We start from the raw sequence: 43,285 nt of genomic DNA on the forward strand, positions 1-43,285 counted from the left end.
CCGAGTTTAAGCTTTCCTTTGGTAAGGCGTATCTTGCTCCGGTTTATGACTTTGCTAGCAAAGAGATTGTTGCCCATTCCATCTCGATGTTCCCTAATCTTGCCCAGCAGCAAGAGATGCTTCAGGTACTCATGGATGCCAAACCTGAAGGGGCTGAGCCGATTTTGCACTCGGATATGGGTTGGCAGTATCAGCACGAGATTTACATCAGTACGCTCGCTGAGAATGGTTTCATTCAGAGTATGTCACGCAAGGGTAACTGTATCGACAATGGTGCCACTGAGCAGGTTTTCGGACACCTGAAGGATGAGTTTTTTCGTGGTCAAGACTGGCAGACTTTCGAGAGTTTCAAGGCCGACCTTGATGCCTATATCACGCATTGGAATACGGTAAGGCGTCAGGTAAAGCTTAGGGGCCTGACTCCGGTTGAGTACCGGGATCAGGCCCTGCAGGAGGCCGCGTAGCGGCTACTATTTAAAGCGTCCAAGTTTCGGGGCGCAGTTCACCTCGTGCAGGCGGGGCTTCTTCTTTTGCCCAGCGCAAGCGCAAAGGGGTGAGGCTCTCCCCTATGCTGGATATAAGCCAGCACCGGAGCAGGAAGGGCACACCGCCATGAACCTCAACAAACTCTTAACCGCGCTGCGGCAACGCAAAAACACCCCGGCACACAACCAGCAGGCCGGGCGGCACGAACGCTACACGCACGCCCTCGAACAATTCCGCGACGGACACCAGCCCGCCGTACGCCTCCGCGGGGTGTACACGCTTGCAAACCTCGCAGACGAATGGCTCACCGACGATTCCCTCCCCGAGCAGGTGCGCCGCGAAGAAGCCCAAGCCATCGTCGACGCGCTGACCGGGTGCATCCGCACGCCCTACCCCCTCGCGCAGAAGCGGCAAATCCTAGAAGCAGACGAGGCCCCCGAAGGGTACGAAGGCAACTTTACCCGCGATCAGGAAGCACTACGCGAAGAGCAGCTGGTGCGCCGCACAGTCTTCATGGAGTTCAGCCGCCGCCTCGCCGCCGTCGCCGAGAGCACCAAGGCAGACAGCGAGGAAAGCAAGCACGCGGTGCCGCCAATATCACCCATGTGGGCTGACCTGCGTTTCAACTTTAGCGGCGCACCCATCTTCTACCCGCTACAGCAGCTGCACTTTCAGAACGCCGACTTCGCCTCCGCAACCTTCTATGGTCCGGCGGATTTCTCCGGCGCAACCTTTCGCGGTGACACCAGCTTCTCCGCGGCACAGTTCACGGCTGACGCATCCTTCCAGGGCGCGAATTTCAACGACTGGGTGGGCTTCAGCACCGCACACTTCGCGGGCGCGGCAGGGTTCAGCGGGGCTCATTTTGCGGACGCGGCAAGCTTCGCGACCGTAACCTTCACCGGCGAGTCTGACTTCTCAGACGCGATCTTTTCGGCTGCGGCTGACTTCGCGGTATCCGCCTTCAAATCCGATGCTGACTTCTCACGTTTGAACGCCGCAGGCATAGCCAGCTTCGCGGCGGTCACCTTTGACGGAAAGGCAGTGTTCACCGCCTCCACGTTCCACGATGAAGCACACTTCGCCGCGTCGGTCTTCAACCGTCCGGCAGTGTTCTCTAAGTCGTTGTTCGGCGGGGTCGCGCGCTTTGCCGGTATAGTGACCAAGCAGTCCGCAATGTTCAGCAACGTACGCTTTACGGGCGCGGCGGACTTTAGCGGGGCGTCCTTCACACAGTACGAGGATTTTGGTGGGGCGCGGTTCGACGGCGACGCCACGTTCAGCCGGGCGTCTTTTATTGCGCTTCCAAGGACGCGCTATGAGATGGACTTCCCGCAGCACGCGAACTTCGGTAACGCGGCCTTCGCGCAGGATGCCGACTTTAGTCAGGCGACGTTCACGGCGCATGTCGGCTTCTACAAGGCGACGTTCGCGCGGGCGGTGAGCTTCAACGGGGCGAACTTTGAGGGCGCTTACTTCGCGGATGCGACGTTCGGTCAGCGGGCAGATTTCAGGCAGACTAGCTTCATGTATGTTAAGCCGTCCTTTGAGGCTTTGGATAGGCGGCTGCAGAGGGCACGGTTCTCGGCACAGGCGGATCCGCAGGGTTACCTGTTCGAGGCACGCCCGGAGAGCCCGCACGGTTTCAGCTGCGGCGAGGCACAGCTTCTTAATAGAACGTTCATTCTCCCTCTCGGTGCTGTGCTGTACGACCCGGATTCCTGGGACGAAGAGAAGCAGGAGTACACGCGCCTGAGTGAGCCCGCGCAGTAAAACCTAGCCCCCCCCCCCGTCGGGGAAGCTCCCGCACACAGACCCCGCTCGCGCATCCAGCGCTGGCGGGGTCTTTGCTTGTGACCGGGCGTGACTCATGGCTAGTAGCTTTACCCTATGCTGGAAGGTGAACGTTCCTATCAGAGAGGACAGGAGAACATAGTGCCCCGCAATAACGCATCATCCGCTCCAGAGAACCCAGTAATCCCGAAAGCTCAGGAGAATCCTTGGTATATCCAGCACTTTACTAAGCTCCTTATTGGTTTTGGTCTGGGTGGCGGCGCGATTGCGATTCTTCTGCCTTGGATGCTGTGGTTTTTCTGCGGTATGAGCTCTGGCAGTTCAGATCAGCTGCGTCTGCATCTGTTGTACGTCACTGGCGGTATTATTGCGGTTCTGACTCTTCTGCAGACTAACTGGAAGAACCAGGGTGACCGTCTCAAAATTGATGCCGATATCAAGAAGAATGAGCAGGACGCAGAGAAGAACGAACGCGACCATATCCGCCAGGTTCATGCAGAGCGTCGTAGCCGCTATACCAAGGCTGTCGAGCAGCTAGCTGACGAAAAAGCCACTGTCCGTCTGGGCGGTATCTATACCCTTGTGGGTTTGGTCGATGAGTGGCTCGCTGATGACACCTTCAATCCTGAAGAGCGGCAGAAAGAGGGCCAGGTTATTATCAATAATCTTTGCTCCTACATTCGTTCACCCTTCACCCTGGCGTTAAAAGCAGAGATGTTTGAGGGCGATTCAGAGCCTGATAACTATGAAGGAAATTTCTCCAAAGATCAGGCGGCATTTCGCGAAGAACAGGATGTACGCCGCACTATCTTCGTTGAAATAGGCAAGCGCAGTAGCATCGTAGATGAAATTACGCTGGACAAAACTTCCATTACGTCTGGCGTGTGGAGCAACTTTGAATTCGATTTCAGTCGAGCACCGATTTTTTATCCCCTCAACAGCCTCACGATTGAAAAAGCCAATTTCTCATTTTCTAATTTCTATGATTATGCAAACTTCAGCAAGACTACTTTTATTCAGAATGCAGATTTTAGCAATGTTGTCTTTGTCCAGGGAGCAGACTTCAGCCGGACAGTTCTCATTCAAGATGCAGACTTCAGCAAAGTAGCTTTCTCGCAAGATGCAGACTTCAGCTGCGCGACATTTGTCCAAAATGCATACTTTGGCAAAGCGTTTTATACCCAAGACGCAAACTTTGTTGGTGCTTCCTTCATTCAAAACGCAAACTTCAGAGAGGCAACCTTTACTCAAAACGCAAACTTTAGCAATGTAATTTTCAACCAAGATGTGAGCTTCGTGCAAGTAACCTTCAAGCAAAATGCAGACTTCAGCTGCTCCGCCTTCGACCAAGGAACAACCTTCATTGGAGTAACCTTCAGTCAAAATGCAGAGTTCAGCTGGGCAACCTTTACCCAAGGTGCTCAGTTCAGCTGGGTAGTCTTCGTCCAGGAAGCAGATTTCAGCAATACGACATTCCACGAGGACGCAATTTTCAATGAAATAGATTTTGCTAAAGAGGCATACTTCAACAAGGCATTCTTCGCACAAAAAGCAAAATTTGACGAAATAAGCTTCACAAAAAACGCATATTTTAACGGCGCAATCTTCACTAAATACGCTGGGTTCCGTGATACTACATTTGAAGCAGACGCAGAATTCATTGGAACATCGTTTACAGGCACTGCAGTTTTCTGCGATGTGTCTTTCCTGAAGAGCCCGCCAATCTTCCTAGTTGAAGATGCCGAGTCGGGTAATGTATACCGGGCTCGGTTCGCTGCGTTGTCTGCCGGTTCGGAGGCTGCAGGTCAGGCGGCGCATAACTTCGCGGTGTACGAGGATACCCTGCCTATTCTTCTGGGTACAGCCGAGCTGAACGGCGTAGACCACCATATCCCGGTCGGTACGGTGCTCTTCGATCCAAACTCATGGGACGAACGGCTGGGAGAATACATGAGTCTGAGTGCGCCTGCTCAGTAATATCCAGAGGCCCCGCCGCGTTGAATATGCGGTGGAGCTTCCGACTGTGACCGACAGAAGACCATGTCAGAGGTTTTAAACGCTATACTGATAAAACGACAATTCTTTTCAGAGACGACAAGGAGCTAGGAATTATGACAAAGCCGTCTAGAGGTTCCAACGAGCCTAGGGAAAGCCAGGCCTGGTTTTACCCAGTTTTCTTCTTTTTTGCTGTGATTGGTGTGCTCATTGCATTTCTTCTTCCCCAATCAATCCCCGGACTCTCCGATGATGGTAATACCGTTGTCAGCGTTCGTCAGAGTATACTCGCAGTATTGGCTGGTGCCTTGACCGCGCTTACGCTATGGGAAACCCATCGCAAAAATACTCAAGAGAAAGACAAGAACGACCGCGATCACATTCGCCAGGTTCATGCTGAACGCCGTAGTCGCTACACCAAAGCTATCGAGCAATTGGGGGATCAAAAGGCCCCGATTCGTCTAGGCGGCGTGTACACGCTAGTAGGTCTAGTCGATGAGTGGCTCACAGATAAGAGTATTAAAGAGGTTGACGACCGCAGCAAGGAAGGTCAGGTTATTGTCAATAGTCTTTGTTCCTACCTTCGAGCACTACCCCCTACGACAAAACTCTCAGACCTAGAGAAGGGAGAATACCCATCCGATGAGGCAGAAGTACGTATTGCCATCGTCAAAGAAATTAGTGCGCGGATTAATTATAACTCCAACTCTCAATGGTCAGGTCTTAAATACGACCTATCGAATATATTTTTCTTCTACCCCATAAATTTCTCACAGTGCATCTTTAAACACCCCGCCCTATTTAACGATTCATATTTTGCAGAGGGGGCAAGTTTTGAAGAGGCAGTTTTCAACGCTACAACTAATTTCTCGGGGGCAATTTTCAGAAAAAAAGCAGACTTCCGTAAAAGTTACTTCACGTGCACACTTAGCGAGGCAATAATTAATACTTTAAACAAGAAAGATTACAGTTTTATTGCTAACGATTTTTCCAAGACCACCTTTATGGAAGGGGCTAACGCAAACTTCTCACGAGGAGAAGTTCATGGAGACATAACATTCCATGAATCCGAGTTCAAAGAGGGTATAACTTTATCCCAAAGAACTTTTTCTGGTTCTACTTCTTTCACCGGCGCAAAGTTTGAAAAGTCTACTAATTTTTATGCTACCTTCGTGAATAGCGCACCTGAATTTGTTATGAAAGACAATAACGGAAAGGAATATAAAGCAAAATTCTCGATTGGTGCATTTGTTAACGATTACGAAATGGAAACAAATCCCGACGGTAAATCATTTGCCCTAGAGGACCTTACTTTGTCCAATAGTTGGAAATTTACCATTCCTGAGGGTTGCGAGCTTTTCGACCCCAATCCTTTGCCCGCGCCCAAACCGGAAGAAAACAAAACCGAATAGCATTCACCTCTAAAAGGCCCCGCCGGTCCCCTCGTCGGCGGGGCCTTTGCGCACCCGGGTCCGGTAACAACAGCCCACCGGCGAGCGCATCCGCCCGTCACGTCGCCGCCCAAAGTGCCGCCCGCAAAGCCGCCCCGAACACCCACCGTGCCCAACCTCCCCCTACCCCACCGATACACTAGAACCATGTACCGAATCATGACTGTCTGCACCGGCAACATCTGCCGCTCCCCCGTCGGCGAATACCTCATCCGCCAGCACGCCCAAGAAGCCGGCGTGCCCGTCACCGTCACCTCCAGCGGCATCAGCAACGAAGAAGAAGGCAACCGCATCGACCCGCGCGCCGCCGCGCAGCTCACCACCCGCGGTATCGACCCGTCCGCGCACCGCGCCAGCGTCTTCACCGTCGAGGACTTCGACCGCAACGACCTCATCCTCGCCATGGACGCACCCCACTACCTGCGCCTCAAAGCCCTCGCCCGCAACGACGACGACAAAGCCAAAATCCGCATGATGCGCAGCTTCGACCCGAAGGTCACCACCACCCACCTGGACCAGCTCGGCATCTACGACCCCTGGTACGGTAGCGAACGCGACTTCGTGTACACCACCGGCCTCATTGACGCCGCCGCACGCGGCCTCATCAACCACCTCAAGCAGGAAGGCGACGCACAGTGAGTCAGCGTATTCCCCTGAACCAAAACCGCCGCGTCACCGGCACCACCGAAATCCTGGAACTCTGCAAAGACATGCTGCGCCTGGAGCACGGCATCGGCAACGACTTTGACATGGACACCGCCGAATTCACCGAATTCCGTGCGCAGTTCCTTGCCGACTTCGCGCAGATCCCGCTGATTATCGGCATTGACGGCCGTAGCGGCACCGGCAAGACCAGCCTCGCCGCGCAGCTTGAGCAGGAGCTCACCGCCGCCGGCCACAGCGTGCACGTGCTGCACCTGGACGACTTCTACCCCGGCTGGGACGGTCTCTTCGACGGCGTGGAGGCGTGGGACGCGCTGTCCGTGCAGCTGACCGAAGGTATTGCCGGAACCTACACCCCGTGGGATTGGGAGGCGGGCGCCCCCGGTGAGGTGCGCACCGTCGACCCGGCGGCTACGCAGGTCATCATCTGTGAGGGTGTCGGCGCGATTGCGGGCGCCTGCGAGGTGCGTATTCTCACCACCGCCCCGGACGAGGTGCGTTACGAACGCGCCATGGCTCGTGACGGTAACACGTTCCGCCCGCACTGGGAACGCTGGGCGGCGCAGGAGGAGGCGCTACTCGCCGAAATCCCGGAGGACTACGCGACCGTGGACTTCATCTACGACAGCGCGGCACAGTAGCAGCCGCCTACAAGACAGTAGGGCCCAATGCTTGGTGTATCTCGAAGCATTGGGCCCTACGGCTGTTCAGAGGCTATTTTATTGAGGCGCTGTTTTATTGAGGCATGGGAGCCGGGCTAGCGGATTCCATGCGGTCTTTATCCCAGTAGGTTGAGGTATTGCTCGGCGCGTGCGTGGAGGCAGTGCCGTCTTTTTCGTTACCCGGGTTGTTGTTAGAAAGCACAGCGAGGATTACGAGCAAGACGCAAGCTATGAGCAGCAGGATGCATAGCAAATATTTGTAATAGTGGTTGCGCATCTGAGGTGCTCCCTCCGGTTGTATCGCGTGGTATGACCAACGTAAGTTATGCCGTTGGGCCTAGCAATGCTTCTCAAGAATATTTCTCAAATATTTCTGCACGCACTGTGGCTGAGCGGCAGGCTAAAACAAACCGCGAAAGGGGCGGTGTTATCTCTCCAACGGAGTGTGACTAACACGCCCCTTTGCCCCAGCATGCGTTGGGTGCAGCCACGTTTTCCGGAAGCGCCCTCAGGGTATCGCACAGACGCTCTCCGCAGCGGAGCAAGGAGAGGCGGAGCGTCTGTGCGACGGGTGCCCCTGCGTAGGCGCGGAGGAAATATGTGGCGCACCCTCCCCCCGCCCCTGTAGGAGCGTGGATAACGCCGTCCCTTTGCTGCACCTTGCTGTACCTGCGCAGGCAGGCGGCATCGCCCGTAGTGACATCAGGGTGCCCGAGCTCTGCGAGGGCGGGTCCCCTGTAGGAACGAGGGCGAACGCCGCCTTCCAAGCCAACAAGCAAGCCGACCAGCAAACCAACCCAGCACAAAGGAGCTAAGCGGAGCGTCCCTCCCACGTCGAAAAAATGTCAAACATTTAACTTACGAACCCACGCCCAATTCTGCTACCGTGAACAAGTTGTGCTTCCAGCCTGCGCAAGCTCACCCCCGGGTCCGGTACCGCCGCATCCACGTCTTGTAGAGCCGCAGGCGCCGTTGCACGCGCATCACACAGAAAGAAAAACTAAGACTAATGTCTTCGAAGTCGGTTAAGACCTCCTTCGGGCTATCGCCCCTTTTCATTGTTGTTCTGGCGCTGCTGACCGCTATCGCGCCGCTCGCTACGGACATGTACCTGGCGGCGTTGCCCGCAGTCGCTGAGAATCTGAACACCACCAGCACGAACGCATCGCTGACTCTGAGTGCGTTCATGGTGGGTATGGCGCTCGGCCAGCTGGTCGTGGGTCCGCTGTCGGATAAGACGGGCCGCCGCAAGCCGCTACTGATCGGTGCGATCATCTGTTTCATTGCGACGGTGGCGTGTGGTTTCGCGCCGAATATTGAGCTGCTGATTTTTGCGCGTTTCATGATGGGCTTCACCGGTTCGATTGGTGCGGTGCTGGCGCGTTCTATCGTGGCTGATACGACTGAGGGTCTGGCGACCGCTAAGCTCATGGGCGTCATGATGATGATTAACGGCTTCGCGCCGGTGCTTGCGCCGCTGTTTGGTGGCTGGGTGCTGTCGTGGGGCAGCTGGCGCGATATTTTCCACGTGCTCGGCGTGGTCACCGCGATCATGATGCTCGGCGTGGTCTTCGTGATTAAGGAGACCCTGCCGGTTGAGGAACGCTACCAGGGCAGCGCCCTGAGCGTGTACTCGGAGCTGCCGAAGGTCTTCAAGATTCGCCGCTACCTGGGTTTCATGCTGACGATGTGCTTCGCGTTTGGTGCGCTGTTCTCGTACATTTCCGGTTCGACGTTTGTGTTGCAGAAGATTCTGGGCTTGTCCGAGACTGAGTTCACGATCGTGTTCGGTGTGAACTCGTTCGGTATTGTGCTGTTCAGTGCGATTGCGACGAAGCTGGTGGGTCGTGTGGCGCAGCGCCGCATCGTGAACACCGGTGTGGTGAGCCTGCTCGTGGTGTCCGTGCTGCTGACGGTCAGCTTCCTGGTGGGTATTTCGCTGGTGCCGACGCTGATTCTGCTGTTCCTGCTGACCAGTTCGTGCGGTCTGATTTTTGGTAATGCTTCGGCGTTGGCGTTGAACGAGGCGCGCCACATGGCGGGTAGTGCGTCGGCGGTGATGGGTACGGTTCAGGCGATGCTGGGTGCGTTGGCGGCGCCGCTGGTGTCGTTTGCGGGTGAGCATGAGTACCTGCCGATGGGCTTCTCCATTCTGGGTTTTGCGGTCCTGACGGCGCTGGTGCTGTGGACTACGCCGCGTAAGGATTCGGACTACTCGGCTGACGGTTTGAGCCACGGTGCTGGTGAAGGTCAGGGTGCTCCGGCGGCGGGCCACTAGCCTGTTGTTTTTTGTGTAGCTAAAGCCCCGGATGGGCAACCTGCTGAGGGTTGCGCGTCCGGGGCTTTGCTGTGCCCGTACATAAAGCGTAGGGGCTGCCGCGTTTTCCGGATGCGCCCTCAGGGTGTCAGCCCGGACGCTCTCCGCAGCGGAGCAAGGAGAGGGCGGAGCGTCCGGGTGACGGGTGCCCCTGCGTAGGCGCGGAGGAAATATGCGGCAGTCCCTTTTTGTACGCGTTTAGCTCTGCTGCGCCAGGTAGTTCAACAGCGTGGCGGTCAGCTCCGGGTCATGCGCCAGCGCCGTGCCGTTCAGGTGAGTCACCGGCGCAATCAGACGCACCGACGACGCCAGCCACACGCCATCCGACTCGAACAAATCCTGCGGGTAGAGCGGGCCGAAGCCCAGCTCCCAACCGGCCTGGCGTGCCGCCTCGAACACCGCGCCCTGCGTGGTACCGGGCAGGATGCCGTGGCTCGGTTCGGGCGTGTACAGTACCTTCTTGCCGTCCTCAATCTTGGCGACCAGCACCGAGGAGGTGGCACCCTCCAGCACACGACGCTCATCGGTAATGAAGATAGCGTCATCCGCGCCGCGCTCCTGCACGTACCGCAGAACCGCCATATTCACCGCGTAGGAGAGGGTCTTCGCACCCGCCAGCAGCCACGGGTAGGCGCTGTTGTCCATCGGCTCGTGGCCGCGCGGCAGCAGCATCGCCTTCACGCCCTCGGTGCGGCGCTTCACGATGGATGCGGGCACCGGCGACGCCATAATCAGCGTGTACGGGCCCGGCTGCATGGAAGTCACCGCCTGGGTGGGGCCGCGCGAAATAATAATCTTCACGATGTGCTCTTCGCCCAGCGCAGTCTCGGCACCGGCGGTCGCCTCACGCATGAGGCGCTCCACCGCCGAACGCAGAATCTCAGGTTCCGGGTCAGGCAAATCCAGCATGCGCGCCGACGACTCGAGGCGGGACAGGTGCATGCCGAGCTTACGCACGCGACGATTGACGGACAGCATGGTCTCGAAGACGCCGTCGCCGCGGGTGAAGCCCTGATCATCAACGCTGATGAGGGGCACGGACGGGTCAACGAAGATGCCCTGCGGGTTCTGCTCGTTCAGAAGAATAACGGTACTAGACATAGTCTTATTGTACGTTCGCTGCCGAACAGTAGGCAGGAGGCGCCTGTACCTTCCTGAAGCGACATCAGGGTGCCCGAAGCGAAGCGAGGGCGGGTGCCCCTGTAGGAGCGAAGGAAGAGTGCGAGCGCCTCCCTACTCATGTCCCAAGTGGAGCTAGGCGCGGAGGAAATATGCGGCACCTCGCCTCCCTGTAGGAGTGAAGGAAGAGCGCGAGCACCTACGTATCCCAGCGCGGGAAGACGGTATCGCCCGTAGTGACATCAGGGTGTCCGAAGCGAAGCGAGGACGGGTTCCCTGTAGGAACGAGGACGAATACCGTCTCCCCAGCAGAACCAGAAACGGAACGGTCTAGGCCCAGAGGAACTGGATCGTACCCGCCGCAATAGATGCACCGTACGCAACAGCGATAATGACGGCGGCAGCAATGCTCACGTGCACATCACGCGGCGAATAGGACGGCACACGAGCCCAGGTGCGTTCGCCTGCGCCGAAGCCGCGCGCCTCCATGGTGATGGCGAGGCGGGAGCCGCGGCGGATAGCCTGCACCAGCAGGGCGAAGCTCTGACCGCCAAAGGTTTGTGCACGCCCAATGAGGGATTGGCCTGCACCGAGTCCGCGGGCGCGTCGTGCCTGGCCGAGGGCGTTCCACTCGGCGAAGAGGATGCCGACCAGGCGCAGTGCGGCGACGGTGGCGAGCACGAATCGGGAGGGCAGTTTGAAGGTCTGTGCGAGGGAGTCGCCGAGGTCGGTGGGGTCGGTGGTGAGTACGAATGCGAGGGTGGGTAGGACCATGGCGAGGGAGCGGATCATCATGGCTGCGCCGACGGCGGCGGAGTCGGTGGTGATGCTGTTGAAGCCGAGGTCGAGGATGGTGGCGCCGGTTTTGGCGCTGAGCATGGCGACGGACCAGCCGGTGGTGATGACGGCGATGAGGATGGGCCAGAAGCGGGTGAGGACGTTGACGGGTCGGAAGCCGACGAGGATGAATCCGAGCAGTTCGAGGGCGAAGAGGATTCCGGAGGTCAGCGGGTCGCGTACGATGAGTGCGGCGATGATGAGGGTGAAGGAGACGATGAGTTTTACGCCGGCGTTGAGGTTGCTGAAGTAGCTGGTTCGGTCGATGGTGCCGAAGAAGTCGGTGTTCATGCGTTCTCCTTTCCGGGGGTTGCGAGTGCTTCGAGAGTGATGGATTTGCCGCCGAGTGCGGCGGTGTAGTCTTCGTCGTGGGTGATGGAGATGACGGCGGTGCCGCCTGCGAGGAGTTCGCGGATGAGGTCGACGAGTTCTGCCCAGGTTCGTGCGTCTTGGCCAAAGGTGGGTTCGTCGAGGATGAGGATTCGCGGTGCGGTGGCGAGTGCGGATGCTACGGAGAGCCTGCGTTTTTCGCCGCCGGAGAGGGTGAAGGGGTTGGCGTCGAGCAGGTGGGTGAGGCGTAGGCGGGCCGCCAGGTCGTCGGTGCGTGCGGCGAGCTCGTCTTCGTTGAGGGGTTCGCGGGTGAGTGCGGCGAGGCGGCGGGGGCCGAGTTCGAGTTCTTCGCGCACGGTTCCGCGGATGAATTGGTATTCGGGTTCTTGGAAGACGTAGCCGATGCGGCTGAGCATTTGGGCGGGGGTCCAGGTGGGCACGTCCCAGTGGGCGCGCTCGCCGCCGTGGTTACGCAGCGCGTCGGTGGCGGTGAGGGTGCCGTTGGGCGCGGTGAGGAGCCCTGCGAGGGTGAGGGCTAGGGTTGATTTGCCGGCGCCATTGGGGCCGAGCACGCTGAGGTGTTCACCGGCGTGCAGGGTGAGGTTGATGCCGCTGCGCAGTACGGGCAGGTCAACCGGTGCAGGTGCGGGGGTGTCGCCGAGGCGTTTGATGGTGCGGCGGCGTGCGCGTCGTTGTTTGGGGGTGGGTTGTGCGCGGGTGATGCTGAGGTTTTCGGCGCGCAGTAGCGCCTCGCCGTGTTCGCTATCGCTGTCGCTCTGCGGTGCACGCGGCACGTAGTTGGGTACCCACACGCCCGCGTCGATGAGTTCTTGGCGGGCTTCGGTGAGTACGGTGTCGGGTGCGCCGTCGTGGGTGATGGCGCCGCCTTCGCCGAGCACGATAATGCGGTCCATGTGCGGTGCCCAGATGCTCACGCGGTGTTCTACGACGAGCAGGGTCGCGCCGGTGGCTTGCGCGGCGGTGAGGATGCTGTCGCGCACCTCCTGCACGCCGGAGGGGTCGAGGTTTGCGGTGGGTTCGTCGAGGATCATGGCGCCGGGGTGCATCGAGAGGATGCCCGCCAGGCCGAGGCGCTGCTTCTGACCGCCGGATAGTGCGCTGCTGGGGTGGTCAAGGGGCAGGTGGTTGAGCCCTACCGCGGTGAGGGCTTCGGTGACGCGACCCCAGATTTCTTCGCGGGGTACGCGCAGGTTTTCGGGGCCGAACGCTACGTCGTTGCCGACGGTTGCCATGACGATGGAGGATTCGGGGTCCTGCTGCATCATGCCTGCGGTGCCGCGTGCTTCGGCGGGTGCTTGCCCGTTGATGGTGATGGTGCCGCCGGCGGATTCGCCGTCGTCATCGTGGAGCACACCGGCGATGGCGTGCAGGAGCGTCGATTTGCCGGCGCCGGAGGTGCCCAGCAGCAGGACTTTTTCACCGGGGTTGATGGTGAGGTTGAGTCCACTGATGACGGGTTCTGGGCGTCCGGGGTGGTGCCAGCTGAAGTTGTTGAGCTCGATGCGCGCCCCGCGCGGTGTTGCTTCCATGATGGTTCCTTAGCCTTGTGGCTGCTGTAGTGTGCCGAGTGGTGACTAGTTGCTGGTGGTTAGCGGCGGGTCTTGCCAGAAGCCAGCGAGGAGAGCACACCGGTCTTGGCGAGGTTCTGCACGAGAATCCATGCGAGGAAGCCTGCGATCACTGCGCCGGAGATGACGGCGCACGCTACGTAGATGATTGCCTTGACCGGTTCCATGTCGGGGTAGTAGATGAAGATTTCGTTAACGCCCATGAACAGGCCGCTGAGCGCACCGGCGAAGACTGCTACGAATGCGTCCCAGCGACGGTAGCGGAAGATCGCAAAGGCGATTTCAGCGCCGACGCCCTGGAAAAAGCCTGCGATCAGGATTTCGCCGCTCCACGCGCCGCCGGTGAAGAGCATGGAGATGAATGCTGCGACGATTTCGCCGAAGAGTGCCGCACCGGGCTTGCGGATGAGCAGGCCGCCGAGGGTGCCGCCGAGCAGCCATGCGCCGGCGACGATGGGGCGGAATTCGGGTGCTGCTACGAGTGCGGTTTTGGCGGCGGGGCCGACTGCGATGTCCCAGATCCAGAAGATGACGGCGCAGGCTACTGCGATAACTGCGGCGATAACGATTTCGTTGACTCGCCAGCGCAGGTTCGGCTTCTTCGCTTCTGCCTGGGTAGATGCCTGGGAGGCGGGGGTTGCGTTCTGTGACATTGGTGGTCCTTCCGTCGTTGGAAGGGGAATGTCCTCGCCCTCTGATTGGACGAGGGCATTGAGAAGAAATTCGACTCCCTACGCCGGTACTAACCGGATCAGGTTCGAGGGTCTGCTTAGCACTCTCAGCGCCTCGGTGGCGCTCCCCTGTCGTGTGGGGTTCCTTGTCCGTACCGTTGTGGTGCGGGTGGGAACCCAGGTTCGATTGTAGGCTTGTCTGGCTGTTCGTGCCAATTTGCCGCTTTTTGTTTCGTTCTTCTGCCCACATTACAGAATTGCACGGTGTACAATTTTGGGACGGAGAGGCTCCAAGGCGGCACGAACGCCTTAAACCCTATACGCTAGGGAGTGGCGCTCTTTTCTCACCCAACCCCGAAGGGGTTCACGGGCAGGACGCCGCATCGTATACAGCTAAGGAGATACATATGAACCCCGTCGCTAAGCTTGCTCTTGCGGGTATCAACATGGGCGCTGCTGCCCTGGTTGGTAAGGGCCTGGGCGCAGCCTGGACCAAGGCTACCGGTAACCAGCCTCCCGCCATTTCCCACGAGTCTGAAGATACCCTGCGTCAGGTCATCCTCTGGACCGTTCTGACCTCCGTCGTGGGTGCTGTGGTGAGCTTCGGTATTGCTCGCCTGCAGCGTCGTTTCTTCAACTAAGACTTTGCGCCTTCCGCGCGAAAGTTCATGAACTAGGCGGTACGTATCTTCGCTCGGTACGTACCGCCTGGTGTTCCCTCTTCAGCACGCCCTCCCCACTTCAGCCGGTTTCACGCCGCCGCTACGCTGAAGCGCCACCTCGGCATCCGAAAGCACAACTATGACTATTTCTTCTCCCCGCCGTAAGACGAAGGCTCAGCGTAGGGTCGTTGACCACGCGAACAGCCGCCGTTCGGTCGCGTCCTGGGTCATGTGGGATGTTGGTTCGTCGAGCTTCGACTCGATTATGACGACCTTCATCTTCACCGTGTACCTGACCAGCAGCTACTTCGGCACGCCCGAAGAGACTTCGTCGGCACTGTCGCTGGGTCTGACCGTTGCCGGTTTCCTCATTGCGATTCTGGCACCGGTCACCGGTCAGCGTAACGATAAGTCCGGCAGAGGCATCTTCTGGCTCGGTGTGAACACCATGCTACTAGTCGGTTCGATGGCGGCGTGCTTCTTCGTGGGCCCCACCCCGCAGTACCTGTGGCTGGGTGTCACCCTGATTTCTGCGGCAAGCGTGTTCAGCGAGTTCGCGTACGTGAACTATAACGCCGTACTGCCGCGCATCTCCCACCCGGAGAATATCGGTAAGATTTCGGGCGCAGGATGGGCCGCCGGCTACATTGGCGGCATCCTGGCGCTGGCTGTGGTGCTGTGGGGTTTTGTGCTTACCCCCGAAGTACTCGGCCTGACCACCGATAACGCCCTGAATATCCGTGCGGTCGCACTGTTTGCCGCCGCCTGGTGTTTGATCTTCTGCCTGCCGCTGCTGGTGCGTATGCGCACCCGCGAGCGCTTCCTGCCGGAGGTGCTGCCCACCCGCGAGCTGCGTTTCCTGGAGCTCGGTATGGAGCGTCTCTCCCCGGCTCGTCAGGGCGGTCTGCTCGCCTCCTACAAGGCGCTGTGGCGCACCATTAAGCGGCTGAAGATGACGTCCCCGCAGACCCTGTGGTTCCTGATTGCTTCGGCGGTGTTCCGTGATGGTCTGTCCGGTATTTTTACGTTCGGCGGTATTCTTGCGGCGGGCACGTTCGGTTTCAGCACTTCCGAGGTGATCCTGTTCGGTATTGCCGGTAGCGCTGTCGCGGCGGCTGGCGCGATCCTGGGCGGCTACCTGGATGACTACCTGGGCCCGAAGGCGATTATTGTTATCTCGCTGGTCGGCATTATCTTGGCGGCTACCCCGCTGATGTTCTTCCCCGAACCGGGCGTGTTCTGGGTATGCGCCCTGCTGTTGTGCCTGTTCGTGGGCCCGGCACAGTCGGCGTCCCGCACCTTCCTGGCGCGTCTGGCGGATCCCGGTACTGAGGGTGAGCTGTTCGGCCTGTACTCGACCACGGGTCGTGCCACCAGCTTCCTGGCACCGATGCTGTTCGGTCTGTGCGTGAGCATCATGGGCGCGCAGATTTGGGGTGTGCTCGGTATTCTGATCGTTGTGGTGGCGGGTCTGCTCCTGCTGCTGCCGGTGAAGGCGCCCGGTCCGTTGCGTATGCGTGCGGCGCGCCGCGAGCAAAAGCGTGAACAGAAGCGCCGCAACAAGGCAGCCCAGTAAGGCGTCGTGGGGCTAAGCGTCCTTGCAAACCCCGCAAATACAAGCCCGCAAACGCAACCTTGCAAACACACAGGGAGGGGCGGGTAGAAGATTATCTTCTACCCGCCCCTCCCTTGTGCTTAAGCAGTGCCTACCAAGCTGCTCCTATCAAGCAGAGCTCAGTAAGCCGCGCCAGAGAGCCGTGTCAGTAAGCCACGTCAGAGAGACCCGGTGGCTAGTCCTCCACCACGTCATCCTCATCGTCAGAGACAGCATCCTCAGAAGAGGCCAGCGCAATCTGCTGCTCCTCCTCATCCAGAACCTCATCGCTGGTCATCTGAGCCCAGGTCGCGTCATCAATCAGCGGATCGTCAATCACACGAACCCACAGCATCGAACCAGCCGCCAGAGCGCTCAAGTTCTCGTCATACGCCTCCGCAGGCAGACCCTCAAAGATCTCAGCCAAACGCGCAAACAGGTCATCATACGAAATGTCGCCCTCAGCCTGTAGCCAGCACTCCGCCGCAAAATCAGACAGCTCATTCAGCTCAGTGTCACACAGCAGCAAGAACGGGCCGTCCTCGCCCACACGCACACCCGAAGTACCCGGCATACGAGACACCGCAATCGTACCGTTCAAGAACACACCCGGCAGGTAATCCTCGACTGTGTACTTCTCCAGCTTCTCAACCTCATCAGCGTTCGGCAGCTCGCCACCATTCAGCAGATCCTGAACCAGCGGCAAAGTGTCCTCAACCTCCGAGTACACCAGGCGCCACACGCCACCGCAACGCTCCACCAGCTTAGCCAGCGACACAACACCCTCAGGGTGACGCGCCAGACCCGAGCTCTGCTCACTCAAGAACACCAGAGCCTCATGCAGCGGAACACGCTCAAAATACGGCTCCGAAGCCGACTCATCACGAGAAATGAACACAATACGCGACAGCTCATAGCTGAGATCATCACGGTCAACCACGTTCAGGCCCAAATCCACCGGGTTCTGCTGATCCTTCGGCGCATTCGGGTCAACAATCACCGACAACGGCTTCGGATACGGCGACACAACACCCTCATCCGAAATAATCGCAGTCTCATCAGTCAGGTACGCAAACTTCGAACCCAAGAAACGCGACGCAGTGGTCTTACCACTACCAGAAACACCCACCAGCGCCACAGCGCGCTTCGACTCAGGGTCACCAATAACAGCCGCATGCAGCATCACACCGCGACCAACCAGCTGCTCAATCATTGCCAACGTAATACGGCTCGTCAGATCCTGCATACCCGAATCATCATCAGCCACACGCAGCGTCGAAACCTTGTCAAACGAACCCATCAACGGATTCGCCAAATCCATCACCGACTCATCAGTCGGCGCATGAACCAGCATCACCTGATCAAAACGAGACAACGAAGCATACGCCTCATCAGGAGTATCAAAAAACTCCGGAGCAAGAGGCTCCCACGCCTTCTTAAAACGCTCCACAAAAGAGTCCGACATATCAATCAGATACAAAGAAACTTCCGCGCCAGCAACACGCAGAACAACAGGCTTCAGATTCATCAAAAATCCTTAGAGAGTGAGAGATAAAAACCCGCACGCGAGTGAACGCACGAGCACAACAGGCGAAAAACCGCCCAACGCGGGCGCACAAACACACAGCCTGCACGCCCGCACCCCAAAGCGGGAAAGACTAAGACTCCACAGAACCATCCGCAGGAATCATCGTCTGATGAAAATTCAAATAACTACGCGAAGCAGTCGGGCCACGCTGACCCTGGTAACGGTTACCATACGCGCCAGAACCATACGGATGCTCAGTCGGGCTACTCAAACGGAAGAAACACAGCTGACCAACCTTAGAACCCGGCCACAACATAATCGGCAAAGTCGCCATATTCGACAACTCAAGCGTCACATGCCCCGAAAAACCAGGATCAATAAAACCAGCCGTAGAGTGAGTCAGAAGACCCAAACGACCCAACGACGACTTACCCTCCAAACGGGCAGCCACATCATCAGGCAGAGTCACCTTCTCATACGTAGAACCCAACACAAACTCACCCGGATGCAGAATAAACGGCTCATCAGGAGCCACCTCAACCAGGCGCGTCAAATCCTCCTGCGGCTGAGCAGGGTCAATATGCGGGTACTTATGGTTATCGAACAGACGGAAGAAACGATCAATCCTCACGTCCACACTTGCAGGCTGAATCATCGACTCATCGAACGGTTCAAGAACGATGCGCCCATCAGCAATCTCTTGACGAATATCGCGATCTGAAATAAGCACGTTTAAAGGATACCTGGCAAACACCACCCACGTGCAGGCATCCACCAGCCCCAGCACACAGGCCTACATCACATTTCAACCCCGCCGCCCCGCGCACAAACAACCGCGACACATTTCACCCCCGACAAGCAAGCGCGATACACTGAAAAAGATGCGGCTGTAGCTCAATGGTAGAGCGCACGCTTCCCAAGCCTGATACGCGGGTTCGATTCCCGTCAGCCGCTCTTCCAGAACCTCTCACTAAATGGTGAGGGGTTTTTATTTTGGGTTGGAGGTGGCGGTTGGGCCAAGAGTTTAGGATGCCGCTTGGGTTGGACGGGTCGAGGCGGTATGTTCCTTGCTCCTGCAGGGAACCCGTCCTCGCTTCGCTTCGGACACCCTGATGTCGCGACGGAACATACCGGCCTCTCCCCTGCTAACTCCCTCCCCTTCTCCGGGCAGGTGGAGTAGTGGGTGCGACCGTGCGTTGGGGAACGAACCGCGGGGCCTCGGTTTGGGAAGAGTGTGCGGGAACGGGGAGGGGGAATACTGGGGTGAGGTACCGCAGACAGCTCGCCGGGAGACGAAGGTTGGTAGCCGGGTATGGTGGTGGTTCCGTAGGGACGTCAGTGCGCCTTCCGAGAGCTAATCGAGACAGGGCTTGTTGTAGCCCCATGCGAGCGCGCAGCACAGCTATACCTTCCTGAAGCGACATCAGGGTGCCCGAGCTCTGCGAGGGCGGGTGCCCCTGTAGGAGCGAAGGAAGTGTGTAGCGAGCCAAGCGCACACACCTCAAAACGCTTGAAGGATGTTCAACTCACCACACAGTTGTGCTAACCTAACCACAGAAATTCAATGAGAGAATTTCTCAAAAACAGCTACTCGACGACGAATCGTAGACCCGCATGACCCGCGAAACGCATCCCTACATCACCCCCGAACGCACCCTCGACCTGAGCCTCTACCTCGTCACAGGCGACAACCCCCTCGAAACCGTCCGGGCCGCCAAACACGCCACCTGCATCCAGGTCAGGTCCAAACCCATCAGCGCGCGCGAGCTCTACCAGCTCACCGAAGCTATCGCCGGCATCATCCAGCCGCACCAGACCCTCCTCATCGACGACCGTGTTGATGTCGCCCTCGCGTTGCGTGCCCGCGGCGTGCGCGTTGATGGCGTGCACATCGGTCAAGACGACCTGCCCGTAGCCGACGCTCGCGCCCTCCTCGGCGCCGACGCGATCATCGGTCTGACCACCGGCACCCGGCAGCTCGTCGAAGAGTCCAACAAGATCGCGCATCTGATCGATTACGTTGGTACCGGGCCGTTCCGCCCCAGCCCCACCAAGCAGTCCAACCGCCCGCCCCTCGGCATTGATGGGCTCCGCGAACTTGCCGAACTGTCCGCCGTACCCACCGTAGCTATCGGCGACATCACCCCCGAAGACTGCCCCGCCATCCGCACCACCGGAGTTGCCGGAATCGCCATGGTCCGCGCCTTCGTTGACAACCCCGCGCTGCAGGCATAGCCATGACCATCACCATCATTGGCGGCGGAATCATTGGCCTCACCACCGCGTTTGAGCTCACCGAACGCGGCGAGAACGTGCACCTCATCGACGCCGAAACCAGCGACTACGGCACCGCCGCCGACGGCACCGTGATCTACCCCCCCGCCAGCCACTACGCCGGCGGCATGCTCGCGCCCATCGCAGAAGTGCAATTCCAGCAGGACGCGCTCTTCCCGCTCATGACCGCCAGCGCCGACGCCTACCCCTCCCTCATGGAGAGGCTCAGCCGCGCCACCGACCTGCCCACCGGCTACGACACCACCGGCACGCTCATCATCGCAGCCGACCGTGCCGACGCCGAGCACCTGCAACGCACCCGCGCCTACTACCGGGACATGAACCGCCCCGCAGACCCCGTCACCCCCACGCAGGCACGTACCCTCGAACCGCTCCTGGCACCGCGTATTGCCGGCGCCGTGAGCATCCCCAGTGACCATCAGCTGCACCCGCGGCTCATGAGGCGCGCCCTCAAAGACGCCCTCACCCGCCGCGGCGTCACCTTCAGCACCGAACGGGTCACCGACCCGGATGCGGGCGACATTATCTGCACTGGACTAGGGGCAACACTGCACGGGGACTACCCGCTACGCCCCGTCTACGGGGACATTCTGCGTCTGCGCGCCCCGCGGCCCATTCTCAAGCATGTGGTGCGCGGCTACGTGAACTCCCGCCCCGTCTACCTCATCCCCCGCCCCGACGGGGAGCTGTGCATTGGCGCGACCAGCCGCGAAGACCACCGCACACTACCCGCCATTGACGGCGTGCACCAGCTGCTACGTGACGCAATCCGCCTGGTGCCCGCGGTTGAAGAGTGCGAGCTTCTGGAGGCGAACGTCGGCGCCCGCCCCGGCACCCCGGACGACCTGCCCATCTTCGGGTACCGCACTCGTGCCGACGGCACCCGCCAGCTCGTGTCCACGGGCTATTTCCGCCACGGTATTCTGCTTGCCGCACTCGCCGGCAAGGTTGGCGCGGAGGTCGCCTGCGGGGCTGAGATTCCGCCCATCATGCAGGCGTGCGACCCGGCACGATTCACCCACTAAACACAGTCCCCGCCGGATGCACCCGGCGCCTTCACGAAAGGATTTCGCATGATCATCACCTACAACGGCGAGCCGCTAACCACGAATGCCCGCACCGTATTTGACCTTGTCATGGACCAGTTCGGTACCGAAAATGGTGTGGCTGTGGCGCTCAACCGCAGTATCGTGCCGCGTTCCACGTGGCTGGATGTGCCGCTGAACGAGGGCGATAGGGTGGACGCCCTCACCGCCGTTCAGGGCGGCTAATCCTCCGGCCTGAACCGGAGAGATACCCACCGGCTCATACCCACCGGCAAAAAGAACAGACATTCTCGGTTTTCGTTCGCTAAACCGGGCGCACCGTAGTACCCAACACCAACCAGCAAACCCCGTTATCTAGACGTTCCCACAGAGGAGAACTCATGAGCCTCACACCACTCACCATCGGCGACCGCACTTTCAACTCCCGCCTTATCATGGGCTCCGGAGGCGCAACCAGCATGGACCTGCTCGAACAGGCGCTCATCGCCTCCGGCACCGAAATGACGACCGTTGCCATGCGCCGTCACGCCGCAGGCACCCCCATTTTTCCGCTTCTGCAGAAGCTCAATATTGCGCCGCTGCCCAATACCGCAGGGTGCCGCACCGCAGCTGATGCGGTGATGACCGCGATGCTCGCCCGCGAGGCGCTGGGCACCTCCTGGGTGAAGGTTGAGATTATTCACGATGAAGACACCCTGCTGCCGGATACCGTGGAGCTGCTGACCGCTTGCGAGCAGCTGGTCGCTGAGGATTTCACGGTGCTCGCATATACCTCTGACGATCCAGTGGCTGCCGCCCGTCTGGAGGATGCGGGCGTTGCCGCGGTCATGCCGTTGGGTGCGCCGATTGGTACCGGTCTGGGCATTTTGAATCCGCACAATATTGAGCTGATTGCTTCTCGCGCGCAGGTTCCGGTGGTTCTGGACGCCGGCGTGGGTACCGCTTCGGATGCCGCCCTGGCGATGGAGCTGGGTTGTGATGCGGTGTTGTTGGCGTCGGCGGTGAATCGTGCTGAGGATCCGGTGGCGATGGCTCAGGCGATGAAGTTTGCGGTGCAGGCTGGCGCGTTGGCGCGTGAGGCGGGCCGTATTCCGGTGCGTGAGCACGCGAAGGCGTCGTCGCCGTCGGAGGGTTTCGTCTCGTGGATGTAAATCTCTCCCCTACCCCGGTGAATCCGGAGCATGCGCGTCTGGATCGCGAGCGCACGGACCGTCAGCGTCGCCTCCCCGGTTTTGATCAGGACGCAGTCGCGGCGGCTCGTGTGCTCGTGATTGGTGCTGGCGGTTTGGGTTGTCCGGTGGTTCAGGCGTTGGCGGCGGCTGGCGTAGGGTATCTGCATATTGTGGATTCTGATTCGGTGGAGTTGTCGAATATTCAGCGTCAGCCGCTTTTTGGGGTGCCTGATGTGGGTGAGCCGAAGGCGGAGGTTGCGGCGCGCCGTGCGCTGGAGCTGTGCCCGTCGTTGACGGTTGAGACGACAATCCGGCATGTGGATGCGTCCTGGATTTTGGATCTTTTCGCCGCGGCGGCGCCGGATTGTGTGGTGGATTGTACGGATACGTTTGCGTCGAAGTATCTGATTGCGGATGCCGCGCAGGTTGCGGGTCTGCCGCTGGTGTGGGGTACGGTTCTGCGTTTTGGCGGGTCGGTGAGTCTTTTTGAGCCGGATGGCGCGCATTTGCGTGATATTTTTCCGACGACTCCGCAGACGGCGGAGTCGTGCGCGCTTGCCGGTGTCTTGGGGGCAACAACAGCGGTGGTTGGTTCGCTGATGGCGACGGAGGTGCTCAAGCATGTGAGTGGCTTGCCGACGGCGGCGGGTAGCTTGCTGACCTATGATGCCTTGTCGGGTACGTGTACGTCGTTTGGGGCGGTGCCTGATCCGGCGCGTGTGGTACCGGTGGATTTGTCGGCGCATGAGGTTCCACAGGTGCTGTTGGATGTGCGTGAGGTACCTGAGCGTGAGGAGTCGGTGAAGCATGAGGGCTCGCGGCATTTCCCGCTGTCGCAGCTGACTGACGCTGACGGCTCGCTGCTGCCGGCAGACCGCGTACCCGCGGAGCTGCTGACTCTGTTTGAGTCGGTGCGTGATCAGCGGGTGGGCGTTTTCTGTGCCTCGGGCGCGAGGGCGCAGCGCTTCGTGCAGGCGTACGCGGAGCTGGCGGGCGAGTACGGGGTGCGCCTCACGGCTATCTAAGCATGTACGAGGCGTCGCTATCCCTTCCGGAAGCGACATCAGGGTGCCCGAGCTCTGCGAGGGCGGGTCCCCTGCAGGAGCGGAGGAAGGGCATAGCGCGCCAAGCCCTAAGGAAAGCGGTATCGCCCGTAGTGACATCAGGGTGTCCGAAGCGAAGCGAGGACGGGTGCCCCTGTAGGAACGAGGGCGTATACCGCTTTCCGCTTAACTGGTAGGCGCTTAACTCGTAGAGACGGTTTCCCCATGTGCAGGGCGTAAAATCGTGTATAACACGGCGGCACGTCGCGCGGTTTATTCTGCCCGAAAACTGCCCTGCCGCCTCCTGTTTTCGCACACTCACTCTAGGAGTTTTATGCTCACCGTCCCTACTGTGCCGCTTGTTTTGTGTACGGCTCTCATCGCCCTAACCCTGCTCGTCAGCGGTATTGCTAAGGCGAAGGATCCGCAGAGTACCGTGACTGGTATTCAGAATCTTGGTTTGGAGAAGATCGCGCCGACCCGTGCGGTGTCGCTTGTCCTGCCGTGGTTCGAGATTGCCCTAGCCGCCGTTCTGCTGCTGTCGCCGGTGCGTTTGCCTGTTGTGATTGCTTCGGGTTTGGCGCTGATTCTGATGCTGTTCTATACGGTGGTGATTGCGCGCGCGCTGGCTACGGGTCGTACTGCGGGTTGTAATTGTTTTGGCTCTGAGTCGAATGCGCCGGTGAGCCGTTATACGCTGATCCGTAATGTTGCGCTGCTGTTGGCGGCTGCTGGCGCGCATGCGAGTGCGTTGAAGGGTGGCACGGGTGTTGTGTCGACTCTGCTGGGTCTGGACGTTAGCGGCTGGGCTTGGGTGATTGGTGCGGCGCTGATTGCGTTGACGATGGAGGCTGTTCGCCGCGGTGATGCGCTGGCGCAGCCGGAGCCGCAGGCTGAGGTGATTTTGCCGGAGCCGGTGTATGACGAGAACGGCGAGGAGCAGTATGTTCGTATGCCGATTCCTCATGCGGCGCTGTACCTGGAGAATGGCCGTCACACGAATATGCGTGCGTTGGCTAAGAATCAGGCGCGTATGCTGGTGTTCGTGTCGGCAACGTGTGCTGGTTGCGTGAAGTTTTTGAAGACGATGTCTTCGTGGCAGGAGCGTCTGCCGCAGGTGGCGTTGCATCCGGTGTATTCGAGCCTGGAGTCGTTGCAGACCTCGCGTAATGCGGGTACGTTACCTGAAGGGTTGACTCCGCTGATTGACCGTGAGGCGGGTGCGCGCGCGAATTTCGGTAATGGTGTGCCGTTGGCTGTGGTTTTGGGCGCTGATGGTCTGATTGCTGGCGGCCCGGTGGCTGGTAAGGAGGAGGTTGAGGCGCTGCTAACCGATATTGAGGAGCAGTTCGCTGAGGCTGCTCGTCTGGCTGAGGAGGAGCGTCAGGAGCAGATGCGTAAGGCGCTCGCTGAGGGCACGTCGAATACTGAGGGCGACCACCTCTAAACGCGCCCTTGCCGCGGCTGCCCTCCCGTAGCCCCGTCCGGCTCTTACTGCCCTTACCGGCAGGCGCCGGGTGGGGCTATGCTAGTACGTAGCGCACACACCGCTTATACGCCGCGGTCACCTTGCCTGGTGGCTGGCGTGTCCTCAACCCTGTCTAAGGAGTTTTTATGGCAATGATGAGTTTCAACGCTCCGGGCGAGCGTGAGAAGTCCCTGTGGCTGATCCGCAAGGAGAGCAACCCGAATCATTCGCAGTGGTATATTGACCGTTTCAAGGCGATGGAGGCTGAGGGTAATGATATGGCGGGTGAGTCTCGTCTGGTGAATGCGTTGGCTTCTCGTGGCGCGAAGATTCTTGATGCGGGTTCGGGTCCTGGTCGTGTGGGTAAGCAGCTGCACGCGTTGGGCCACCGTGTGACGGGTGTGGATATTGATCCTGAGCTGATTGAGGAGGCGCGCCGCGTCTGCCCGGATGCTACTTGGATTACTGCCGATTTGGTGGATTTGCCGGAGGTGCTGGGCATTGAGGGTGAGGCTACGGCGGAGAATGGTTTTGAGTTGCTGGTGTGTGCGGGTAATGTGATGGGTTTCTTGGCTCGTTCGACTCGTAAGCCGGTGGTTGAGAATTTCCGTCGTGTGTTGGCGCCGGGCGGCCGCGCCGTCGTGGGTTACGGTTCGGGTCCGGGCCGTGATTATGCGTTTGAGCAGTTTTTGGCGGATGCCCGCGAGGCTGGTTTGAACGTGGATAACACGTATTCGTCGTGGCAGATGCACCCGTTTGTTGAGGGTTCTTCAGAGTTTTTGGTGGCGGTGCTGTCCCGCCCGGCGGAATAGATTCACCTGTACAACGAGCGCGCTAAGCGCATTTAGCTAGGCATACAAATGGCCCGGCGCCTCCCCTGTGTGGGGTGGGTGCCGGGCCTTTTGTGTGTCCGGAAGAAGCGCATCCAGAAGAGGCACTAAAGAAGAATGGTTGTTCTAGTGGATCATGTAGATGTTGCGGGCGACTTCTTCGGGCAGGAAGGACGCTGCGAAGAGGATTGCCACGATGATGACGGCAAGCGCGGTCATGAGGCTGGAGCGCCAGCCGGGGTGTAGCTCGTTGAAGGTGATGAGTCCCTTGTGTTCTTTGTCCATGTTGACCACATTGATCTGCTTGTAGATGGTGGTTTGGGCGGAGAGCTTGGAGGAGACTTCTCGCATGGTTTTGCCGTCCCAGACGCGGCCGTCGATGCGCATGAGCTGTTTGCCGTCTTTGTCGACGGCCCACATGGCGGGGAAGCTGCGGTAGCGTAGGCGGCCGGCGACGGTTTTGAGTTTCTGGCCGTAGGCTTTTTTGGGGTAGAGCTTTTCGGCGTAGATGGTGTGGTCGATGTTTTCGAGGGGTACGGCGAACCAGCCGAAGGTGCGTGCGCGGAGCACGTGGGTTTTGGTGATGACGATGATGGTGGGTTTGAGGACTGAGTAGAGGTTTACGCCTGCGATAGTGCCGATGAGCAGTACGAGGATGGTGTACGGCAGGGCGGGTCGCTTGTAGAGGATGAAGGCGAGCGCGGCGAGGAGCACGATGGTGCCGGGGAGTGCCGCTTCGATGCGCCTGCCGTAGGAGCGCATGCGGGGGTGGAATAGTTCGTTGACTTCGCCGTATTTGGCGGGGACTTCGTGAGCGCGTTCTGCCATATACACAACTTTAGTGTGTGCGGTGCGTGAAACCTAGCGGACTACCTGCGTTACTCTGGTTCTATGCGTAATTTTTCTCCCGTGGAGCGGGTTCTGGCAATGTGGATGGTCGGTGTTGTGGTGGCGGTTTCTGTGGCTGCTGCGGCGCTGGTTATGACGAATAAGCTGGTGTATGGTCCGACGGGTCAGGTGCGGGAGTATTTTCATGCGTTGCGTACGGGTAATGGTTCGTATGCGCGTGGCTTGTTGGGTGCGCAGATTCCTGAGGGTGACGCATCTTTGCTTGATGGGGATGCTTTGAGGCGTTCGGTGTCTTCGTTGGGTGAGGTGTCGTATGAGGTGGTGGAGACCAGCGAGGATGGTGAGCATGCGACGGTGCGTGCGTCCTATACGTTGGAGGGTTCGCAGCAGCATACGGATTTTCGTTTGCATCGTTCGGGTACGCATTGGGGCTTTTTTGATAAGTGGGCTATTGATGAGGCGTCTTTGCCGTCGGTGAAGGTGAATATTCAGGGTGTGGAGGCTGCGACGATTAATAACCGTAAGGTTGCGGTGGATGATGGTGCGGCGTCGTTCCCGGTGTTTTATCCGGGTGTGTATGCGGTGTCGTATGATTCGACGGTGTATACGGCGCAGAAGGTGAATGAGGTGGTGACTGCGCAGGATGCGAATCATGCGGTGCGTATGGAGTTGAAGCCGAGTGATAATGCGTTGTCGTCGGTAAAGGAGCAGGTGCAGGATCATTTGAAGAAGTGTACGCAGCAGAGCACTCTTTATCCTGGTGGGTGCCCTTTTGAGTATGCGTTTACGGGTCGTGTGGATTCTGAGGTGAAGTGGTCTGTGGTGAAGGTTGCGGATCCGCAGGTGAGTGTGAGTTCGGCGGGTGTGTGGTCGTTGAAGCCGATGTCGGGTACGGCGAAGGTGTCGTTTACTCAGTTGGATTTGTTTACGGGTGCGCGTTCGCAGGTGCAGAAGGAGATTCCGTTTACGTTGAAGGCGTCGGTGGAGGCGGATGCGAAGGCGGTCCGAGTCTCCTTCTAAAGCCGCTGAGCTGCGCGAGAGCCAGTATGCTCTGAAGCGACATCAGGGTGCCCGAGCGAAGCGAGGGCGGGTTCCCTGTAGGAGCGAAGAGCATACTGGCTCGTAGCTTATATGGGTTAAGAAAGGGCCGGTGTTATCCGTAGCGGCATCAGGGTGTCCGAGCGAAGCGAGGACGGGTGCCCCTGTAGGAGCGAGGATAATACTGACCCTTGATTCTTTTATAGATCCCTAGTTGATACCGCGCAGGTCCAGGACGAGTTCGCTTTCGTCTGCCTCGTCACCGGTCACGACGACGGGAATACCCCAGTCCTGCTGGTAGAGGTGGCATGCTGCGTGCTCGGGGATGTCACCGCCGGGGGTGCCGTCGCAGGCGGCGGCGCGTGCGGTGATGTGCAGGACTGCCTCGGTGATTTCGGGGTTGAGCACGAGGGTGCGGGTCAGTCCGGTGGAGGTGCCGGCGCCTTCCAGGATGAAGTTCTCGGGGGTGGATGAGATCTTCAGCTGGGTGGGGTCGCCCCAGCGGGTGTCGAGCTTCTGACCGGTGGGCACGGTGAATCGCGAGGTGAATTCGAGGGTGCCGCCGGTGAGCTTGGTGGAGGGGCGTGCGGTGGTGATGGCGCCTTCGTCGACGTGCTGTGCCTTGGCGGGGATGGAGGCGCGTACGAGCTGGTGGGCGTTGGTTTCGACGATGATGAGGCGCGGTTCTTCGCCGAGTGCTTCTTCGACGAGCAGATCGGAGGGTTCGTCGAGGCCGCGTTCGAGGGTGCCGAGGGTGCCGGTAACGGGGTCCCAGCGGCGGATGGCGCCATTGTAGGTGTCGGCGACTGCGATGGATCCGTCGGGCAGTTCGGTCAGGCCGAGGGGGTGCTGCATGCGGGCGGTGTCGGAGTCACCGTCGACGAAGCCGAAGTCGAACAGGCCCTTGCCGACGGCGGAGGTGACCTGTACGCCGTCTTCGGTGAAGGTGATGTGGCGCAGGCCGCTGGTTTCGGAGCATGCGACCCAGAGGCTGCCGTCGCGTGCTTCGATGATGCCGGAGGGCTGGGCGAACCAGGCTTCAGCGGCGGGGCCGTCGGCGAGGCCTTCGACGCCGGAGCCAGCGAAGATGCTGACGGCACCGGTGACGGGTTCGTAGCCGAAGAGCTGGTGGGTACCTGCCATGGCGATGATGAACTGGCCGGCTTCGCGGGAGTAGACGGCATCCCAGGGCGAGGAGAGCGCAATTTCGGTGGCGGGTACGCCTGCGGGGATGTGGTTGGGGTCGCCGGTGATGGCGTTGTCGCCGTCGATGACGCGCTGCACGCCGTTGCCTGCGAGGGTGCGGACTTCGCCGGTGCGCAGGTTGAGGGAGCGCAGGCGGTGGTTGACGGTGTCGGCGACGAGCACGTCGTAGCCGAGCTGTTCGCGCAGGTTTTCGGGTACGAGGGCGAGGCCGGCGGGTTCGTTGAAGCGTGCTTCGGTGCCGGTGCCGTCGACGTGGCCCTTGACGGGGTGGTTGACGGGGTCGTCGCCGCCACCGTAGGTGTTGATGACGGTGTTGAGGTCGGCGGCTACCTGCAGGATGCGGTGGCGCGCGCTGTCGGCGACGAGGTAGGTGCGCTCGCGGTTGCCGAAGAGGTTTGCGGGGCCGAATTCGGCGGGCAGTTCGATGGCCTTGCCGGGGAAGGCGTAGGTGCCGGCTGCCTTGGGGCGGGGCACGTAGGGGCCGTCGCCGCGGTGCAGGGTGCCCTTCGCCTCGTGCTCGGCGACGAGCTCGCGTACGAGGGAGGTGAGGCCCTGTACGTGGCCTTCACCGGAGAGGTGGGCGACGATGTAGCCTTCGGGGTCGACGACGACGAGGGTGGGCCATGCGCGGGCGGTGTATGCCTGCCAGGTGGTCAGTTCGGGGTCGTCGAGTACGGGGTGGGTGATGTGGTAGCGGTCGACGGCTGCGGCGAGCGCTACGGGGTCTGCTTCGTGTTCGAATTTGGGGCTGTGTACGCCGACGGTGACGAGCACGTCGGAGAATTCTTCTTCGAGAGGGCGTAGTTCGTCGAGGACGTGCAGGCAGTTGATGCAGCAGAGGGTCCAGAAGTCGAGAATAACGATTTTGCCGCGGAGGTCCTGCAGGGTGAGGTTTTTGTCGCCGGTGTTGAGCCAGGCTCGGCCTTCGAGTTCGCTGGCGCGCACGCGTACGCTGCGGGTGGTGTTCTCGCTCATGGGTTCTCTCTCCTGTTGGGTGCGCCGTGTGTGGGCGCGTCGGTTTGCTGTCCCCATTATGCCAGCGTGGTGGGGGTGGTTCGCTGGGAGTTGAGCTTTGTGACTTGGGGCCTTAACGACCTGTCATATTAAGTCATATTCCGGGTGGTTCGTGGGTATATAAAGCGCCCCGCACGCATCACGTATAGATGCGCGCGGAGCGTTGGTGTCCCTATTGTGGCGGGCTGTTCGGCCCGGTGGTAGGAACTAGTTTTTACTTGGCGCCTGCAACCTCGGAGAGGTCACCAATCTTGGTGGGCTTGACCGGGGTCTTAGCGGTGCCGCTGAAGCCGTCGATACGGCCGGGGGCCTTCGGGGTCTCGATGGTGGAGACGTCGGTCGCCTTTTCGAAGGTCTTGGTGTTCAGCACGGATGCGGTGCCGTCTGCATTGACGACGGTGTAGAGGTTGTCCTTGGGGTTGGTCTTAATCCAGGAGCCGTCCTCTTTCACGACGATGGTTGTACCGTTGGAGTCCATGCTGGTCCACACACCGTTATTCTGGATGCTGATGATAGCACCGTCCTTGGATTCGAAGGCAGCGAGTTTATCGCTGTAGTAGACGGTGCCGTCGCTGGTCTGTGCCTTCTTCACACCGGACTGCTCCTTGAGCTGATCCAGGGCTTTCTTGCTGGCGGTGTAGCCTGCGGAGGCTCCCTGCTGGGCGGCTTCCTGACCCTTCTGGAGCGCTTCAGCGGCTTCGCTGGGCAGGCCGCTGGGGGCGCTGATGGTGCCCTGGGTGGTCTTGGTTTCTGCCTTGGTGGTTTCAGCTGCTGCGGAGGTGGTGCTTGCGCTGGTTGCTGCTGCGGAGGTGCTTGCGGGTGCCGAGGCAGTTGCAGACGCGGTTGCAGAAGCGGACGCGCTTGCCGACGCGGAGGAGTTGGAGTTGGTGCCGGAGTTGCCGCCGCAGGCTGCGAGGCCGAGGGCACCGGCAATGGTCAGGGACAGAACAGCAATAGACTTCTTCACTGTAGTTTCTCTTTTCTGTATGCGCCGCTCTGCGACGGCGCAGTGCGTGGTGTGGTTGACCTGTACACGGGCTACCCGGTGTACGCCATCATGCTAGCACCGTGACCTGAAAGCTCCCTGAGATGTTGCGGCGCTTCCCCTCCCCCGCTACTTTCACGGCTCTTCTCAGCGTAGCTTGAAGACGCAAAACGCCCCGCACGCATCGCTATCGGATGCGCACGGGGCGTTCAAGCTTTGAAAGGCGCTACGAACGGCTACCCCTGTACGGGTCTGCCTACTCGTGGGTCTTGGCGCTGGTCGGCTTCACGCCTTCCTTCGGGGCGGTGCTGTAGCCGTCCACGGGGGCCGGGGGCTTGGGCAGTTCCAGCGACTTGTAGTCCTGGGAGTATTCACCGGTGACAACGTTCGTGATGGTAGCTTCACCGTTCTCATCAACAGCGATGGTGTCGCCGTTGGTCTTGATGACGCTCCAGTCGCCGGATTCGCTGACGCTGCTGAGCGATCCGTCGGGGCTAACGCGGATCCAGCCGCCGTCATCCTTGATCAGGATGTAGTCACCGTTCTTAGCTTCGACGATGGAGGCGCCTTCCTTCGTGTCGGTGTACACGGCGCCGTCAGCGTTGGTGCTCTTCTTAGTGCTGGGGTCCTTCTTGGCCTGTTCAGCGCCCTTCTTGAAGACGTTGTATCGTTGCTTACCGATTCCGACTGCGGCGTTATCACTGGAGCTACTATCGGTGCCCTTAGTATCTGAAGAGCTCTTCTCAGATGCGCTTGCCGAGCCGGATGCCGATGCGCTTGCCTTGGACTCGGAGGATGCGCTCGCAGAAGCGGTAGCCGACGCGCTCGCAGATGCAGACGCGCTCGCGGATGCACTCTGGCTTTCGGCGGGCGCCTTGATGTTGGTGGGGCTACACGCGGCAAGGCCGAGGGTTGCGGCGAGGCTTAGGGACAGAACAGCGATAGATTTCTTCACTGTGTTCTCTTTTCTGGTAGGTTTCGAACTGCGCTGGGCGTCCGGGGTGTCCGTACGGGTGGGAGTTGTTGAGGTGGTTTTTCCGTTTTCAGCCTAGCACCTCATCCTGGCGGTACTCTGCAAGCGCGCAGAAACGCCCCGCACGCATCACGTTCGGATGCACACGGGGCGTCTTCTAGGTCAGGGGCTGTTACGCTCTGGTAGCGTCACAAGCCGTTGTCAGCTCTTTGCAGCTTACTTGGGCTGTGCGGGCTTGACGGGGTTGACCTTAGCCTGTGCGGGCTTTGCGGGAACCTTCGGAGCCTTCAGGTCTGCCTTCTCGCCGCCAACGATGGAGATTACTTCACCGGATGCGTCCACGGATGCCTGCAGGCCGCTGTTGGACTGGATGGTCCAGGAGCCGTCAGCCTTAACTGCGACCTGGCCGTTTGCGTCCTGGCGGCCCCAGGAGCCGTCAGCCTGTACAGCTACCTGACCTTCGTCACCCTGAATGGACCAGCCGCCGTCCTCGGAAGCAACAACGTCGCCCTCAACGGCGGAGGAGGAGTTACCCTCGGAGTCCTTGGACTCAGCCTTGGTGCCCTTCTCGTCGGACTCTACCTTGGAGGAGTTACCCTCGGAGTCCTTAGCGTTGACGGAAGCCTTGCCATCTGCGCCGACCTTCACGTCTGCGGAGTTGCCTTCGCCGTCGTTAGCCTTGACGGTGACGTTGCCGTCCTTGTCAACCTTCACGCCTGCAGTAGCGGAAGCAGATGCAGCCGAGGTGGTTGCAGCTGCAGAGGATGCCTTAGCCGATGCGCTTGCGGAAGCAGTCGCAGAAGCAGATGCGGATGCAGTCGCGGTGGTGGTGGAAGAGGACTGGGAGCCACATGCGCTCAGGCCCAGTGCGCCTGCGAAAGCGATGGACAGAACCGCGGTGGTCTTCTTCATTGCGGGGGCGAATGCCATTGTTTCTCCTTGTGGTTGTTAGTATGGTGCGGCTAGTTGGCGACGTATTCGCGTCGTGCGCAGGATCCTTGTGGGGTCCCATAACGATTATCGGTTTAACCAACCGCGTTAATTCTATCGAGTTTGGGTCTGTTTATCCGGGCACGTGGGTGTTTATCCGCATTCTAGCGGGTGGCATAGCCCACGTTTTCACCCGGTTCGTCAGTCAGCTTCTTAGCGGCGGGGAGTGACGGGCTTGACCGGGTCAGCGCCAGCACCGGCGGGCTTGAGGGGGACGCTGGGTACCTTAACCGCGCCTTTGCCGCCGGCCTGTTCCCAGGTGCCGTTAGCTTCTACCTCGATTACGCCGTTCTCGCCGGTCTGTTCCCAGGAGCCGTCAGCATCAACCTCAACGACGCCTCCATCGCCAACGCGCTCCCAGGAGCCGTCAGCTCGTACCTCGATGATGTCGCCGTTGGGGGCGTGGTAGGACCAGCCGCCGTCGGTCTTGATTTCGATGAGGGTGTAGCCGTTGGCTGCGCTGACGGTTCCGCTGTCGACGGTCACGGTGCCGTTACCGGTACCGTTCGCGCCACTCTTGGCGGAGGTCTCGCCAGCCTTCTCGTCGACCTTTGCGGAGGATCCCGAGTTGCTGGAGCCGGAGTTGTTCGATGCCGAGCCGCCGTTGACGGTTGCATTGCCGCTAGCGTCGGCGGTCACGCCGGTTCCGTTCGCGCCGTTGACGGTCACATTACCGTTGGCGTCTGCGGTGACCCCGGTACCATCAGCACCGCTGACGGTCACACCGTTTTCGGTGACGGTGACGGTGCCCTGGGAGCTGCTTGCGGTGGCGCTCGGGGAGGCTGCGTCGCTTGCCTTGACGGTGACCTTGCCGTTGCCCGCATTGACTGCTGCGTCGGCGGTGGAGGATGCCTTAGCGGTTGCGGTGGCGGTGGGTGCCGGGTTGGAGGTGTTCTGTGCACCGCAGGCGCTCAGGCCGAGTGCTGCGATTGCTGCCAGGGACAGTGCTGCCGCGCCGGTGCGGAAGCGACGGTTGGTGGCCTGTTCGGAAGTGTGCTGAGCGGGGCGTGCCATGAGGTGGTTCTCCTTGTGCATCCCGGAGGGTCAATCGTCCGGGGTTTGTATGGTTGATTTTCCGGTTGGGTGGGGCCGTTGTGTATGGTGTGTGGCTTTTCCTTCGCCGGTGATTCCAGCTTAGGGTGTGAGTCTAAGATTGAGCTTTAGTTTGCTGTGTTTAAGCTGTGTCCAAACGGGGATGTATAAGTATTTTTCCCAGCGGGGTTTGATAATCGCGGGTTTTCGCTCAGATTATGCATAGCTTTATGCTCGAATGAATAAATTTTCTTTATTTTTTCTGTAGCCCATCATAGCTTCCCCTGTGAAACCGAGCTACTTTCTGTGTCTTATGCTCGAGTTAAGGGTTAGGGTCTTGAAGACCCACCTTGTGCGTGCTCCCCGCCGCGCGTGCCCTCCCAATCCGCTAGCTGTACCGCTTCGCCAGCCGCACCACCTCGCCTGTACCACCACCTCCCAGCAACCTGTGCCCCCCCCAGCGCCAAGAGAGAGCATCTGGGCATACTAAAAGACCCCCACCATATTGGTGGGGGTCTTTAGCAGATTCAAAGTCTCAAGAATTACTTCTTCTTAGCGACTGCTGCCTTCAGCTTGGAGCCTGCGGTCAGCTTCACGCCGTGACCGGCGGGAATCTGGATGGTTTCGCCGGTCTGCGGGTTACGGCCGGTACGAGCTGCACGGTCGGTGCGCTCGATTGCCATCCAACCGGGGATGGTGATCTTCTCGCCCTTGGAGACGGAAGACTCGAAAACCTGGAACACTGCGTCGAGGACTGCGTTTACAGTTGCCTGGCTCTTGCCAGACTTCTCTGCAACCTCTGCAACGAGTTCGGTACGGTTCTTAGCCATTAGGGTGCCCCTTCCAGAGACTTAAGGTTTGAGTCTAAAGCGAGTGACCGTCGGTGACGACGGAAAACCGTTTAGGAACTAAAATACCAGATTTACCAGCTGGACTTGGTGATACCGGGCAGCTCGCCGCGGTGTGCCATCTCGCGGAAGCGCACGCGGGAGATACCGAACTTCTGGAAGGTACCGCGGGGGCGGCCGTCGATCTGGTCGCGGTTACGCACGCGAACGGGGGAAGCGTTGCGGGGCAGCTTCTGCAGTGCCACGCGTGCTGCTTCGCGCTCCTCGGGGGTAGCGTTCTCGTCGATCAGGGTCTTCTTCAGCGCGATACGCTTCTCGTTGTAGCGAGCGACGATGACCTTGCGCTGCTCGTTGCGAGCGATCTTGGACTTCTTAGCCATTCTTAGCGCTCCTCTCGGAAGTCAACGTGCTTGCGAACGACGGGGTCGTACTTCTTCAGCACCATACGGTCGGGGTTGTTGCGGCGGTTCTTACGGGTCACGTAGGTGTAACCGGTGCCAGCAGTGGACTTGAGCTTGATGATAGGACGGAGGTCCTTAGCCTTGGATGCCATTTACTAGATCTTCTCCCCGCGTGCGATGATTTCTGCAACAACGGCATCGATGCCACGAGCATCGATAACCTTGATGCCCTTAGCGGACACGTTCAGGGTTACCTTACGACGCAGCGAAGGAACCCAGTAGGTCTTCTTCTGAACGTTCGGGTCGAATCGACGCTTGTTGCGGCGATGCGAGTGCGAAATGCTGTGTCCAAAGCCGGGAACAGCTCCGGTCACCTGGCAGACTGCTGCCATGTTTCACTCCTTTATTGATTGACTTTTATGACGGTACGCAGTCGATGTTACTCGTGAGCGTCCCGCCACCAATGTAGAAGCACCGGGTTATTCGCCGGGCTAGAGTGTTTGAGATCGTCACGTGGGTGAGAGGCCACGCATCGATCCCCGCCGCGGGAAAAACGGTGAAGCTTATTAGTGTCGAGAGGCGTTTCCACCACTACGAACAGCGTTAAATTCTAGGTAAATACGGGGGTTCGTGCAAGCTTGCACGCCGGATTCTGCCTTAAAAATCCGCGGAATCTCGGTGTTCTGAGTCGATTGCGCCTCGTTTAAGCGAAGCGCTCGATTCGCGGATGCACGCCTGCCGTCGGGCGACAAACATACCTATCCATTCTATCAAAAATGGGTATTTTTGCAAGTCCAGATGTTTTTAAAGGAATCTTTAACGCCCCTAGTCAGGCGTTAATCCGCAATTTTAAGAACGGGCATTCTCTATGTGACCGGGGATAAATTACACTGGTGAAATTCATGTTGTGAGATTAACAGCTTAAGCCGGATTTAAGCCGCAAACAGCCCCGCGTCACCGCTTCTGATGGTGTGCGCAGGGCTGTTAAACAGGCTTAAACACGCGTTTAAAGAGCTTTTAACTCTCGTTTTAACGCTTCCGCCCCGGTTTTAAAGGGCAGTTTAAGGGCTCGTAGCGGTGCAGATACGGCCGCTTTGCCCCGCCCCGTTACGGCGTAGATACGACACAAGTATGGGGCAGATACGGCGCAGAGCACTCCCCTACCGATACGGTTCTGGCTAGGGTTCTACGCCGTATCTTGAGCCCCCGCAAGCCTAGTTCTTCAGCCTAATTATTCAGGCTTGCTGCGGGCACCCACTCCGGGTACTTGGGGCTCACGCCGTCACCGGAGCTCGTACCCTTCAGGCGGCGACCAATCCACGGCAGGGCAAACTCACGAACCCAGCGTGCCTCCTGCTCGATCTTCTCGCGAGCGGTCAGTTGCACCTCCGGGGGCAGTACCGATTCGGTCACCACGCCGGGCAGTCCGAGCTGCGCCAGCACTCGGGAAGCAAAGCGCTCGTGGCCCAGGTCGTTCATGTGCAGGCGGTCGTCAGCCCACAGGCGCCAGTCGAGGAAGTCAGTCCAGCGCCAGTAGTCGATAATATGTGCGCCGTGGTCTTCGGCGATGCCGCGCAGCAGTTCGTTGTAGGTTGCGGTGCGGCCGCGGGTGCGGGCGAAGGGGCCCTGACCCTGCACATCCAGGCCCGTAATGGTCAGGATCGTGATGTCCTGGGCGCGCATGGCGGCGAAGGCTTCGTCCACGCGGGTCATGAGCTGGTCGATATCAACGTTGGGGCGCATGATGTCGTTGCCGCCGCCATAGAAGGTGACAATGTTGGGGCAGAGGTCCAGGGCTCGGGGCAGCTGTTCATCCAGAATGGGGCCGAGCAGGCGTCCGCGGATAGCAAGGTTTGCGTACTGCGCCTGCGGGTCTACTGCGCCGATGCCTTCGGCAACGCGGTCTGCCCAGCCGCGCAGTCCGTTGGGGCGGCGGCGGTCAACGTCGCCCACGCCTTCGGTGAAAGAGTCACCGATTGCCACGTAGCGTACTGATTCACCGTTGAGCTTGCCGTTAGAGTCTAGGAGCGGGATCGTCATTATGTTCTTCTTTCCGGGCATCTGTAGAGTTTAGCCCTTCTATGGAAGAAGCCGGTACACCCGCGCGGTGTACCGGCTTCGTCGCTTAGCTTTCGGTGCGTCTTGTTTTCCAGTATCCCACTGTTACGGGCGTTTCTTCAGATATGCGCCGGGGTTTCTTAGGACGCGACAGCTGAACCGGCAACAGTGGACGCGTTACGCGGGTGAGGTACCACCACCACGCTACCGTCGTTAAACGGGTCTGCAACCTCAGCTTTCAGCCCGAAAATGGTGTGCAGGTTCTCGCGGGTGAGTACGTCGTGCGCTTCGCCCTGGGCAACGATGGAGCCGTCCTTCATGGCAACAAGGTAGTCGGCGACTCGGGCGGCGAGGTTCAGTTCGTGCAGCACCATGATCATGGTGGTGCCGCGCTGTTCGTTGAGTTCCGAGAGCAGGTCGAGTAGCTCTACCTGGTGTGCCAGGTCGAGGTAGGTGGTCGGCTCGTCCAGCAGCAGGATGTCGGTTTCTTGGGCGAGCGCCATAGCAATCCAGACGCGCTGACGCTGACCGCCGGAGAGTTCGGTGACCTGGCGTTCTGCAAGGGACATGGTATCGGTGGCTTCGAGAGCCCAAGCAACCGCCTCGTCGTCTTCGGCGCTATTGCGTTTGAAGAGGCCCTGGTAGGGGTAGCGTCCTCGGGAGACGAGGTCGGCTACGGTGATGCCTTCGGGGGCGATGGGGTGCTGGGGCATGAGCCCGACCATCTGGGCGAAGCCCTTCATGGAGTATTCGTGGGTGGATTTGCCGTCGAGGGTGAAGTCGCCGTTGAGCGGCTTGAGCAGTCGGGAGACACCGCGCAGAAGAGTAGATTTGCCACAACCGTTGGGACCGATGATGGCGGTGATTTTACCCTTGGGGAATTCGAGGGAGAGGTCTTTGACGATGGTGGTTTCGCCGTAGCCGAGGCTGACGTTCTCTACTTTGAGGGTGCGTTCGGTGATTTCTTTCATGGCGTCCTTTCTTTTCCTAAGGCTTCTCCCGGGAGCCTCATAACTTAGCCTATCCTAATTTCAGGTAAGAAAATAGCGGATCCCCCTCTCTGTTCATACTTCTGTAGAACAGTTCGGGGGATCCGCTGTATTGGCGAACTTTAGAAGTTCACTTTTCCGTTGACGAGCCAGCCGCCTTCTGCAGCACGCTGGAACACTTCCTGCGCCATGGTGCGTCCGTAGGTCTTAGAAACGTGGTTATCGTCGAAGTAGACGTAGATGTTTCCGACCACGGGGCTGCACATGCCGTCCGGGCAGTACACGTCCTTCAGGTCCACCATGACGGCGCCCTGGTCGCGGTACTTGTCGAAGATTTCCTTCGCAGGGTTTTCTGCGGCGTACTTGTCGCTCGCGGGTCGTGCGCAGGAGCTCTTGTCGGCGCCGGCCTTCTGAGCGCATTCGTAGATGTTGTACTCGAAGCGCGGGTTATCGCGCAGGCCGATGACCTGGATTCCTGCCTCGGTGAGACGGCGGACCGTCTCATCCAGGCTCGGGTCAACGCGTTCATCGTTCGAGCGTGCCTGAGCAATAGTCGCGATGAGTACCACGGTCTGCGGCTTGCGCTTGAGGATTTCCTCGGTCATCTTGGTGTTGAATTCCGAGCATTCGTTGCTGGCGTTGACGGCGCGGACCGGGTACTGGCAGCCACCGAGCAGGTAGGCCTGCAGGTTGGTTTTGGTCTGCTCCGCGATGGGCTTGAAGGAGCTCAGCGCCTGTTCGGCGTGGGAGTTGCCGATGACCATGGTCAGCGGTACGTCGTCGCCGCCGTTCTTCTGCAGGCTGCAGTACTTGGCGAGTGCCGGGTCGGAGGGTGCGAAGGCGCCGGTGCAGGTGTCGCTCAGGCCTTCGTACTGGGCTTTGACGTCACCACCGGAGGGGATGGGGTTGTCAATGAGTCCCTGCTGGGCACCGCCGATTGCGCGGGCGCCGGGGTAGTTTTCGCTGACGGTCTGTACCTTCAGTTCGGCGTTCTGCTCGGACTGGGCGTTGCGGTAGCCGATCCAGGTCTGTGCGGCGGTCAGGGGTACGCCGGCGACCAGGAAGATGGCGAGGATGAAGGCGAGCTGGTCTGCCCAGGTCTTGACGGAGAAGACGGTCTTGAAGCGCATCTTCATCATGAGCCAGGGTACGAAGGGATCCTTGCGGTAGCGCAGCGGCTTTTCCACGAAGCGGATGAGCAGCCATGCCAGGCCGATGGAGGCAAGGATGATGATGGTGCCTTCGATGACGTTCACGCGGGAGGTACCGACGGCGCTGCTGTAGAGGATGAGGATGGGCCAGTGCACCAGGTACAGGGCGTAGGAGATGTTGCCGAGGCTCTGCAGAGGTGCGGAGACCAGCAGTCGGTCGATGCCCCAGCGGCTGTTGGTGCGGCCTGCCATGATGACGAGCGCGCCGGAGAGCACGGGCCAGAGCGCCAGGTAGCCGGGGAATGCTCGTTCAACAGGCAGGATTGCGCCGCAGGTGACCAGGCCGATGATGCCGACCCAGCCCATGACGACTCGCGCCTTTTCGGGCGCCTTCCACTTGAGGGTGAGCATCGCCAGCAGGGTGCCGATGGCGAACTCCCACAGGCGGGTGCGGGTGTCGAAGTAGGCGAATCCCTGGTTGGTGTCGGTTTCGACGATGGAGAAGGTTAGGGATGCGACGAACACCGTGTTGAAGATGAATACCGCGGTGGTGAAGAGGTTTCCGCGGAATCGGTGCACGACGTAGGCTACTGCGGCGAAGAGCAGGGGCCAGATGATGAAGATTTGTCCCTGGATGGAGAGCGACCAGAAGTGCTGGAAGGGCGACTTCACGGAGGCGTTTTGGGCGTAGTAGTCCACGGAGCTAAACGCGAGGTTCCAGTTCTGGAAGTAGAACAGGGAGCTGGTCGCGTCCGTTACGGTTTGGGACCAGCGGCTGGGCGCGAGCACGAAGAAGGATGCAATCGTGGTACCCGCAATGACCACCGTGGCTACGGGTAGCAGTCGCTGGAAGACGTGCAGCCAGTAGTTGAAAAGTTTGAGGGGTTTGCCTTCGTTGATCTTGCGCATAAAGGAGAGCGAGAGCAGGAAGGCGGAGATGAAGAGGAAGACGTCCACGCCGCCGGAGACTTTGCCGAACCAGACGTGGTAGAGCACCACGAGGAGCACGGCGAAGGCGCGCAGGCCCTGGATTTCGGGGCGGAATCCTCGCGATTCGATGAATTCTTCGAGGGGGTAGTCGTTGTTTTCGCGTGCTTTGACGGTGCGCAGCGCCGCGGTACGGGCGCCCTGCGAGGCGGTGGCCTGCGGGGTTCCGGAGGTTTCAGACATACTTGGTTCCTCAGGGCGGGTAGACGATGTGTTGGTGCGGGTCCCTTAGACACTCGAGGACACTCGCTACAATAAAATCCTGATCCGCACCTCTACTATGAGGCTGGTGCGAACCAGGATTTTTCTGAGCCCCCTACCGGATTCGAACCGGTGACCCTCTGTTTACAAGACAGATGCTCTGGCCAACTGAGCTAAGGAGGCAACTTGTCCAGTGTACCCTATTCTCGTGGTTGAATCTGCTTAGTTGTTCTTTGGCGGTTTGCTTGAGAATGCTTCTGGATTATGCCGGTTTGATGCGTTCGTTTCCTTCGTTTTACCCCTTATGAGCACCACCTCTGTATGCTGCTCACCCACCCCTCGTACTCATCACCGTGTATGGAAAAACCCGGTAGCCTCACGCGGAGGTTACCGGGTTTTCGTATCGAAGAGGTTACTTCTTCTTAGCTTCGATCTTTTCCTTCAGGAAGGTGCTGAAGTCGTTGCTGGTGTACTGGTCGCCATCAACGAAGACGGTGGGGGTACCCTTAATACCGTTCTTTGCGGATTCAGCGTTGACCACGTCCACGAAGGGGCGCCACTTGCCATCGTTCATATCGGAGCCGATGGAAGCGTGGTACTTCGAAGCAATGTCGGCGATCTGCTGGTTGTTCATGTCGCCGCGGCCCTGGTGAGTAAAGATCTCACGCTGGTAGTTCAGGAAGTCGCTGGTGCTGACCTGGTTTGCCACGGAGTATGCTGCTGCCGCGTTACGTGCGGAGTAAGCGGTGGGCGAGGAGCGGTCCAGGAAGGTCAGGTTGCGGATTTCCAGGGTGATGGTGCCGTCCTCGACGAGCTTCTGGATTTCTTCACCGTACTTCTTCTCGAACTCTGCACAGTGCACGCAGTTGTAGTCCTGGAAGATGGTCACGCGAACGGGCTGACCGTTCTTGGATGCCTCTTCAGCGGTCTGCACGCCCGGGGGCAGGGTGTTGACTGCTGCTGCGGTTCCGTTGACCATGGGGGTCACGGAGGAGGTCGAGGTTGCGAGCTGCTTGAAGTCGCGGTTCTCCTGGGTGGAGGAGTTCTGGACGATGCCGTCCTTGGTCAGCACAATACCACCGTATTCGTTGGCGCTGGAGGGCACCGGGCCGCTTTCTGCTACCTTGGTGTTCTTGTTGCCGTTGACTACGACGAAGCCGATGATACCTACGATGATGAGGACCACGGCGAGTACGCCGAACTGGAGCCAGCGGCGGCTTGCCTGGCTGGGGCTCTTCTTGGCCTGCTGGGCCGCAATCTGGCGGGCTTTTTCGCGGGCGTCGGTCGACATGCCTGCTCCTTTGGTTGGGAATATGGGTGGCGGTTCGTCCACTTCTTCTAGCCTACTCCAGTTGGAGTGAGCGTCCATCCGAGCAAGGCTTCAGATGATCTGACTCTTCCGGCTCGGGGTTGTTCTTATCCCCTATAGGGTGTTCTAGAGCTCTAGCTTCTGCCGTATATAGCAGCTGAAAGCTATGTCGATCAGTTCCTATCACGTGGATAGGTTCCGTCTCATCTCTAGTGTGGACGTACCGCGCTACCCGTCTAGCCTACCGAATGGGTGCCTTATCGGCTAGTTAATACTCTGACTGAGATATCGTGGTGTCTGTTCTCACGCTCTCAGCTTATTTTCCTCGTAAACTTTCGTAGCATTGGGAGGCGCCTCTCCCCTGCCACAAGCTACGCCGAGGCACCCACCCGGTTCAGCTCACCAGCGGTTAGGGAATGTTATAGACCTCTACCCCATCGATATAGGGGCGGGTGTTGTAATTGTCGTTCCACTTCACGCTCAGACCGTGCTTCTCCAGTACGGGAATAACCGTCTCTCGCAGCAACTGTACGGAGAGCTTCTTGTGAAGGGCACTGATCTCTTCCTTCTGCGCATCGCTCAGCGCGTTCCATTCATTTTCGTCCCTGGGGTAGGCGAGGAAGGAACCAAAGCCAACATAGGTTCCGCCGCTCTCAGCAAGGCTTTCGGTGTCCTGCTGGTGGAAGTAGATGTATCCCTTCCATTCACGGCTATCGTCAATCTCATCCCAGATTTCTGCGGATGCGCAGGTACCGCAGCAGGTGAAGTTCTGTCGTGCAATGACGCCTTCTTCTTCCAGGGCTGCGAAGGCGCGGTTGAGGTTGGAGTTCTTCTGCATTTCGGGGGTGATGCCCAGCTCAGCAGCAAAGGCACGACGACGCTTGATGAGCTCCTCCACGTAGTCCTCTACGCGCTTTTCCCAGAGCTTGCTGTCTTCGTTCTCCCCATCGTATTCCAGACCAAGTACGTCCATCACATAATCGGTGATCGTTTCTACGTACTGCTCAGTATCAGATTCACCCATGAACAGCAGGGGCCAGATGGGCCAGAGCAGCTCAGCTTCGTCTTCTTCGTCCAGTCCCCATTCTTTGGGGAAGGGCGGGTCGAGGCGTTCTTCGCTCCAGCGTTCGTAGATGCTCTTCTCATCAGCCATGATGATGCTCCTTTACTTGCTCTCTACTCGTTGAAGTAGAGATGTGGACTGCTCTTGTTGTTAAGGTACCAAGAGTTTCTCTACCTCGCCCTCTATTTCGTCATTCAGACGGATCGGTGAACTCCCCATCTCATCGCCTCTGTATCAGGTTGGCACGCTGTCTGGCGAGGCTGCTTCCCCTGTTCCCCTGCCTCTCTGCTGAATCTCTGCTGAATCTCTGCGTCTCTGAGTCTCTGCACCTTTGCTGAGTTAGGTGTCTTTCGTTCTAGAAGTTTCTGGGTACACAAAAAGAGGGGAAGACCTATAAGGTCTTCCCCTCTTGAATAAAAAACCCGCGGTGACCTACTCTCCCACACCCACAAAAGTGCAGTACCATCGGCGCAAAGAGTCTTAGCTTCTGGGTTCGGAATGGAACCAGGCGTTTCCCTCTTGCTATAACCACGGAAAATCTTCCGAATAAAAAGCCTCAGCCTCCCGAAGGAAGCCCAGGGTTATTATCCAAAAACCATACAGTGAACGCAAACAACACAAAACTTCTTGAAAAGTAAG

38 protein-coding genes, 2 tRNA genes, 1 rRNA gene and 1 riboswitch are annotated in these 43,285 nt (G+C 59.2%); of the genes, 18 read left to right on the forward strand and 23 right to left on the reverse strand.

The genetic code is table 11. The annotated features are described in order from the left end of the window. The 7 genes from RQ593_RS08665 to RQ593_RS08695 all read left to right on the forward strand — a co-directional run. Window positions 1-464 (forward strand): IS3 family transposase (locus tag RQ593_RS08665; RefSeq protein ID WP_311450388.1); only part of this gene is annotated, 464 nt, incomplete at its 5' end. 148 nt (window positions 465-612) lie between these two features. Then, on the forward strand, window positions 613-2,259 hold the full coding sequence (locus tag RQ593_RS08670; RefSeq protein WP_311450389.1) for a pentapeptide repeat-containing protein: 1,647 nt from the start codon (window positions 613-615) through the stop codon (window positions 2,257-2,259). A 162-nt stretch (window positions 2,260-2,421) separates the two neighbouring features. Continuing rightward, complete coding sequence (locus RQ593_RS08675; protein WP_311450390.1) at window positions 2,422-4,257, forward strand: pentapeptide repeat-containing protein; 1,836 nt, start codon at window positions 2,422-2,424, stop codon at window positions 4,255-4,257. Window positions 4,258-4,391: 134 nt separating this feature from the next. Continuing rightward, window positions 4,392-5,687, forward strand: a complete 1,296-nt coding sequence (locus RQ593_RS08680; RefSeq protein WP_311450391.1) for a pentapeptide repeat-containing protein — start codon at window positions 4,392-4,394, stop codon at window positions 5,685-5,687. A 198-nt stretch (window positions 5,688-5,885) separates the two neighbouring features. Further along, the gene (locus RQ593_RS08685) at window positions 5,886-6,365 is read left to right on the forward strand and encodes a low molecular weight protein-tyrosine-phosphatase (protein WP_311450392.1); all 480 of its coding nucleotides are present in this window, start codon (window positions 5,886-5,888) and stop codon (window positions 6,363-6,365) included. Continuing rightward, window positions 6,362-7,030, forward strand: a complete 669-nt coding sequence (locus RQ593_RS08690) for a hypothetical protein (RefSeq protein WP_311450393.1) — start codon at window positions 6,362-6,364, stop codon at window positions 7,028-7,030. Before RQ593_RS08685 ends, RQ593_RS08690 begins: the two co-directional genes overlap by 4 nt. A gap of 1,003 nt (window positions 7,031-8,033) precedes the next feature. Next, complete coding sequence (locus RQ593_RS08695) at window positions 8,034-9,329, forward strand: multidrug effflux MFS transporter (RefSeq protein ID WP_397545904.1); 1,296 nt, start codon at window positions 8,034-8,036, stop codon at window positions 9,327-9,329. A gap of 237 nt (window positions 9,330-9,566) precedes the next feature. Here the strand turns inward: RQ593_RS08695 and RQ593_RS08700 are convergent, their stop codons facing one another. The 4 genes from RQ593_RS08700 to RQ593_RS08715 form a co-directional block, all read right to left on the reverse strand. Continuing rightward, window positions 9,567-10,469 carry an aminotransferase class IV gene (locus RQ593_RS08700; protein ID WP_005509006.1) on the reverse strand — a complete coding sequence of 301 codons (903 nt, stop codon included), beginning with the start codon at window positions 10,467-10,469 and terminating at the stop codon, window positions 9,567-9,569. 348 nt (window positions 10,470-10,817) lie between these two features. Then, complete coding sequence (locus RQ593_RS08705; protein ID WP_311450395.1) at window positions 10,818-11,615, reverse strand: energy-coupling factor transporter transmembrane component T; 798 nt, start codon at window positions 11,613-11,615, stop codon at window positions 10,818-10,820. Further along, window positions 11,612-13,204: an ATP-binding cassette domain-containing protein gene (locus RQ593_RS08710; RefSeq protein WP_311450396.1), complete on the reverse strand. Its 1,593-nt coding sequence runs from the start codon at window positions 13,202-13,204 to the stop codon at window positions 11,612-11,614. The genes RQ593_RS08705 and RQ593_RS08710 overlap by 4 nt, the downstream gene beginning before the upstream one ends. Before the next feature lie 59 nt (window positions 13,205-13,263). After that, window positions 13,264-13,896: an ECF transporter S component gene (locus tag RQ593_RS08715; protein ID WP_311450397.1), complete on the reverse strand. Its 633-nt coding sequence runs from the start codon at window positions 13,894-13,896 to the stop codon at window positions 13,264-13,266. A gap of 58 nt (window positions 13,897-13,954) precedes the next feature. After that, a riboswitch (TPP riboswitch) is annotated at window positions 13,955-14,055 on the reverse strand. A gap of 266 nt (window positions 14,056-14,321) precedes the next feature. On the opposite strand from RQ593_RS08715, the gene RQ593_RS08720 reads away from it, so the two are divergent. Continuing rightward, on the forward strand, window positions 14,322-14,555 hold the full coding sequence (locus RQ593_RS08720) for a DUF4235 domain-containing protein (RefSeq protein WP_005509010.1): 234 nt from the start codon (window positions 14,322-14,324) through the stop codon (window positions 14,553-14,555). A 160-nt stretch (window positions 14,556-14,715) separates the two neighbouring features. Next, entirely contained in the window at window positions 14,716-16,152 is a 1,437-nt protein-coding gene (locus RQ593_RS08725; protein ID WP_049357960.1) for an MFS transporter, read from the forward strand. Window positions 16,153-16,366: 214 nt separating this feature from the next. Here the strand turns inward: RQ593_RS08725 and RQ593_RS08730 are convergent, their stop codons facing one another. Further along, window positions 16,367-17,698, reverse strand: coding sequence for a septin family protein (locus tag RQ593_RS08730; RefSeq protein ID WP_296547255.1), 1,332 nt, complete (start codon window positions 17,696-17,698; stop codon window positions 16,367-16,369). A 130-nt stretch (window positions 17,699-17,828) separates the two neighbouring features. After that, window positions 17,829-18,428 carry a dCTP deaminase gene (gene dcd / locus RQ593_RS08735; RefSeq protein ID WP_049362002.1) on the reverse strand — a complete coding sequence of 200 codons (600 nt, stop codon included), beginning with the start codon at window positions 18,426-18,428 and terminating at the stop codon, window positions 17,829-17,831. A gap of 153 nt (window positions 18,429-18,581) precedes the next feature. Here dcd and RQ593_RS08740 point away from each other — a divergent pair. From RQ593_RS08740 to RQ593_RS08775, 8 genes are all read left to right on the forward strand, one after another. Beyond that, window positions 18,582-18,652, forward strand: a tRNA-Gly gene (locus RQ593_RS08740). Between the two features lie 660 nt (window positions 18,653-19,312). Then, window positions 19,313-19,933: a thiamine phosphate synthase gene (locus RQ593_RS08745; RefSeq protein WP_311450398.1), complete on the forward strand. Its 621-nt coding sequence runs from the start codon at window positions 19,313-19,315 to the stop codon at window positions 19,931-19,933. 2 nt (window positions 19,934-19,935) lie between these two features. Next, a complete protein-coding gene (thiO, locus tag RQ593_RS08750; protein WP_311450399.1) occupies window positions 19,936-21,018 on the forward strand; it encodes a glycine oxidase ThiO in 1,083 nt (360 codons plus the stop codon). Between the two features lie 48 nt (window positions 21,019-21,066). Then, a complete protein-coding gene (gene thiS / locus RQ593_RS08755) occupies window positions 21,067-21,264 on the forward strand; it encodes a sulfur carrier protein ThiS (protein WP_049328087.1) in 198 nt (65 codons plus the stop codon). Between the two features lie 155 nt (window positions 21,265-21,419). Beyond that, the gene (locus tag RQ593_RS08760; protein ID WP_311450400.1) at window positions 21,420-22,190 is read left to right on the forward strand and encodes a thiazole synthase; all 771 of its coding nucleotides are present in this window, start codon (window positions 21,420-21,422) and stop codon (window positions 22,188-22,190) included. Beyond that, entirely contained in the window at window positions 22,181-23,236 is a 1,056-nt protein-coding gene (locus RQ593_RS08765) for a ThiF family adenylyltransferase (RefSeq protein ID WP_311450401.1), read from the forward strand. The genes RQ593_RS08760 and RQ593_RS08765 overlap by 10 nt, the downstream gene beginning before the upstream one ends. 352 nt (window positions 23,237-23,588) lie before the next feature. Next, a complete protein-coding gene (locus RQ593_RS08770; RefSeq protein WP_311450402.1) occupies window positions 23,589-24,701 on the forward strand; it encodes a MauE/DoxX family redox-associated membrane protein in 1,113 nt (370 codons plus the stop codon). A gap of 167 nt (window positions 24,702-24,868) precedes the next feature. Beyond that, window positions 24,869-25,534, forward strand: coding sequence for a methyltransferase domain-containing protein (locus RQ593_RS08775; RefSeq protein WP_311450403.1), 666 nt, complete (start codon window positions 24,869-24,871; stop codon window positions 25,532-25,534). A 144-nt stretch (window positions 25,535-25,678) separates the two neighbouring features. Here RQ593_RS08775 and RQ593_RS08780 read toward each other — a convergent pair whose 3' ends face one another. Then, complete coding sequence (locus RQ593_RS08780; RefSeq protein ID WP_070644294.1) at window positions 25,679-26,380, reverse strand: hypothetical protein; 702 nt, start codon at window positions 26,378-26,380, stop codon at window positions 25,679-25,681. A gap of 63 nt (window positions 26,381-26,443) precedes the next feature. On the opposite strand from RQ593_RS08780, the gene RQ593_RS08785 reads away from it, so the two are divergent. After that, on the forward strand, window positions 26,444-27,421 hold the full coding sequence (locus RQ593_RS08785) for a hypothetical protein (protein ID WP_311450404.1): 978 nt from the start codon (window positions 26,444-26,446) through the stop codon (window positions 27,419-27,421). Window positions 27,422-27,649: 228 nt separating this feature from the next. Here RQ593_RS08785 and RQ593_RS08790 read toward each other — a convergent pair whose 3' ends face one another. The 16 genes from RQ593_RS08790 to rrf all read right to left on the reverse strand — a co-directional run bounded on the left by RQ593_RS08790 (window position 27,650) and on the right by rrf (window position 43,182). Continuing rightward, window positions 27,650-29,620, reverse strand: a complete 1,971-nt coding sequence (locus RQ593_RS08790; protein ID WP_311450405.1) for an NHL domain-containing thioredoxin family protein — start codon at window positions 29,618-29,620, stop codon at window positions 27,650-27,652. 253 nt (window positions 29,621-29,873) lie between these two features. Then, window positions 29,874-30,626, reverse strand: coding sequence for a preprotein translocase subunit SecD (locus RQ593_RS08795; protein WP_311450406.1), 753 nt, complete (start codon window positions 30,624-30,626; stop codon window positions 29,874-29,876). Window positions 30,627-30,900: 274 nt separating this feature from the next. Beyond that, window positions 30,901-31,599 carry a transcriptional regulator gene (locus RQ593_RS08800; protein ID WP_311450407.1) on the reverse strand — a complete coding sequence of 233 codons (699 nt, stop codon included), beginning with the start codon at window positions 31,597-31,599 and terminating at the stop codon, window positions 30,901-30,903. 234 nt (window positions 31,600-31,833) lie between these two features. Beyond that, window positions 31,834-32,547, reverse strand: a complete 714-nt coding sequence (locus tag RQ593_RS08805; protein ID WP_311450408.1) for a hypothetical protein — start codon at window positions 32,545-32,547, stop codon at window positions 31,834-31,836. Between the two features lie 213 nt (window positions 32,548-32,760). Beyond that, window positions 32,761-33,621, reverse strand: a complete 861-nt coding sequence (locus RQ593_RS08810) for a hypothetical protein (RefSeq protein ID WP_311450409.1) — start codon at window positions 33,619-33,621, stop codon at window positions 32,761-32,763. Window positions 33,622-34,181: 560 nt separating this feature from the next. After that, window positions 34,182-34,469 carry an HU family DNA-binding protein gene (locus RQ593_RS08815; protein WP_005506733.1) on the reverse strand — a complete coding sequence of 96 codons (288 nt, stop codon included), beginning with the start codon at window positions 34,467-34,469 and terminating at the stop codon, window positions 34,182-34,184. A 92-nt stretch (window positions 34,470-34,561) separates the two neighbouring features. Continuing rightward, window positions 34,562-34,867: a 30S ribosomal protein S14 gene (rpsN, locus tag RQ593_RS08820; protein ID WP_005506731.1), complete on the reverse strand. Its 306-nt coding sequence runs from the start codon at window positions 34,865-34,867 to the stop codon at window positions 34,562-34,564. Window positions 34,868-34,869: 2 nt separating this feature from the next. Then, window positions 34,870-35,040, reverse strand: a complete 171-nt coding sequence (gene rpmG, locus RQ593_RS08825) for a 50S ribosomal protein L33 (RefSeq protein WP_004005967.1) — start codon at window positions 35,038-35,040, stop codon at window positions 34,870-34,872. A gap of 3 nt (window positions 35,041-35,043) precedes the next feature. Further along, complete coding sequence (gene rpmB / locus RQ593_RS08830) at window positions 35,044-35,280, reverse strand: 50S ribosomal protein L28 (RefSeq protein WP_004005966.1); 237 nt, start codon at window positions 35,278-35,280, stop codon at window positions 35,044-35,046. An 835-nt stretch (window positions 35,281-36,115) separates the two neighbouring features. Further along, entirely contained in the window at window positions 36,116-36,928 is an 813-nt protein-coding gene (locus tag RQ593_RS08835) for an SGNH/GDSL hydrolase family protein (protein WP_311450410.1), read from the reverse strand. Between the two features lie 158 nt (window positions 36,929-37,086). Beyond that, a complete protein-coding gene (locus tag RQ593_RS08840) occupies window positions 37,087-37,917 on the reverse strand; it encodes an ABC transporter ATP-binding protein (protein WP_303987189.1) in 831 nt (276 codons plus the stop codon). Window positions 37,918-38,057: 140 nt separating this feature from the next. Continuing rightward, on the reverse strand, window positions 38,058-40,256 hold the full coding sequence (locus tag RQ593_RS08845; RefSeq protein ID WP_311450411.1) for an acyltransferase family protein: 2,199 nt from the start codon (window positions 40,254-40,256) through the stop codon (window positions 38,058-38,060). A 127-nt stretch (window positions 40,257-40,383) separates the two neighbouring features. Continuing rightward, window positions 40,384-40,457: transfer RNA gene (locus tag RQ593_RS08850), tRNA-Thr, on the reverse strand. Between the two features lie 229 nt (window positions 40,458-40,686). Further along, entirely contained in the window at window positions 40,687-41,565 is an 879-nt protein-coding gene (locus tag RQ593_RS08855; protein ID WP_005506718.1) for a thioredoxin domain-containing protein, read from the reverse strand. A gap of 427 nt (window positions 41,566-41,992) precedes the next feature. After that, window positions 41,993-42,736, reverse strand: a complete 744-nt coding sequence (locus RQ593_RS08860) for a DUF6891 domain-containing protein (protein WP_311450412.1) — start codon at window positions 42,734-42,736, stop codon at window positions 41,993-41,995. 329 nt (window positions 42,737-43,065) lie between these two features. Then, window positions 43,066-43,182 (reverse strand): 5S ribosomal RNA (gene rrf, locus RQ593_RS08865). Window positions 43,183-43,285: the final 103 nt, after the last annotated feature.

The sequence above is a fragment of the uncultured Rothia sp. genome (assembly GCF_963507905.1).
Classification (GTDB): Bacteria; Actinomycetota; Actinomycetes; order Actinomycetales; family Micrococcaceae; genus Rothia.

Coding starts and splice junctions, on each gene's coding strand:
- RQ593_RS08670 (WP_311450389.1), top strand. CDS start 613: ATGAACCTCAACAAACTCTTAACCGCGCTGCGGCAACGCAAAAACACC.
- RQ593_RS08680 (WP_311450391.1), top strand. CDS start 4,392: ATGACAAAGCCGTCTAGAGGTTCCAACGAGCCTAGGGAAAGCCAGGCC.
- RQ593_RS08685 (WP_311450392.1), top strand. CDS start 5,886: ATGACTGTCTGCACCGGCAACATCTGCCGCTCCCCCGTCGGCGAATAC.
- RQ593_RS08700 (WP_005509006.1), bottom strand. CDS start 10,469: ATGTCTAGTACCGTTATTCTTCTGAACGAGCAGAACCCGCAGGGCATC.
- RQ593_RS08705 (WP_311450395.1), bottom strand. CDS start 11,615: ATGAACACCGACTTCTTCGGCACCATCGACCGAACCAGCTACTTCAGC.
- RQ593_RS08710 (WP_311450396.1), bottom strand. CDS start 13,204: ATGGAAGCAACACCGCGCGGGGCGCGCATCGAGCTCAACAACTTCAGC.
- RQ593_RS08715 (WP_311450397.1), bottom strand. CDS start 13,896: ATGTCACAGAACGCAACCCCCGCCTCCCAGGCATCTACCCAGGCAGAA.
- RQ593_RS08720 (WP_005509010.1), top strand. CDS start 14,322: ATGAACCCCGTCGCTAAGCTTGCTCTTGCGGGTATCAACATGGGCGCT.
- RQ593_RS08725 (WP_049357960.1), top strand. CDS start 14,716: ATGACTATTTCTTCTCCCCGCCGTAAGACGAAGGCTCAGCGTAGGGTC.
- RQ593_RS08730 (WP_296547255.1), bottom strand. CDS start 17,698: ATGAATCTGAAGCCTGTTGTTCTGCGTGTTGCTGGCGCGGAAGTTTCT.
- RQ593_RS08745 (WP_311450398.1), top strand. CDS start 19,313: ATGACCCGCGAAACGCATCCCTACATCACCCCCGAACGCACCCTCGAC.
- thiO (WP_311450399.1), top strand. CDS start 19,936: ATGACCATCACCATCATTGGCGGCGGAATCATTGGCCTCACCACCGCG.
- thiS (WP_049328087.1), top strand. CDS start 21,067: ATGATCATCACCTACAACGGCGAGCCGCTAACCACGAATGCCCGCACC.
- RQ593_RS08760 (WP_311450400.1), top strand. CDS start 21,420: ATGAGCCTCACACCACTCACCATCGGCGACCGCACTTTCAACTCCCGC.
- RQ593_RS08770 (WP_311450402.1), top strand. CDS start 23,589: ATGCTCACCGTCCCTACTGTGCCGCTTGTTTTGTGTACGGCTCTCATC.
- RQ593_RS08775 (WP_311450403.1), top strand. CDS start 24,869: ATGGCAATGATGAGTTTCAACGCTCCGGGCGAGCGTGAGAAGTCCCTG.
- RQ593_RS08780 (WP_070644294.1), bottom strand. CDS start 26,380: ATGGCAGAACGCGCTCACGAAGTCCCCGCCAAATACGGCGAAGTCAAC.
- RQ593_RS08785 (WP_311450404.1), top strand. CDS start 26,444: ATGCGTAATTTTTCTCCCGTGGAGCGGGTTCTGGCAATGTGGATGGTC.
- RQ593_RS08790 (WP_311450405.1), bottom strand. CDS start 29,620: ATGAGCGAGAACACCACCCGCAGCGTACGCGTGCGCGCCAGCGAACTC.
- RQ593_RS08805 (WP_311450408.1), bottom strand. CDS start 32,547: ATGGCATTCGCCCCCGCAATGAAGAAGACCACCGCGGTTCTGTCCATC.
- RQ593_RS08810 (WP_311450409.1), bottom strand. CDS start 33,621: ATGGCACGCCCCGCTCAGCACACTTCCGAACAGGCCACCAACCGTCGC.
- RQ593_RS08815 (WP_005506733.1), bottom strand. CDS start 34,469: ATGGCTAAGAACCGTACCGAACTCGTTGCAGAGGTTGCAGAGAAGTCT.
- rpsN (WP_005506731.1), bottom strand. CDS start 34,867: ATGGCTAAGAAGTCCAAGATCGCTCGCAACGAGCAGCGCAAGGTCATC.
- rpmG (WP_004005967.1), bottom strand. CDS start 35,040: ATGGCATCCAAGGCTAAGGACCTCCGTCCTATCATCAAGCTCAAGTCC.
- rpmB (WP_004005966.1), bottom strand. CDS start 35,280: ATGGCAGCAGTCTGCCAGGTGACCGGAGCTGTTCCCGGCTTTGGACAC.
- RQ593_RS08835 (WP_311450410.1), bottom strand. CDS start 36,928: ATGACGATCCCGCTCCTAGACTCTAACGGCAAGCTCAACGGTGAATCA.
- RQ593_RS08840 (WP_303987189.1), bottom strand. CDS start 37,917: ATGAAAGAAATCACCGAACGCACCCTCAAAGTAGAGAACGTCAGCCTC.
- RQ593_RS08845 (WP_311450411.1), bottom strand. CDS start 40,256: ATGTCTGAAACCTCCGGAACCCCGCAGGCCACCGCCTCGCAGGGCGCC.
- RQ593_RS08855 (WP_005506718.1), bottom strand. CDS start 41,565: ATGTCGACCGACGCCCGCGAAAAAGCCCGCCAGATTGCGGCCCAGCAG.
- RQ593_RS08860 (WP_311450412.1), bottom strand. CDS start 42,736: ATGGCTGATGAGAAGAGCATCTACGAACGCTGGAGCGAAGAACGCCTC.